Here is a 56,704-nt window from a genome sequence, read left to right as displayed (position 1 = left end):
ATTTTTTCGTAGTCTGGTTAGCGATAGGAAACCAGACCGCGAAAAAATTAGGTTAGCAATATCTAACCTTCTGCTATAATATACCATGCCAAATCAATTGTCAAGCGGGAACCTATGTTCAGCAAAGAAAATCTCTGTTTCCGATAAACAGGCTGGTTCATTTTTCCGGACTGTGCTATAATAATCAAAATGCTTTATCCAATGGAGGTCTTGTATGGCAATCCATGAATCTGGTCAGATGTATTTGGAGACCATTTATATTTTAAGGCAAACAAAATCCTTTGTGCGGGCCATTGACGTGGGAGAACAGATGGGCTATACCAAGCCCAGCGTCAGCCGTGCTCTGTCCATTCTAAAAAAAGACGGTTATGTGGAGGTTGACGGAGAGGGAGCGATCACCCTGACGTCAAAAGGCCTCGCCATTGCTGAGACCATGTATACCCGGCACACGGTACTGACAGAAATGCTCAAGGGTCTTGGCGTGGATGAAAAAACAGCCGCAGAGGATGCCTGCAGGATCGAGCATGTGATCAGCGAAAAATCCTTCGCCGCCATGCAGGCTCACCTGAATCAGACAAAAATATCTGATGTAGAGTCTTCGGGAGCACAGGACTGATCTTCAGAAAGCTACACCGCTGACAGGAAATCCGAACGCTCAGGGTACAGACCGCTACCTGCCGAGAGGACAAGGGGTTGCGGACGGGATACACACATTGACAACAGTATCGGTGTATGTTAGAATCCAAGTGGTTAGCAAAAACTAACCACTTGGATTCTTTTGCTTTATTGAATTCAGACAATAGCCTTCCCATGAAAAGAAGGTCTGGACTTGGCTCAAAACCATAGTGGTTGCCGGATGGACAAGGAGTGATGGGATTGGAAGTGCGTGCGTCAGCGGAAGATTATCTGGAAGCGATCCTACTCCTTCAGAGGAGAATGGGGGTGGTACGGTCTGTGGATGTAGCACAGCATCTGGAGGTATCGAAGCCAAGTGTATGCCACGCGGTTGCCTCTCTGCGTGCGAAAGGATTTCTGCGAATGGACCAGCGTCGTTTCCTGATCTTGACCGAAGCGGGCCGTTCTGTCGCCGAAATCACACTGGAAAAGCACCAATTCTTCTCTGCGATGCTGAAGGAGGCCGGTGTTGACCCGAAAACCGCAGAAAAGGAAGCCTGTCGCATTGAACACGCAATCAGCACGGAATCCTTTGAGAGATTAAAGCGGCTCAAAAAAGAATATGCCAACCATTCGGCTGGAGGAACCTGTGCCGATTAAACTGTGGAAAGAGCTGCTTGCCCACCTGCGTTGAAATGACATTCGGTATCATAATGTTTTTATAGGAGGAGGCTATTATGAACAGATTGATCAAAGGCGGCTTTTTAACTTTGAGTGGTGTCGTTGGAGTTACTGGAGTGATAATGGCGGCAATGCAACATCCGGCAAGTGCGTGGGTAACACCACCGGGAAGGATGATAATAAGCATAGTGGAAAACGGGATATTAGTTCCTGCAATTCTGTTTCTTATCCTTTTAGTTTGCGGACTGTATCTTCTTCTAACTTCTAAATAGTAAAGCAGAATCATAAAATTCAATTCAACGGCATCAACGGCAAAGCTGGTGGAAACGATCCCGCCGGTTCTCCTCAAAGAAACTATGCCCCCTCGTATTGCCTTACGCTCTTTGCGATGATGTATGTGGCAGTAGAAGAATTGCTACCGGAGACGTCAGTAAGAAAAGCACTCCAATTTAGGAACCTTCCTTCTTCCGGGAATAATCGTTTGCTATTTTAAGCAGCACACAAAGCGGTGGATGCAACAACGCATCCACCGCCTATTTTGATAGGGATAAGTTCACAACTAAGCAATCCTGTACCATAAATCAAAACTTTTGCGATAGATCGCCCTTATGTGGCTGCTGGCTTTTCAAAGCTTTTCGGGCAGCTTTTTTGATTTTATGGCACACGCCAAGAATGGCGATGCAAAATAGCAAAGCTGTTAATCCATATCCAAACGACTGCATTGCCGTGTTCATGTTCATGCCTCTTTTCTGACCGCTGCCGCCAAGGAACTCAACCAAACAATCCTCTTTTTTTGTACGGCTCCTTCTGGATCGTGCCGACCTCATACCCCGTGCTGCGAATGGCGTTCATAACAGCCTCCGTGTCCAGCTCTGTTTCAGAGAGGATCACGGTCTGGTTTTTGCTCCGGGAAGAACTCACCTTTTTGACCGGGCAGGCTTTGCGCACGGCGTCATTGACATGAGCCTCGCACATCCCGCACATCATTCCGTTGACTTCCACTGTGTACTTCCACATGTTCTATCACTCCTTCTTGACTTTTGGATCATCGTGCTGTGCGGACCGGACGGTAGCCTGCCGTGCCGCAGTCCGTTCATCCGGGATCTTCCTGGCTATCAGACAGCACAGCGGCGCCAACGAACTCCCGAGAAGCTGATGGCGAACGATGGAATAGCCGTACTCGGACAGGTATGCCATCAGCTCCCCGGCAGTCCAGACATGATACACCCGAAAGCCTGACAGCCCCATGAACCAGAGCCGGAGTCTGGCGCTTCGGCTTTTGCCCCAGACAAAGGTGGGGGCGAACAGCCATCCCCCCGGCTTCAGAACCCGCCAGGCTTCCGCCAGAGCCTTTTCCGGGTGAGGCATGACATGGAGGGCGTTGGAGATCACCACCGCATCGAAGCTCTCCGGCCCGTAGGGCAGCTTGGTGGCGTCCTGGACGGAGAAATGGAGCCGGGACGAATAAACCTGCTTTTTGGCTTGACGGATCATTTCAGCTGAAAAGTCGGTTGCCTCCCAGCTCCGGACACATGGAGACAGCGGCACGGACAGCTGGCCTGTTCCGCAGGCCAACTCCAGTACGTCCATGTCCCGTTTCAGAAAAGGACGCATTGCTTTGCATATCTGCTGATAGGTTGTCTGAGAGCGGCGTATGAAGCCGGCGTAATGCCGTGAAAACCGCTCCCAAAACTGCTTGTTGTCATCCATACAATATGGTCACCTCAATGATGGTTAGTGCCAGCTAACCACATCATACTCTTTGTCGCATGAAATTGCAAGATGCCGCCATATTGGTTTTGCGTGTTCTCTGGGATCAATCAAGGGAAGAAGCTGGAACGAAGAATGACCGGGACACGCATCCCGGTCATTCTTTTCTTTTGCGCCTCTGCCTTTACCGGCACCAACCGGTGGGATTGGAGCGGGCGGTGATGAAGCGGCGGTAAATGCCCTCCTCCGCCATAAGTTTGTCGTGGGCGCCGGCCTGGACGATGCGCCCCTGGTCGATAACCAGGATCTCATCGGCGTGACGAATGGTATTGAGCCGGTGGGCAATGACCAGCAGAGTCTTACCCCGGCACAGCTGGGTGATGGCCTCCTGGATGTAGCTCTCGTTGTCGGCGTCCACGCTGGCAGTGGCCTCATCCAGAATGACGATGGGAGCATCCTTCAGAATGCAGCGGGCAATGGAGATCCGCTGCCGCTCTCCGCCGGACAGGCTGGCTCCACCTTCGCCGATGACAGTGTCAAAGCCGTCGGGCAGCTCCATGATGAAGTCATAGCATCGGGCTTTCCTGGCCGCCTCATAGACCTCCTCCCGTGTGGCGTCTGTCCGTCCCATGGCGATGTTGTTGTAGACGGTATCCTGGAAGAGATAGACCCGCTGGAACACCATGGAGATCTGATCCATCAGATCAGAGAGAGGAATATCGCGGATATCCCTGCCCCGCACTAAGATTTGGCCCTGTTTGACATCCCAGAACCGGGAGAGCAGGTTGGCTACCGTACTCTTGCCGCCGCCGGAGGGACCCACCAGGGCCAGCATCCGGTTTTTCTCCAGTGTGAAAGAGACATCATGCAGTACCTCTTTCTCCCCGTAGGCGAAGGTGACATTTCGGAACTCCACCTCCGGGGCACCGCCGGCTTTGGGTAAGGTCTCCCGGCCCCGGTCGGGCAGCTCCGGCTGGGCCAGTACCGCCTCGATCCGGTCCATGCAGGCGTTCATCACCGTCAGGCGGGTGGCTTGGCTGTAGAGCGCCTTCATGGGGCCAAAGAGGTCAAAGACGAAGAGCAAGACACCCAGCAGGAAGGTGATGGAGAGCTGCCCACGGCCATAGAGCCAGAGTGACAGGGGGATCATCAGCACCGAGCCCAGACCGCACACCAGATAGAGGGCCCGCATCCAGGGAGCATTGCTCTCCTCAAACGCAATGCTGACCTTGCGGCTCCGGGCGAAATTTTCGGTGAGTTGCTCGGAACGCTCTCCCAGCAGGTTGAAGGTCTTGGCAATACCAACGCCCTCCACATAATCCAGTACCGCCCGCGTGAGCGCCTCGCTCTGCTCCTGTCGGATGTCGGAGTGAGCCAGGGTGCTTCCCAGAGATGCGCGGCCCAGCTGCCAGATGATCCCTACCACCACCAAGGCGGCCAGTCCCAGCCAGGGATTCAGGAAGGCCAGCCACAGCACCAGAATGGCCTGGGCAAAGGTATAGCTCATCATGTTGGCAATGTCGTGCATACAGTTCTCCTCAATAAACACCATGTCGGTGGACAGAACGGAGCTGATTTTGCCGATGTTGCCCTCTGTGAAATAGCCCATGGGCAGGCGGCGCAGATGCCGTCCCAGCTCCATGCGCAGATCTGCGAATACCATATAGCCCGCCGCGGCCTGGAGCCGGTCGGCGATGTTCTGGCACAGGCACTCCAGCAGCACGCAGCCCACCGTGCCCACCGCCAGCCACAGGCACAGCCGTGCCGTCATGGTTCCCTGGAGAAAAGCGCTCAGGGCCAGGAAGGACAGACCGATGGGGGCCTTGGACAGCATGGCCTTCAGGAACGCAAAGACAAAGGCCAGCTTGATCCGCCCCTGATAGGGGCCGGATACGGACAGGATTCGTTTCATCAGCGCGATCATGCCTCGTCGCCTCCTTTCTCCGCAGAGACACGCCAGACAGCGGCTCCCTCGGCAGCCCGCCACAGTTTTTCATAGGCGGGGCAAGTCTTTCGCAATGTATCGTGGCGGCCAATCCCTGCCACATTGCCCTGATCCAGCACCACAATCTGATCGGCGCCTGCAATGGACTGAAGCCGGTGGGCGATGACGATGACCGTCTTGCCCCGGATCACCTCGGCAATGGCGGCGTTCATTTTCTCCTCATTCTCCGGGTCCAAAAAAGCGGTGGCCTCATCCAGCACCACGATGGGAGCGTCCTTCAAGATCGCCCGGGCCAGGGCGATCCGCTGCCGCTCCCCGCCGGAAAGCCCTTTGCCGCCATCGCCGGCCATGGTATAGATTCCTTTTTCCAGCCGTTTCAGAAACTCTCCGCATTGAGCCCGTTCCGCCGCCGCCAGCACCTCCTCGTCGGTGGCGCCGGGTCTTCCCAGCCGGATGTTCTCCAACAGGCTGGTGTTGAACAAGAACTGCTCCTGCGCGACGAAGGAGATCTGCTCATTCAGAGAGGCGAGGGACATCTCTCGCAGGTCTTGCCCCCCCAGCGTGATGCGTCCGTCCGTCACATCGTAAAAGTGGACCAGCAGTTTGGCAAGGGTCGATTTCCCGCTGCCGGATTCTCCCACCAAAGCAGTGAGGCTCCCCTGTGGGACAGAGAAGGAGATGCCGTGGAGGACTTCGTCCTTTTCATAAGAAAACCGCACATTCTCAAAGCGGATCTGCAAATCGTTTCCGTTGAAATCCGTTTTTCCTTCTTTCAGGGGCGGAATATTGAACAGAGATTCCATTTGATCGATCTTGTAGCTCAGCTGGGGCAGCACCGACATAAAATTCATGGCTCGAACCAGAGGCGGTCCCACAGAAAAGGACATGCACAATACCAGCGCGTAATCCGGCAGGGTAGAGGCGCCGGTGAGCACCAGATATCCGCCCACCGGCAGCAGCACCAGCGCCACGCAGGGCAAAATGCTGGTGTAGAGGGCCATCCACAGCCAGCAGGCCCGGAACCAATCCAGCGTAAAATCCCGGTAGTTTTTTACATCGGTCTCAAAGCGGTGATAGGACTCTCCGTCCCGGTTAAAGACCTTCACGACTTCCATGCCGTTGATGTACTCCACGATGGTGTTGTTCATTTTCTGCCCGGCGGCGTAGTAGTCCCCCATCTTGCTCATGCCGGAGCGGTACATCATGCCCATAGCCAGCACGCCCAGCGGGAGTGAGCAGAGGGAAAGCAGACCCAGCTTCCAGTCCGTGAGGAACATGGCCGCAAATACCACCACCGGCACCGCCAGATTGGACAGCCCTTCCGGCAGGGCGTGGGCCAGCAGCAGCTCCATGCTCTCAATGTCGTCAATGAACATCTTCTTCCAGACTCCAACGCCCTTCTCCTGGATCGCGCCCAGGGGCTGCTTTTCCAGCTTGCTCTGGAGATGGAGCCGGAGGTTTTCCAAAGTATGATAGGCGGAACGGTGGGACAGTGCCAGCCCCTCCACATAGAGAAGGCCGTAGAGGACCATGCACAGAGCCATGGCCCCGGCGCTCGTCAGGGTTTCCTCCAATGTGAGACTGCCCCCAGTCAGCAGGGGCCGCAGCAGGCGGTAGAGGAAGAAATAGGGCAGCACGCTCATGGCCACGCCGGCCACCAGCACCAGAATGGAGGCGTAGGTGGTCTTCCGGTGGCGTCCAGTGTAGCGCAGGACTTTTTGAAACACAGTATCACTCCTTTTTTAGTTAGTTATTGCTAACTTGTTAGCGAGAAAAAAGCCTCCTTAAGAGGCGTTTTTCACCCCTTGGGGAATCCCAGGGCAGCGTACCAGTCAAAGAGACGGCAGACCAAAGTGCAGTGGCTCTGGATCTCCGGCCAGGTGAAGTCGTGGATAAAGGGCTCGTAAATGGTGGTCCAGAAGGCGGACAGGACCACATGGAGCTCCTCTTGCGTCATATCCACAGTACACAAGCCCCGGCGTCTGGCCTCAGCATAGTAGGTCCAGGTGCCTTCCGTCATTTTCTCCACCCAGTCGTGCTGAAAGTTGGCGTAGGCAGTACCCTCCGCTCCGGTAAGCAGCAGCACAAAGCCATCCCGCCGCTCATTGAGAAAGCGGAACCACCACAGCATGTATTCCTCATCCATATACCACGCCCGGATCAGGTCTTCATCGGAGAGAGCAGATGCCGGTACCGCTGTCCGCTCCTCATAAACAGCATCCAAATCCGCCACCGTATCCGCCACCACAGCGCGAAACAGTTCCTCTTTTCCGGCGTAACGCTTATAAAGAGCCCCGGTTGTCACCCCAGCCCGCTGGCAGATGGATTTCAGGGAAGCCTTCTCAAAGCCCAGCGTCCGGAACTCCTCTCTGGCACTGTCCATGATCCGAGGGTCAATGGAAGTATCCGGTTTTGCCATAACATCCCTCCCAATGATTGATAATTTGATTACCGATAATCTGATTATCAATATAGCATCCCTTTCTTTCCCTGTCAAGGAGAAATCCTCTCTTGACAAACTCGCTTTTTGGTTGTATATTCAAAACATCGTTATGAAACACTGTTTTGAATTGCGAGGTGATACCATGGCAAAGCAGATCGAAGGGGTCTATGAAAATGTGCTTCGCTGCGCCCGTCAGGAATTTTTGGAAAAAGGTTTTGCTCTGGCATCCCTGCGGGATATCGCCAAGGCGGCGGGAACCAGCACCGGCTCCATCTATACCCGTTTTACCGACAAGGCGGGATTGTTCCGGGCCCTGGTGGAGCCTGCCGCCGGAGAGCTGAAGCGCCGTTTTTTGGAGATTCAGGAGTCTTTTCACCAGTTTGACGGCCCAACCCAGCAGGAGGAGATGGGGCGTTACACCGCCCATGCCCAGGAGGGACTGTTTGACTACATCTATGAGCACCTGCCGGAGTTTGAACTGCTGCTCCGCCGGGGCGCTGGGACGGAATATGCCCACTATATTGACGAGTTGGTGGAGATCGAAGTCAGTTACACCTACAAATACATGGAGGTCATCGGCTGTGAGAGCGTCCGCTCCGGTCAGGTCACCGAGGACTTGATCCATATCGTTACCACCGCCTACTTCAACGGAATGTTTGAGCCGGTGCGGCACCGCATGGATAAGGCCCGGGCGCTCCACTATATCCGCCAGCTCAACCGCTATCATATGGCAGGATTTGAGACGATCTTTCATCCTGAAAACTTCCGGTAGTGCAAAAGGCCGCTTTCCCGGCGGCCTTTTCATAGAACCAAAGGTTAGCAATAACTAACTAAAGGAGGCTTATTTATGCAGAAAACGCAAAGCCCACTGCTGCGGCTGTGGCAGCTGGGCAGGGATCATCACGGTGGCCTGATTGCCGCCATCTTCTGCGCGGTGGCAGGTGTCCTGCTGGGGCTGCTGCCGTATCTCTCAGCGGGGCACATCCTGGTGGCGCTTCTCACCGGGCAGCGGGACTGGAACTTCTATCTTCTGTGGTGCATGGTGGCCCTTGGTGGCTATCTGGCCAAAACTCTGCTTTACAATCTGGCGCTCTCCCTCTCCCACAAGGCCACCTTCCAGATCCTGCGGGACATCCGGAAGATGGTTCTGTCCAAAATGCCCCGCTTACCCTTGGGTGACATTCTGGATACCTCCAGCGGACGGCTCAAACAAATCGTGGTAGATCAGGTGGAGAGTATGGAGACGACGCTGGCCCACCTGCTGCCCGAAATGACCTCCAATCTGCTGGCGCCGGTATGCGTTCTCGTGTATCTGTTTACGCTGGACTGGCGCATGGCATTGCTGAGTCTGGTGTCCATTCCTGTGGGCATGGCTTTTATGATGGCCATTATGGGCAGCTACGGCAAGGACTATCAGGGTGCGGTGGAGACGACCCAGGCTATGAACGAGACCATTGTGGAGTACATCGGCGGCATTGAGGTCATCAAGGCCTTCAATCAGGGAAAGAACTCCTATGAGAAGTTCTCCTCTCGGGTGCGGGCCAATGCTGCCTACTACTACAACTGGATGAAAAAATGCCAGTTCGGAATGGCGCTGGCCTATGCCATCGCGCCCACCACCCTTATCACGGTGCTGCCTGTGGGCTGGATCTTCTACACGGACGGCAGTTTGTCCGCAGAGGTATTTCTCACCACCATCATCCTGTCCATGAGTATTGTGGGACCTCTCATTGCCGCCATGGGCTTTGTGGATCATCTTGCCAAGGTAGGTACCATCGTAGGTTCGGTGGATGAGATCCTCCTGAAACCGGAGCAGGATCACGGAACACAGCCGGCACAGCTGGGAAAACCGGATATCGCCTTGGATCATGTCTCCTTTGGATATGCTCAGGACAAGGAGATCCTCCACAACATCTCCCTCACCATTCCGGCCGGCAGCCTCACCGCTTTGGTTGGCCCCTCCGGTTCGGGCAAGTCCACCATTGCCAAGCTCATCGCCGGTTTCTGGGATGTGACCGAGGGCCGCATTACCCTGGGCGGCGTGGAGGAAAGCCGTATCCCGCTGGAACAACTCTACGACCAGGTGGCCTTTGTCTCTCAGGACAATTACCTCTTTGACGATACCATCCGGGAAAATATCCGCATGGGCCGGGTAAATGCCACGGATCAAGAAGTGGAACAAGTCGCCAAAGCCGCCGGATGCGACGGCTTCATCCGCCAGTTGGAGCATGGCTATGACACCCGGGTGGGCGGCGGAGGCGCCCATCTCTCCGGAGGAGAGCGGCAGCGTATCGCCATCGCCCGGGCCATGCTGAAAAACGCCCCTGTGGTGATTCTGGACGAGGCCACCGCCTACATTGATCCGGAGAATGAAGCGGTGGTCCAGCGGGCAGTGGCAAAACTGGTGGAGGGTAAGACGGTCATCGTCATTGCCCACCGCCTGTCCACCATCACCGGCGCGGATCAGATCGTGGTGGTGAAGGATGGAAGCCTCGAGGCACAGGGCAGGCATGAAGACCTGCTGCGCCATTGCCCGTTGTACGCCGATCTGTGGCAGGCTCACATGGGTGTAAAGGAGGGAGAAACGGTATGATCGAGACATTCAGAGGTATCTGGCGGTTTGCCGGTGAGGAACAGCGCAACATCCGGCGCTCGGTGATCGCCTGCTTTTTGGGTGCGGTGTTCCATATGTTTGAGATCGCCGCCATCTACTACACCATCCTGGCTCTGCTGGATGGAAAAACCGGCCCTGCCACGGCGTGGCAGGCGCTGGGTCTGTTGGCAGTCAGTATTCTGGGCAGCGCCGTGACCAAGTATTTCTCCCAACTCCAGCAGACCCACGCCGGGTACTTCATGGCGGCCAATAAGCGCGTGGCCATCGGGCAGCGGATGAAATCCGTCCCCATGGGCTACTTCAACGACAACAGCCTGGGAGAGCTCACCGGGGTCTGCACCACTGTACTGGACAATGTGGAGACTGTGGCCCCCATGGTGTTGGTGACCATGCTGGGCGGGATGCTCAACGCACTGGTCTTTACGGTGATGATCCTGATTTTTGACTGGCGGATCGGTCTCATTGTGGTGGCGGCCACAGCAGTTTATTTGTTCATCACCTCGGCCATGGAGCAAAAATCCGCCGCCCTCGCCCCGCACCGTCAGAGGTCCGAGGCCAAGCTGGTGGAGGCGGTGCTGGAGTATGTGCAGGGCATGAGCGTGGTGAAGTCCTTCAACCTCACCGGGCGGGGCGACCGCACCTTGCAGGAAGCCCTGGAATACAACTGCCGCAGTAACCTGAATATCGAAAAGATGTTTACCCCCTATATCATGGCGCAGGGGATCGCGCTCCAGCTGGGAAGCGTGGCCATGATGCTTGCGGCGGTATGGTTCTATCTCTCCGGAACGATGATTCTGGCCAACGCTCTGATGGTGGTCATCATGTCCTTCCTGGTCTTTGCTCAGATCTCCTCGGCGGGCAGCGGCATGTCCCTGCTGCGTATCGTCAGCAGCTGCATGGCCCATGCCGATGAGACGGACGCCATGCCCCAGCTGGCAGAGACCGGTCGGGCCGGCACGCCCAGGGATCACGGCATTACCTTCGACCATGTTTCGTTCTCTTATGACCAGCGGCCCATCCTGCGGGATGTATCCTTCGCCATCCCTGACAGAACCACCACCGCCATCGTGGGCCCCAGCGGCTCCGGGAAAACCACGCTGTGCAATCTCATCGCCCGGTTCTGGGATGTGGAGAGCGGCGCCGTCCTGGTGGGCGGTCAGAATGTGAAGGACTATACTCTGGAGGACCTGATGGATCAGATCTCCATGGTATTTCAGAAGGTCTATCTCTTTGCCGACACGGTGGAAAACAACATCAAGTTTGGATGCCCCAATGCCACCCACGAGGAGGTGGTGGCCGCGGCGAAGAAGGCCTGTTGCCACGACTTCATTCTCACCCTGCCCCAAGGCTATGACACCGTCATCGGCGAGGGCGGTTCCAGTCTTTCCGGCGGCGAGAAGCAGCGCATCTCCATTGCCCGGGCTATCCTGAAGGATGCTCCCATCGTGATTCTGGATGAAGCTACCGCCAATGTGGACCCGGAGAATGAGGACCGGCTGCAAAAGGCCATCGAAGCCCTGACTCGGAACAAGACCATTCTGATGATCGCGCACCGGCTGAAGACGGTCCGCAACGCCGACCAGATCCTGGTGCTGGACGGCGGACAGATCGTTCAGCGGGGCACCCACAGCCAGCTCATGGCCCAGGAGGGCCTGTATCAAGCGTTCGTATCCGGCCGTAAAGAGTCCGGCCAGTGGAAGCTCTGAGAGAAGGAACGCCTAAACCATCATGAAAAGAGGAGTGCCGTCACCGGGTACATTCCGGCGGCGGCACTCCTGTTGTGTCCGGGAGATTGCGCTTGAGAGGGTAATTGATACTTCAAAGCGAAAATGACTTGACCGGTTAGCGATTACTAACTATAATCAAACATAGAGTACTGTTCCTTTTGAGGAGGGCCTATGGAGAAGTACAAAATCGAGAAGGACTCCGTGCAGGAGACGCTCATCATCCCGCTGTATGGCCGGCGGCTCTGCTCGCGGCGGTTTCCCGGACTGTATCAGGATACGACGGCGGCCATGCTGATGGAGAAGGTGGACTACGACTTCTCCCCTTTGGAGCGGCAGGCAAACGGCCTGATGCAGACCTTCGGTGCGCTGGAGGTAGCCATGCGCCAGAATGACCTTGCCTGGGAGGTGCGGGACTATCTGAATGCCCATCCCAGAGCCGCTGTCATCAATCTGGGCTGCGGTCTGGACAACACCGGGCGGGCCTGCGACAACGGCCGGTGCAGCATCTGGAACATCGATCTGCCGGATGTGATCGAGCTGCGGGATCGCCTGCTTCCCGCCGGGGAGCGGGAGAAAAACCTGGCCTTTGATCTGAAAGACCCGCGCTGGATGGATGCCGTCCGCACTGATCCTGAGGATGGAGCGGTGCTGTTTGCCGCCGGGGTCTTCTACTACTTCACGACGGAAGATGTCAAAGCTCTGGCCACAGGCATCGCAAAACGCTTCCCAAGAGGGCGGCTTGTCTTTGACGCGGCCGGGAAAACGGCTGTCCGGCTGATGCTGAAAACCTGGGTGAAGCAGGCGGGCATCCGGGATGTGGGCGCCTATTTTTCCGTCAAGGACGCCAAGGGGGAGCTGGAGCCATGGTCGCCGCTGTTTTCTGTTTCCAGCCGGGGCTATATGCTGGGCTATCAATCGCTTCATGATCCGGCGGTCCGGCCCGTCCACCGGCTGCTGGCGAAGCTGGCCGACGGACCGATGCACCTGCAGATCGTCCGGATCGACTTTGCAGAATGATGATACCTAACCGACTTTTTCCACCCGGAATACGAGCAAATGATCGTGATAGGAGATATGTATGAACTGGACGCGCACCGTTTTGGACGGGTTTGCTATGGCGGCCTACTTTAACCTGTTTGCCGGGTTTGTGGCGCTGTATAAACCCCGGTTGATGTTCCCCTGTTATCCGCCCGCCATCATCAAGGCGGCGAAAGATCCGCCCACCGGGGTGGAAAACCGTTTTTACTGGCTTTGGATCTGTTTTGGGGAGCTGCTGCCCCTTCTGCTTTATGGCGCGGTCAGTACCATGGAGGGCGGGACAACAGGGTTCTGGCCTCTGGCCCTGACCGGGTATATCCAGTGGATGATGGTCAATTTCTGCGACCTGTTCTTTCTGGATTTCTGGCTGATCCAGGGAAAAGCGAAAGCCAGGTTTGTCATCCCCGGTACGGAGGGGCATCCCGGCTATGGGTTCAAGGCATGGATGAAGAGCTACGCTCTGCCGGAGCACCTGCTCCAGTGGCCGCTCATCCTTTGCCCAATCCTGGCGGCGGCTCAGGCGGGGCTGGGCCTGCTGTTGCAAAAAATAGGATGAACAGGAGATGTTCCCAATGAAAGAAAAGCAAAAGCAGCAAAACATGATCCACCTTGGCACCCATGGTGAAGATTACGGGAACTGGATGTCAAACCCGGTCTTATATACAATCGGAGGGCTTCTCGTGGTGACGGGAGCGGTGGCTTCCCTGGCATCCACAGTGTTTCATGTCACGGTGCTGAGCGGATTGGCGTTAATCGCCGCGATTTCACTGCTGTTGTTGCTCTGCTGGTGCGGCTGGATCCGGCGGCAGTATGCGTTCGGCGGTGGAGGAATGATGGAGCGCGTCCACCACACCGTCCTTTCCTATCTGGATTTTGACGGACAGGGACAGCTTCTGGACGTGGGCTGCGGCTCCGGCGCACTGTCCATCCGGGCGGCGCTCATCTGGCCGGATGCCCAAGTCACAGGCATCGACTATTGGGGTGCAGCCTATGGCTACGGACAGATCATGTGCGAGAGAAACGCCGCCAGCGAGGGCGTGGCCTCCCGGTGTGTGTTCCGGCATGGCGACGCCAATCATCTGGATTTCCCCGATGAGAGTTTTGATGCGGTTATCAGCAACTATGTCTACCACAATGTCATGGGAGCCGATATGCACAAGCTGCTGCTGGAAAGCCTGCGGGTTCTGAAAAAAGGCGGCGTCTTCGCTCTGAACGATGATATGAAGCCTAACATGTACGGTGATATGGACGCCTTTGCTCAAAAACTGCGGGAGATGGGCTATCAGGATGTCCGGCTCATTGATACCGCAGAAGAAGCCTTCGGCTCCCACCGCCGGGCTGCCATGATGATGCTGGGCTCTTCCCGGCTGCTTGTGGGCAGAAAGTAATTCGTCCAAATAGGAGGGTTGACCATGTCCAAGTTGGGTGTTGTAGAGGACACGCTGTTTGTCCCCATGCTGGGCAGGATCTATGCCAGCGAGCGCTGCCCGCAGGTTTTGTATGATAAAAAGGCGCTGGAGTTGAAGGAGAAGCTGCCGGCTGGTCTGCTGAAGCCGGGTGACCAGAACCAGTACACCTTGCTGGCCTCCGCTGTTCGGTCAGCCAATATGGACCGGTTTATCCGGGCGTTTCTGGAGCGCAGGCCGGACGGTGTGATCGTCCAGCTGGGCTGTGGCCTGGAGACGGCCTATTCCCGCTGCGACAACGGGCACACCCGCTGGTATGCGGTGGATCTGCCCCATGTGGTGGAGTACCGGCGGGAGTTGCTGCCGGAGCCGGAGCGGGAGACCTATCTGGCCGGAGACGCCTTTGCCGGGGACTGGATCAAGCAGATCCGCGCCGATGTGCCGGATGCTCCTATTCTGGTCACCGCCGGCGGCCTGTTCCACTATTTTGAGGAAAATAAGGTTGTGGAACTTTTGCGGATGCTCACGGGGGTTGGAGAGATCGAAATCGTCTTTGACACCGTGAGCAAAAGCGGCATGGCCATGATGCGGAAAAAGTACATGAAGCAGGTGGGCCACGGGGATGCGCAGATGTTTTTCTATGTGGATTCGGCGTCGGAGTTGGCCGGAAAAATCGGCAGCGGGGTCAGGGTGCTGGCTGAGGAGCCTTATTACCGCCATATCCCCCGAACCGGATTGAAGCTGTCCACCAAGGTCAGCATGGCAGTTTCGGACCGGTTTTGGATGGTCAAGATGGTCCATCTGGAAGCCGAATGATGCCTTCGCCAAAAGTTGGCCGGAGTTTTCCAGTCGGCTTTTGCACGGAGGCGGCCGTTTCCCCTTGACAAATCATCCCACGGGCTCTATTATAACGCGGATGTTGGAGGGGGCAGACCAGCGCAACGCCGACATCCTCTCAGAGATTTTCTTGAAGAAGGCTTGAATTTTCAGAGCGAGTTGAATTAAAGTTGAATTTTCAATCAGGTGCAATTTTCAAATATGACGAAAAAATGCGTTATTTCCTCCAGAAAAGAGAAAATAACGCATTTTCGATGTGTCATCGAAACAGTATAGATGCAAAGGTTTCTGACTCGGAACTGGGTTTCTAAATATCGTCATGGAGCAAAAAGAATACTTTCGCATTTTTCTGTTTTTGAAGTAAGGCCTCCACGCCAGGGAAGGGGGGTGTGGCTCAAGACTTAAAAAATAAAAGGTCCGTATCACAGAAAATGGATCAAAAAAGAGCCTTGTTCACCATTCAGAAATCCTCATTTTCAAATCGGGTATATCCTCGCCTGTCCCGTCCACGGCAGTTGTAGCCATCTCGACCATAACCCTCACGGTCATAGCCATAAACATTGTAGCCGTCTCGATCATAACCCTCACGATTGTAGCCGTAAATGTTATACCCATGTTGATCATAAGTGTTTTGCTTTGCTTCCGCTATGATTCTTTCCTGCTTTTGTTGCCTGCTTTCTCCATAACGGTCGAACCCTTTTCTATCATAGCCTGCCAAATCATATCCGGTGATATCATAACCGAAACGATCGAAGCCAGAACGATCGAAACCGTTGCGGTTGTATCCGTCTCGATCCCACCCCTCCCGGTCAAAGCCGTCCCGACTGTAACCATCAGCACAAAATCCGGCTCTGTCAAAGCCATCTTGATCATAACCTTGTAAATTATAACCTTCACGGTCATAACCTTTCTGGTTATAGCCCTCCTTATTATAGCCTTGCCGGTCATACCCAAAGCAATCATAACCTTCTTGATCGTAGCCGTCTTTGGTATAGCCTTGTCGGTTATATCCACAGGCATTATACCCAAAGCGATTGAAGCCTTCCCGATCGTAGCCCTCTCGATTATAGCCTTGGCGGTCAAATCCGTCTTTGTCGTATTTGAACTTATTTTCCCACAGCCAGATTACGGGGAGACCAACAATGCAGCCGAGAGCAAAGGCAATCAGTAGGTATATGAGGATGCCAAACAATACATATAGCCATACAGGTTGCACTACTGCTATGAGAACAAACAACATGACAGCCAGCACTACGCAAAAAAGTATAGTGTCAAAATCAAATTTGCCTTTCGGCTTATGCTGATAAGAAGACGGGGAATGTGACGGTTTTTTTCGGTAACTTCTTCGCCGGTAATGACCGGATACATGACGATATTTTCCTGTTTTTCTTGTGTAGGGTGCAACATAAATATCATCATCATACAGTTTACGTTTGCTCATTTTTCCGCCCCTTACAAGTTAGTATTTTCCCTTGCACTCTCTGTGACACTATGGCCATCGAAGTAACTATTTCTGTGTTTAAAGTTAAACAGAAATAACCGTGAACAGCAGATGCCGTCCGGCATTAACAGGAGCGCTTACCACGTCATATCTGGCAGGTACTACATATCAGTTTATCACGTATCAGATAAATACTCAACGACTACCTTAAACCTGACTAAAGAGAAGAAGTTAGGGGAAAGGTGGTAGGTAAACATCTCGAATGCTGTCGCATTCTGGATGTTTGAATTATGGAATGGGAATAGATGTCAGCATCTTTATTCGAAAATGTGTGTCTAAATTTCGTCAGAGCGCAAAAAGAATACTTTTGTATTTGTCGATTTTTGAGGTAAGGCATCCATGCCAGGGAATGAGGAAAGCGTTGTGGCCCAAGGCTCTGAGGAAATGAGAAGCCCGCTTTTCGAAAAAAAGTGTTCGAAAAGCGGGCTTCATTCATATGGTGACCCAGCGGGGACTCGAACCCCGGACCTTCGCCTTAAAAGGGCGTTGCTCTACCAACTGAGCTACTAGGTCATATGAAATTTTCCAGGTGTCCCCCCGGGCGAGCCAGGGGGGACGTTGGTCTGGCTGGGATGGTTGGACTCGAACCAACGAATGCGGGAGTCAAAGTCCCGTGCCTTACCACTTGGCTACACCCCAATAAAATAGGATGGAAGCAAGGGCCGGAGCGGACGCTCCGGCCCTTAGCCACAGTATGGGGTGGGTAATGGGGCTCGAACCCACGACACCCGGAACCACAATCCGGTGCTCTGCCAACTGAGCTATACCCACCATATTCACTTACATCCAGCTGACTTGCAGGGCAATCAGGGGAAAAACTGGCACGCCTGAAGTTTGGCCGATCAGCGGACTTGCCGGTGGCAAGTTCGCCGGCCAAAGTCCCTTCCGCAGAAAGGGAGCCGAAGGCGAGCCTTGATGCGCAACAGGAGTGCCTTCTGCCAGCAATGCAGGAATCTCATTCAGAGGCAAAACTCTAAATGATTGGCACGCCTGAAGGGACTCGAACCCCTGACCCACTGCTTAGAAGGCAGTTGCTCTATCCACCTGAGCTACAGGCGCGTATGGAGCGGGTGATGGGAATCGAACCCACGCGACCAGCTTGGAAGGCTGGGATTCTACCATTGAACTACACCCGCAGGTTAAGGGTGACGCCCCAAACATCAGCCTATGTATCATAGCACATGACATCTGGGGTGTCAAGCCCTTTTTCAAAAATTACTCACAGGGGTGCGTCGCAGAAGGCGCAGCAGTCCACGCCGCCGTTTTTCTTCACCAGAGGAGGCAGGTAGTGCTCGGTCTGGGTGATGCACCGGGGGTTGTGGCACACAGGTTTGGTGCCGATCTCCACGGCGTCGGGGGTCATGCGGGGCTGGTTGGCCAGATCGGACAGCAGAGCCATACGGGCAAACATGCCAAACCGAGCCTGCTGGAAGTATACCGCCCGGGGATCGTCGTCCACATCTACGGTGATCTCGTCCACTCGGGGCAGGGGGTGCATGATGAGCAGGTTTTCCCGGGCTCGCTCCAGCTTGGACCGGGTGAGCACATAAATGCCCTTGTTGCGCTCATACTCCAGGGGATCCACAAACCGCTCTTTTTGGATGCGGGTCATATACAGCACGTCCAACTGGGGAATGACCGTCTCCAGACCGGTGACCTCCACAAAGGGCATGTTGTGCTCCTGCATGAACTGGCGCAGATACTGCGGGATGGCCAGATCCCGGGGAGCGATGAGGTAGAAGCGGATGTCATTGAATTTAGCCAGGGCCTTGATGAGAGAGTGAACCGTGCGCCCATTCTTCAAATCGCCGCACAGGCCGATGGACAACCCGTCCACGCTGCCCCGCAGTCGGGTGATGGTGGTCAAGTCAGCGGTGGTCTGGGTGGGGTGCATATGCCCGCCGTCTCCGGCGTTGATGACCGGCACGTAAGCGTAGAGAGAGGCGGCCTTGGCAGCGCCCTCCCAGGGGGTGCGCATGACGATGACGTCGGCGTAGTTGGAAACGATCTTAATGGTGTCCTTCAAGGTTTCGCCCTTGGACACCGAGGAGGAGTTGGGGTCGGCGAAGCCGAATACCGATCCGCCCAGGCGCATCATAGCGGTCTGAAAGGAGAAGTTGGTGCGGGTGGAGGGCTCATAGAACAGGTTTGCGGACACCTTGCCATGGCACACATCCAAAAATTGCTCTGGGTTGTCAATAATTTTGGCAGCCCGCTGATAAATCTCGTCCCATTCTTGTCTGGACAAATCCCCGAAGTCAATCAAATGACGCATATCGGTCCCTCCTTGCAAAGTTCGATACATTGTATCACAATCCTATCGGCCAAACAACAGGTAACTGGTGGTAAAAATCCGTCCTGAAAGAAAAAATTTATACACTTCATGAGAATCCTCCCTTTGGGACACACTAGTCAGACGGGAGGATGAGCCATGAATAACTTGATTTGGTATCTATTGGTATACGGCTTTTTGGGGTACTTGCTGGAGGTGGCCTACGCCAAGGCTGTCCACGGGCATGGAAGTGGACGCAAGTGCCTGCTGCTGCTGCCCATGTGCCCGGTGTACGGGGTGGGCGGGGTGGCCATTGCCGCCCTGTGCGGCCCCGGTTCCCATCCTCTGTGGGTGATGGGGGTGGGGTTTACAGTGTCCACGGCTGTGGAGCTGCTCTTCGGACTCTATTATAAATATGGGTTGGGGGTGTGCTTTTGGGATTACTCCCAGGTTCGGTGGAATTTGGGGGGCTTGGTGTGTTTGCCCTTCTCAGTGGCCTGGTCAGGGCTGGCGCTGGGGCTGGTTTACACAGTACACCCTTTTGTAAAGATTTGTGTTTCCGCCATTCCAACCATATTTACAGTGCCTGCCTGGATCGTGTTGGCGGCTGACTGCCTGATTAGTAGTATTGCACTAAAACGGGAGAAAAACACCGTAGTATTAAGATGGTATCGCTAGGAATGCAAAGAAACAGGGGACTTTACACAGACTTTACAAAGTCATGAGCGCACACTTTACAATTCTTTTGTAAACTCGGTATTGTTCCCAAACGAGGAAAATCATCAAACATAAATGAAATGGAGAGACGAAAAAAATGAAGAAGTTTATCGCTGTGCTGATGGCCGGCGCCATGGCCTTTAGCCTGGCCGCTTGCGGCAACAAGAGTGCTGAGCAGTCCGACGCTGGCACCGACAAGACCGAGGCTCCCCAGACCGAAAGCATTTCTGGTACTGTCAACACCGACGGCTCCACCTCCATGGCCGACGTGATGGCCGCCTTCCAGGAGTCTTTTGAAGGCGTGCAGCCTGGCGTCACCGTGAACTACTCTGGCACTGGCTCCGGCTCCGGCATCAAGAATGTTCTGGCCGGCACTGTGGACATCGGCCTGGCTTCCCGTGCTCTGACCGATGAGGAGAAGGCTGATGGCGCTGTGGAGAATATCGTGGCTCTGGACGGCGTGGCCATCGTCATCAACCCTGAGAACAAGGTGGCCAGCCTGACTGTGGAGCAGATTGCCCAGATTTACAACGGCACCATCACCAACTGGTCCGAGCTGGGCGGCGCTGACGCTGAGATCGCTGTCATCGGCCGTGACGCCGCTTCCGGCACCCGTGGCGCCTTCGAGGAGATCGTGGGTGTGGAGGATCAGTGCAAGTACACCAACGAGTACGAGTCCACCGGTGAGGTCATCGGCTCTGTGGCCGGCAACCCCAACGCCATCGGCTACGCCTCCCTGTCCGCTGTGGACAAGACGGTCACTGCTGTGGCTGTGGACGACGTGACTCCCTCCGAGGCCACCGTGGCTGACGGCACCTACAAGATCCAGCGCCCCTTCGTCATGGTTACCAAGGAAGGCGTGGAGCTGTCTGATGCCGCTCAGGCTTTCCTGGAGTGGGCCATGAGCGCTGATGCCGCCGACGAGGTGGAGGCCGCTGGCTGCGTGTCCCCCAACGCTTAAATTCAAATTCACCCATGGTCATAACCGGAACAAGCTCCCACACGATTGGGGGCTTGTTCTGGTGCATGGCCCCTCTGTTGGGAAAAGAGGCGGAAAGGCTCCGTATTTTTTCCCAGCAGAGGAGATCAAAAGGAGAAGGTTGTATCTATGAAAGAAAAAGCCCTAAGCAAGCCTCTGGCACAGCCTGAACGAGAGCGCTCCAAGTCCGGAGCCAAGTCCGGGAACCTCCATGTGCTGGAATCGGTGATGAAGCTCATTTTCTTCATCTGTGGCTTTATTGCCATTGCATTCGTGCTGGTGATTACCATCTATCTCATTCTCTCCGGCCTGCCCGCCATCCAAGAGATCGGCTTGGCGGAATTCCTCTTTGGTACCGAGTGGGCCTCCACAGCAGAGGAGCCTAAATTTGGCATCCTGCCCTTGATCCTCACCTCGGTCTATGGTACTGCCGGGGCCATCGTCATTGGTGTGCCCATTGGCTTTCTTATGGCCATGTTCCTGTCCAAGGTGGCGCCCCGCCGGGTGGCCAGTGTGATTCGTCCTGTGGTGGACCTGCTGGCAGGCATTCCCTCCATCGTCTACGGTCTGGTGGGTCTGATGGTGCTGGTGCCCTTTGTGCGCACCACCTTCAAAACCGCCGCTGGTGAGAGCCTGCTGGCCTCCATCGTGGTGCTGGCGGTTATGATCCTGCCCTCCATCATCTCCGTGTCGGAGACCGCCTTGAATGCGGTGCCCCGGGAGTATGAGGAGGCCTCCCTGGCTCTGGGCGCCACCGAGATCGAGACCTATTTCCGTGTCTCCGCCCCCGCCGCCAAAAGCGGTATTGCTGCGGCAGTGGTGCTGGGCGTGGGCCGTGCCATCGGTGAGGCCATGGCCATCATGATGGTGGCGGGCAACGTGGCTAACATGCCCGACCTGCTCTCCAGCGTTCGTTTTCTCACCACTGGTATTGCCGTGGAGCTGGCCTACTCCAGCGGTCTGCAGCGCCAGGCCCTGTTCTCCATCGGGCTTGTGCTGTTCCTGTTCATCATGTTCATCAACGTGATCCTCAACGTAGTTCTCAAGCGAAAGAAGGAGGGGTGAGCGAAATGGAACCTATGAATCAACAACTGGTCATGGATCAGGGGCTGTCTGCCAGCCGAAAAGTGTACAACGGGGTCATGCGCACCCTGATCTATGTGGCCGCCGCCATTGTGGTGGGACTGCTGGTTTTCCTGTTGGTGTACATCTTCTACCGTGGTCTGCCCAACCTCTCCTGGCAGTTCCTCACCACTGAGGAAAGCGTGGTCAAGGACATTCAGGGCATTGGCCCCGCTATTCTCAACACGCTGTACGTCATTCTGGCCACTCTGGTGGTGGTGCTGCCTCTGGGTGTGGGAGCCGCCATCTACCTCACAGAGTATGCCACCAACCGCAAACTGGTTGCCACCATTGAGTTTGCCACTGAGACTCTGGCTGGTATCCCTTCCATCATCTACGCCCTGGTGGGTGTGCTGGTCTTTGCAGAATCTCTGGCTCTGGGCAAAACCCTGATTGCCGGCGCCTTCACCCTGGTGATCATGACCCTGCCCACCGTCATCCGCACCACCCAGGAGTCACTGAAAACCGTGCCCCAGTCTTACCGGGAGGGCTCTCTGGGTCTGGGCTCAGGCAAGTGGCACATGATCCGCACCGTGGTGCTTCCCTCCTCCATCGACGGCATTGTCACCGGCTGTATTTTGTCCATTGGCCGCATCGTGGGTGAGTCTGCCGTGCTGCTGTACACCGTGGGTATGAGCATGCGGATGCAGGACTTTTTCCAGAATGGACTGGAGAGTTTTCTCTCCAGCTCCGGCTCTACCCTCAGCGTGGCCTTGTACGTCTATGCCAAGGTGCGTGCCGACTTCGATCTGGCTTTCTCGGTGGCTGTGGTGCTCATCGTCATCACCCTGGTCATCAACCTGGCTGCCAAGTTCATGGGTAAAAAATTAAAGAAAAACTAAGGAGACGCCATTATGGACCATAATATTATCCTTACGGCCAAGGGCCTGAACCTGTGGTACAGCGAAAACCACGCCCTCAAAGATATCAATCTGGACATTCCCCAGAACCAGGTCACTGCTCTCATCGGCCCCTCCGGCTGCGGCAAATCCACCTTCCTCAAGACCCTGGATCGGATGAACGACCTGGTGCCGGGGGTGAAGATTGAGGGCAGCGTACAGTACCGGGGCCTGGAGATTTACGACCCCAAAGTGAATGTGACTTGGCTGCGCAAGCAGATCGGCATGGTGTTCCAAAAGCCCAATCCCTTCCCCATGTCCATTTACGACAACATCGCCTACGGTCCCCGCACCCACGGCATCCGCAACAAAAAGCAGCTGGACGAGATCGTGGAGAAGGCCCTGCAAGGCGCTGCCATCTGGGACGAGGTGAAGGACCGTCTGAAGAAGTCCGCTCTGGGTCTGTCCGGTGGCCAGCAGCAGCGAATCTGCATCGCCCGTGCCCTGGCAGTGGAGCCTGACGTGCTGCTCATGGACGAGGCTACCTCTGCTCTGGACCCCATCTCCACATCGAAAATCGAAGATTTGATTGCAGATTTGAAAAAATCGTATACAATAGTGATTGTGACCCATAACATGCAGCAGGCCACCCGTATCTCCGACCGCTGCGCCTTCTTCCTCCACGGCGAGCTGGTGGAGGTAGACGACACCGAGAAGCTGTTCTCTGTCCCCAAGGATAAGCGCACCGAGGACTACATCACCGGACGATTCGGTTAAGGAGGAAATGCTGTATGAGAAAAACATTTGACGCTGAGCTGGTGGAGCTCAGTCACCAGCTCACTGCCATGGGCACAGTCACCCAGGATGCCATCGACCTGGTCACCGCCTCCCTCACCCAGGGTAAGGCGGAGGGTGCGAAGGCCACCATTGAGATGCGCAACACCATGGACCAGATGGAGCGGGACATTGAGAACCGCTGCATGTCCCTGCTGATGCGCCAGCAGCCTGTGGCCCGGGACCTGCGCACCATTTCCGCTGCCATGAAGATGGTCACCGATTTGCAGCGCATTGGAGATCAGGCCGCCAACATTGCCGAGATCTCTCTGCTCATTGCCGAGAGCGGCGAAAAGCCCGAGGTGCCCCAGGAGATCGTGGCCATGAGCCGCCAGGCGGGGCTTATGGTGCGCCAGGCCATTGCTGCCTATGTGGATCGGGATGAGAACACCGCCCGGGCTGTCATCAACCTGGACGATGTGGTGGACGACCTGTTTGTCCAGCTCAAAAAGATCCTGGTGGAGCGCATTGCCAGCCGGGCTGACCACTCCGACCGTTCGGTGGATCTCATCATCATCGGTAAGTACCTGGAGCGGGTGGCTGACCACGCCGTGAACATTGCCAACTGGGCAATCTTCTGTGTCACCGGAGAAATTCAGTAAGAAAAAGGAGAGAGCTGCCATGGCCCTACGCATTGCGGTGGTGGAGGATGACGAGTCCATCCGCACCATGTTAGAGTATTATTTCAAATCCATGGGTCATGAAGTACTGGCCTTTGAGAGCGGAGAGGATTTCTTTGCCGCCGCTCCCATGGCAGACCTGGCACTGCTGGACGGGATGCTCCCCGGCATGGACGGGCTGGAGATTGTCCGCCGCCTGCGCGCAGAGGAGGCCACGGCCAAGCTGCCCATCATCATGCTCACTGCCCGCCAGACCGAGATGGACAAGGTCACTGCCCTGGATCTGGGGGCGGACGATTACATCGCCAAGCCCTTCGGGGTCATGGAGCTGCAAGCCCGGGTCAATGCCGTGATGCGCCGGGTGGGGGATCGGGACCCCATGCTGCGCTATCGGGATTTGGTCATTGATCCTGCTGGACGCACCGTCACCCGGGGTGGGGAGGATGTGGCTCTGACCTACAAGGAGTTTGAGCTGCTGTGTCTGCTGGTGCGCCGCCGGGGTACGGTGCTCACCCGGGACGAGATCCTCGCCGCCGTGTGGGACTACGACTTCACCGGGGAGACCCGCACCGTGGATATGCACATCAAGGCCCTGCGCCAGAAGCTGGGAGAGGGCTACATCACCACGGTGCGTTCTGTGGGCTATAAAATGGGGTGAAAGACGTTGAAAAAGAAGCTGACCATATCCATTTTTCTCATTGCGGCCCTGTCTGTGGTGCTCTCCGCTGTGGTGGGCATCTGGATCTTCCGCCAGCGGGAAATGTCCACCGCCCGGTCCAATCTCACCGAGCTGCTGGCTCTCATGGATGCCCAGAACTATGAGACTTGGACGGAGGAGCTGCTGGAGCAGTTCACCAAGGCGGCTCCGGAGAAGCGTCTGACCATCATTGCCCCGGATGGGACGGTGATGGGAGATACCGATGCCGAGCCCCAGGAGAACCATACCGCTCGTCCGGAAGTGGTGCTGGCCAAGAAAGATGGAGTGGGGGAGGATGTGCGCCGCTCCGCAACCACGGGAATCAACACTCTCTATGTGGCCCGGGTGTTCACCGATGGATACATAGGTCGGGCGGCCATGTCCCTGTCTTCTGTGAACGCCTTGGTGGCCCAGACCGCTGTTGGTCTGATTGTAGCTGCCGTGCTGTCTCTGGTGCTGGCCTTTGTGCTGGCTCGGCGGCTGGCCACCTCCACTGCAAAGCCGGTGGAAGAGGCGGAGGTGGCAGTGCGCCAGGTGGATGAGACCCTGCAATCGGCACGCAGTGAGTTTACCGCCAATGTCACCCACGAGCTGAAGACCCCCCTGACCTCCATCAAGGGCTTTACCGATATGCTCTCGTCGGGCATGGTGTCCAAGCCGGAGGATCAGAAGCGATTTCTGACCATGATCTCGGTGGAGGTGGATCGCCTGTCCACCCTGGTGGATGACATCCTCACCGTCTCTGAGCTGGAGACCGTGGCGGGTGCCACCGGCATGGAGCGGGCGCCTCTGATGAGCATCACCCGGGAGGTGGAGACCATTCTCCAGCCCCAGGCGGAGAAGGCTGGGGTCAAGCTGAACGTCACCGGTGGTGAGGTGGAGGCCTGCATCGCCCCTGACCGCTTCAAGGAAGTGGCCATCAACCTGATGGAAAACGCCATCAAGTACAACCGCAAGGGGGGACGGGTCACCGTCACCGTGGAGCCTGTGGGCAACCAGGCGTACTTTGTGGTGGCAGATACCGGCATCGGCATCCCCGAGGAGAGCCAGAGCCGTGTCTTTGAGCGGTTCTACCGGGTGGATAAGGGGCGAAGCCGTGTCGCTGGCGGTACCGGCTTAGGGCTGGCCATCGTCAAGCACATTGTGGCCCTGTACGAGGGCAACATCAAGCTGGCCAGTGTGGTGGGCTCCGGTACCACCGTGTCGGTGACCCTGCCTTTGGCCAAGAAGTAAATACAAGAAAGAACAAGTGCTATCCAGAGCGGATAGCACTTGGAGCGTGTCGAAAAAGTTCGACACGCTTCTCAAAAATGCAAGCATTTTTTCGAGGGGATGCAGCCCGCTGCGCGCAGAATCGGGTCAAAGGACGACCCGATTCCACACTGGCGGGCTGAGATGTGTTTTTTTCGATGCTCATGTCCCCGAAAAAAACAGATTTTGATTTATTTTTCCATCCTCGGATGGAAAAACTCTGCCGAGGGCTTTTTGACGATGCAAGATCATCTGCCCTTCTTGCATTGACGTGAGCTTTTTCGACAGTCTGCAAGTGCTATCCAGAGCGGATAGCACTTGCTTTTTATAGGTTTTCGTTTTTCAGCGCCTCCACCAGCTGCTTTTTTCCCGCCTTCCGGGCGGCGTAGGCCATGGTGGCAAACACCACCACAAATACGCTCAGGCAGGCGATGCCCAGGGGAATCCAGGGCACCTGGAAGGGGAGGGGGTAGCCATAGGAAATGGCATCGTAGATGAGGTAGCTGATGAAGATGGACACGGGAATGCCCAACAGGAGGGCCCGGGTGCCGTAGAGGATGCACTCAAAGCCCAGCATCCGCCGCATCTCCCGCCGGGTCATGCCCACCGACTGGAGCATGGCGAAGTCCCGGGTGCGGAGCATCACGTTGGTGGAAATGGTGTTGAACACGTTGGTCATAGCCACCAGGGAGATGAGGGCGATGAAGCCGTAGGAGAACACGTTGATGATGGTGATCATGTTCCGGTCAGCTTCCTGGGAGCCAGCGTAGTTGCGCAGACCACGGGCACTCATTTTATGGGCGGACAGCCAAGTCTGGATGTCCTCTTCTGCCTGTTGGTGGTCCGAGGCCAACATATAGATATAGGAGTAGTAGATTTCCTCCGAGGCTTCCAGGGGGAAGTCCTCCAGTTGGGACAGGGGGTAGAGCACCTTGACGGCTCCCTCGTTGGCCAAGAAATAGGGCCAATCTGCTTGTACTGAGGACACGTTCAGGGAGATGGTGTGAGACACCTGTTCCAGGGGGTAGAAGGTGGATTCTCCGGTATCTGCGTCAATGGCCTGCATCTGAGTGGTTTCATCCTCTCCTTCCAAAGGTCCGTTCCAATAGTGGTTGGGGATGGAATCAAAGGTCAAGGCAGTCAGAGAAGTGGGATTGCTCAACTGGTCCAGATGGACAAACTTCTCCTGCTGTTCGTCAAAGGCTGTGGTGCCGTCGAAGGCGATGCCAGAGGTGGAGGCGGGGTCCAGCTTCCGCTCCTCACATAGGGCCTGATAGGTTTCGTCGTCCACAAAACTTACCGTCAGGGATTGGTACACCGTTCCTTGGATGGGAGTGGACAGGTTCCACATTTGCTGGGTTACATCTTCCGGACGGTAGGCACCTGCCAAGGAAAACTCCACCACTAGCGCTGCGTCATCCACACTGCTCAGATTCTTAAGTTGCTGTTGGAGTTGTTGGGGGGTGACATCCAGCTTGGACGGGGAGAAGGACAGGCGCAGGTCATAGGTATCTCCACCGAAGGCACCCGACACCGATTGGGCCAGGGAGGAGGAGAAGGAGGAGGCGGAGACAAAGAGCACCACGCTGAGGAAGAGACTAAAGACGGTGGTGCGGTATTTCTTGGCGCTGCGCTTGTAGTACTTGACGCCTAAGACCCCGGGCAGGCCGAACAGCTTCCGGGTCAGCAGGGAGGGGCGCACCAGCTTTCGGGTACCGTGGATGTCCTGAGACTGGCGGATGGCCTCCATGGCGGAGACTTTCGTGGCCCGACGGGAGGGGATCCAGGCGGACAGCAGCACCGTCACCACGCCCAGCACCACCGCAATGAGCACCCCCAGCCAGGACACATGAAGCTCCATGGAGACAGCGGAAGTGCTGCGCAGAGAGGCGAAGAGATCACCCAAAAAGTGCAGGGTGATTCCAATGCCCAGAATACCGGACAGGACGCCCAGGGGTACGCCAATGGCACTGAGCACCAGGGCCTCAAAGCGCACCATTTTTCGCATCTGTTTTTTGGTGGCCCCCAGAGAGGAGAGCAGCCCAAACTGCCGGGTGCGTTCGGACACCGAGATGGCAAAGGCATTGTAGATGAGGATCACCGAGGCGGCCACAATCATGACAAGGACGATGGTGGCCAGGCGATAGATGACTGCGTAGAAGTTGCCGTATCGGGATATTCCGGAGTACATCAACACATTGGAGTTGGTTTCCTCTAGATTGTGGTCCTGTTGAAAAGTATAGACTTGGTGTGCATCTTCCAGGGATAGATACACGTTGCATAGGGTATCGTCGGATAGGTTGGGATCTGCGGCGGTAAAGACCGTGTATGCAGGGTTTGAGTAGGTGTCTAGGCCCCAGAATTCACAGATGCCCACCACGGTATAGGTGCGGGTCTCCCGAACCTCCAAAGTCTCCCCCTCCTCAAAGTTATAGGGGTTTTGTTCCCCCAGGGCAAGACCGTCCGACATCCGCTGGCCCAAGCCCAGGGTCAGGGTGTCGCCCACCTGATAGATGTGGGAACTGTTGTCCAAAAAGGACTGGGTGAGGACAATCTCGTCGGGCGAGGTGGGCAGACGGCCCTGGGAGAGGTGAAGGGGAAGTAAGTCGGTGTCTTGAGGAGACAAGCCCAGTACATAGAGATAGGGGGTGGATTCGCTGAGGCTGGTATTTGTTTCGGCGTAGCCCAGCTGCTGCAAATACACGGTTTTGGCTACGCCTTCGGTTTGGGACAACTGCTGACATTGGTTGTAAGGGAGGCTTTTCTGGCCTACGTACCAGCTGCCAAAGGAGTAGATATACCCGTCCAGCAGATACTGCTGAAAGCTGGAGGTGAAAGTGGTCACGGCACACAGCATGGCGGTGGACAGGATGATGCCGATGATGGTGACAATGGTGCGGGTGCGGTTTTGCCGCAGGGATTGCAGGGTGACTTTGCGCAGCACGTTCATGGACGAATCACCTCATCCCGCACGATTTTGCCGTCCTCAATGGCAATCACCCGGTCGGCCTGGAGGGCCAGCTGTTCATCGTGGGTGATGACAATGAGGGTCTGGTTGTAGGTGCGGTTGGACAGCCGAAGAAGTTCTACGATTTCCTGGCTGTTCTTGGAGTCCAGATTTCCCGTGGGCTCATCGGCCAGCACCACCGCCGGGGCATTCATCAGCGCCCGGCCAATGGACACCCGCTGCTGCTGACCGCCGGAGAGCTGGTTGGGCAGGTGCCGCTCCCGGCCCCGCAGTCCCAGGGTGTCCAGCAGCTCATTCAGCCGCTTGGGGTTGACCTTCTGCCCGTCCAGCAGCACGGGCAGAGTCATATTCTCCACCACGTCCAGCACGGGAATGAGGTTGTAAAACTGGTAGATGAGCCCCACCTGACGGCGGCGGAAGATGGCCAGCTTCTCCTCGTTTTGGGCGTACACGTCACAGCCGTCCACATATACCTTGCCGCTGGTGGGTTTGTCTACGCCCCCCAGCAAGTGCAGCAGGGTGGACTTACCCGAGCCGGAGGGGCCGATGATGGCCACAAATTCCCCTCGATTGACGGAAAAAGACACGTCATCCAGGGCTTTGACCTGATTTTCCCCGGTGCCGTAGGTTTTGCACAAGTGCTCCACACGAAGCAGTTCCATGTTCATTCCTCCTTTGGGATTGTGGCTATATCATAACAGAACCAGGTGACAGGGCCGTGACTTTTAAGTGACACATCCGTCACAAAGGGGACCGCTTTCTCAGACGGTCCCCTTGTAAAATCGCAGAATAAATTGTGCCCCTTGAGGGCTTCGATTGCGGGCCTGGATGGTACCCCCCTGGCCGGTGACGATGCGCTGGGACAGGGACAGGCCGATGCCAAAGCCGTGGGAGGTACGGGAGGAGCCTCGATAGAACCGCTCAAACAGGTGGGGCAAGTCCTGGGGGTCGATGCCTGGCCCGGTGTCCTCTACCACCAGCTCGCTAAACAGGGCATTTTCCCGCCCTCGTATGGTAATCTCTCCCCCCGCAGGGGTGTGCTCCATGGCGTTTTTGATGAGGTTGCCCACCGCCTCCGCCGTCCAGTGTACGTCCCCGGTGAAGGTGCCAGAGCATTCCACCCGAAAGGCCTGTTCCCGCAGCTCCATGGGGATGAGAAAGGGGGCGGCGGCCTGTTCCACCAGTTGCTCCAGAGGGATGGTCTCGGAGCGAAAGGGAATGGTGCCTGCCTCCAGCTTGGACAGCTTCAAAAGGGTGGTCACCAGCCAGTCCATTTGACCCAGCAGCTGGGACAGTTCCCGGCACAGCTTGGCCTTTCGCTGGGGGGTGAGGTCTTCCCGAGTGAGCAGTTCAGCCACCAGATTCATGGAGGTCAGCGGGGTGCGCAGCTGGTGGGACAGATCAGCCAGGGAGTTGGCCAGATACACCTTGTCCTCTTGCAGGGTCTGCTGCTGCTCCCGCAGGCGCACCGTCATCTTGTGGATCTCACTGCGTAAAATGCCCAGCTCGCCCTCGGTATACGCCTCCACCTCCAGGTGTTCTTCCCCATGGAGGATGCGGTTGAGGGTCTGGGAGAGCTGAGCCAGTTCCCGGTCGGTGCGGGCAGTGTTCCACGCTGCAATTCCCCAAAAGCCCAGGCACAGAGGGAGAAGCAGCAGCCCTCGTACCCCGGCAAAATGCACCCCCAGCCCGGTGACAGCCAGGGTGAGGGCCAGATACATCAGATGGGTGCGTGTTTTGTGTTCCAAAGCCCTCACCCCATCTCCGCTTTATACCCCATGCCCCGCACAGTCTTGATGAGGGCGGGGGCTTGGGGGTCGTCTTCGATTTTCTCCCGCAGCCGCTTGATGTACACCGTCAGGGTATTGTCATTGACAAAGTCCCCGGCGATGTCCCAGATGCCCTCCAGCAGTTGGCTGCGGGTGAGGACTGCCCCGGGGTGGTTGAGAAACATCAGCAGCAGCCGGTACTCCAGGGCGGACAGATTCAAGTCCTGCCCGTCCTTGGTGGCCCGGCCCCGTACCGTGTCCACCTCCACTGGGCCCAGGCGCACCAGACCGCCGCCGGAACTCGTGCGCCGCAGTACATTTTTGATGCGCATGAGCAGCTCCCGGGGCCGGAAGGGCTTGGGAATGTAGTCGTCCGCCCCCACCTCGAACCCGGTGACGGTGCTGTATTCGTCCCCGGATGCGGTGAGGAAGATCACCGGCAGGCGGTACAGGGCTTTCACCGCCGAGCACACCGCAAAGCCGTTGCCGTCAGAAAGAGAGATATCCAGCAGCACCAGGTCGAACCGCTCCTGCTCCAGGCACTCCAGCGCTTTGGCCTGGCCCTCGGCACTGCGTACCCGGAAGCCCTCCCCCTCCAGGTATTCCGTGAGGTTTTCCACAATGCGCTGGTCGTCCTCTACCAATAAAATCGTCTGCATGGTTTCACCCGCCTTTTTGGTCATGATACCATACATGAGTGTCTTTTTCCAGGGAGAAACACGCCAAGGGTGAAGAGAGGGCCTTCTCTTCTCCGATTTCTCAGGAAAATGTCCCCCTCTTGGCGGGAACGCTCCGCTGGGGTCCATTTTGAGTGGCCAAAATGGACGAAAAGCCACTTAGGGCGTTCCCCCCTAAGGACCTCCCTTTGGGTACGAGACTGGGCCTGCGTCAAGTCTAAATTCGGCCCGTCACCCTTGCTGTGGCGCCTAGTCGTGCCACCACACCAGGCTATTCTGGGCAACTGGCCCTACAGCCAGGTGGTTTCCACAGCCGGGCCTACCCTGGAGAAGCGGCGTTCCCGCCGCCGATAGCTGGGAACAGCGGCCCACCAGAGTAAGGCCCTGGAGGTAGAAGCACTGTCTGTCAGAGAAGTAGGTACTTTCTATAGAAGTTTCACACCATCTATGTGACCCCACCAGTCTAAGGGCCGCAAAGAGGAGGACGCAGGGACACCCCGTACCGCGGGGTGGATTCCACAAGGCGGGGGAAGGCCCCGCCTTTGGCGATTCTTTCCCCCATTTCTCATCGGGGAGAAATGGGGCCCAGCGGAGCGTCCCCGGCTGGGACGCAGGTTTGCGCCGGAGAAATCGGAGGAGTAGAGACTTCTAAAGCAGAGGAGGAGACAATGGGATGTATGCCCTATTGACACAGTAGGAAAATTGTCATAGAATCAAACCACTGTCTGAAAACAAAGGGAGAAGATCCTATGATTGAGTTAAAACATATCACCAAGCGCTTCCCCACCCCGGAGGGGGAGCTCACCGCCTTGCACGATGTGTCCCTGACCATTGGAGATGGGGACATCTTCGGCATTGTGGGCATGAGCGGAGCGGGCAAGTCCACCCTGGTGCGCTGCCTGAACCTGCTGGAGCGTCCCAGTGAGGGACAGGTGGTCATCGATGGGGAGGACCTGTGCGCCATGTCCCAAAAGGAGCTGACCCTGCGCCGCCGCTCCATCAGCATGATCTTCCAGCACTTCAACCTGCTCATGCAGCGCACCTGCCTGGATAATATCTGTTTCCCCATGGAGATTGCGGGAAAGAAGGGGGCTGAGGTGAAGAAAAAGGCCAAAGAGCTGCTGGATATTGTGGGCCTGCCCGACAAGGCGGACGCCTACCCCGCCCAGCTCTCCGGCGGCCAGAAGCAGCGCATTGCCATCGCCCGGGCCCTGGCCTCCGACCCTAAGATTTTGCTGTGCGACGAGGCCACCTCCGCCCTGGACCCTAAGACCACCCGGGACATTCTGCGCCTGATTCAGGACATCAACCGCCGATTGGGCATTACCGTGGTCATCATCACCCACGAGATGGGAGTGGTGGAGGAGATCTGCTCCCATGTGGCCATTCTGGACCACGGCGTGCTCCAGGAGACGGGGACGGTGGAAGAGGTGTTCTCCAACCCCAAGACCGAGGCGGGCCGCCGTCTGGTCTATCCCGACGGGGTGGTGCTGGATCAGCTGCCTGCCGCCAACGTTATCCGCATTGCCTTCAACGGCAGCTCCTCCTATGAGCCCCTCATCGCCTCCCTGGCCATTGACTGTGGGGTGAAGGTGAACATCCTGGGGGCAGACACCCGCAACGTGGACGGCAAGGCCTTCGGAACCATGCTGCTGGGCCTGCCTGAGAATGCTGAGGAGCGTTCCCGTGCCGTCCAGTACATCAAAAACCAACCCAATGTGACCATGGAGGAGGTGCACGACTATCATGGATAAGTTTATGGCTGATTTGATGGAAGTGTTCTCCAACGAGAAATACCTCCAGGAGTTTCTCACCGGCACTTGGGAGACCCTGTACTCCACCATTCTGGCCACCCTGGTGGCCTATGCGCTGGGCCTGATTCTGGGTGTGCTGCTGGTGGTGGGCGAGGAAAACGGGGTGCTGCCCCTGCCTCGTCCGGTGATGAAGGCGCTCAACGTGGTCATCAATATCCTCCGCTCGGTGCCTTTCCTCATTTTGATGATTATTGTGCTGCCCCTGAGCAAGGTGCTGGTGGGTACCCAGATCGGCACCATTGCCTCCATCCCGCCCCTGGTCATTGCCGCCGCCCCCTTTGTGGCCCGGCTGGTGGAGGCCTCCCTGCGGGAGATGGACAAGGGTGTGCTGGAGGCCGCCCAGGCCATGGGCTGCACCCCCTTCCAGATCATCCGCAAGGTGCTGCTCCCCGAGTGCCTGCCCTCCCTCATCTCCGGGTTCACCACCTCCTTCATCACCATCTTGAGCTACGGAGCCATGTCCGGCGCCATTGGCGGCGGCGGTCTGGGCAAGATCGCCATCAATTACGGCTACTACCGATATCAGCCTGCGGTGATGCTGGTGGCCGTGGTGCTCATTGTGATTTTGGTGCAGATTTTCCAGTCCCTGGGCACCTATTTTGCGGTGTCCCTGGATCGACGCATCACCAACAAGCGATCCAAGGCAGCTGGGAAAAAACACCGGGCAGAGAAGGCCGGGCTCCAATAATGTGTACAAAACCGAGAGAGCGAAACGCTCTCTCGGTTTATGTTTTGTGCAATGCGCTGGTTGACAACTGGGGTGGAGGAGGTTATACTTTTGCCCAGTAAAACAAAATACGGTCTCACAAAGGCAATGAAGAGAAGAGTAGGCGTGAAGATACGGCACAGAGAGCCCGGGTAGCTGGAAACGGGTACGGAAGGTCACGGTGAACATGGTCTCGGAGCTGCGCACCGACTGCAAGGGCCCTTGCATAGGCTGCGACGGGAGTGCCCGTCATCGCACAGGAGTATCGGATGGTAGTAGCTCACCCTCCCGCACTCTGTAAGGCTTTCATCGTGAGGTGAAAGTGAACCAAGGTGGTACCACGAAGCGAAAGCTCTCGTCCTTGACAGATGTTGATCTGTTGAGGGCGTTTTGTTTTATGCAGATAAATGATGAAGGAGAAATTACCATGAAAAAGAAGATTCTTGCTCTGACCCTGGCCGCTGCGGCCTCCCTGTCCCTGCTGGTGGGCTGTGGTTCCAAGACCGACGATGCCAAAGTGATTACCGTGGGCGCTTCCCCCGCCCCCCATGCCGAGATTCTGGAAGTGGCCAAGGATGTGCTGGCCGAGCAGGGCTACACCCTGAAGATCGTGGAGTACAACGATTACATCGTGCCCAACGAGGCAGTGGAGTCCGGCGAGAACGATGCCAACTACTTCCAGCACATCACCTACATGAACAATTTTAACGCTGAGAATGGCACCCATCTGGTGAGTGTGGCTGCCATCCACTATGAGCCCTTCGGCATCTATGCCGGCCGGGTGTCCGCTCTGGCCGATCTGCCTGACGGCGCTCAGATCGGCATTCCCAACGACCCCACCAACGGTGGTCGTGCTCTGCTGCTGCTCCAGGAGCAGGGGCTCATCAAGCTGGCAGACAACGTGGGTCTGGAGCCCACCAAGCTGGACATCGTAGACAATCCCCACAACTACAAGATCGAGGAGATCGAGGCCGCTCAGCTGCCCCGCTCTCTGGACAGCCTGGATATTGCCGTCATCAACGGCAACTACGCCATTGATGCGGGCCTGAAGGTGTCCGAGGCTCTGGCTGTGGAGTCTTCCCAGGGCGCCGCTGCCGAAGCCTATGCCAACATTGTGGCAGTCAAAGAGGGCAACGAGGACAACGAGGCCATCCAGGCTCTGGTGGCTGCCCTCCAGTCCGACGAGGTGAAGACCTACATCCAGGAGACCTACGACGGCGCTGTGGTGCCTCTGTTCTAAGCAGCATCAACCCTGAACGTACTGCACCAAGCTGTCCCACCACTCCAGCACCTTGAAGCGCAGCACATACTCTCCGTCCTGGCCGGAGATGAGGGAGATCTGGTCCTCGGATAAAACTCCGGAAGCGGAGGTGGCGACGCTCTCCTCACTCACCGAGCTGACACACAGGGGCGGGAACACCACACACCACCAGTTGTGGCCCTGCCCCTGGCCCAAAACCACCTGGAGGGAGCGATAGGTGCCGGCGGGCAGGGCGAAGTCGGTGTATTCCTTGGTGGGAAACCACTGGTCGGTGATGGTCACGGTGATGGGATAGTCCATGCCCGCCTCACCCAGCACCGCCGCCCCCGCCTGGGCCAGCTCTGAAAGGTGTGGCTCCAGGGCCTGCTCTGCCTGCTCTTGGCCGTTGACCCCATCCAGATAGGGGGTGGCGGCGGTGAGAATGGCGTCCCGTACCTGGAGCTTCACCGCCTGGTCGGCGTCGCTGTCTGAGTTGGCCACCACGTGCAGGCGCAGCACCTCATCGGCCAGGGCACGCTGGGTCACGCTGGCCCACATCCCAATGGTGAGCACCACGGCAAAGGCCATGAGCAGGGCCGCTTCCCAGCGGTATAAATGATGAGAATACATAAAAACACCGTCCTAAGTAAGAGATTGAAGTCTCTTACAGTATGGACGGTGTTTTTTGAGTTTAGTCCAAAAAATGCAAGCATTTTTTAAGTTGATCCGTAGGGGAGGGGCTTGCCCCTCCCGAATATCACAGGGCAATGTCCGGCTGCTTGCGGGCCGGACAAGCCCGGCCCCTACGGTGTTCTCAGCAGGGTCGGCAGACAAACACGTCTTTGTACTGCTCTTTCAAGGCATCGGCGGCCTGCTGGGCCTTGCCCTGGTCCTCATAGAGACCGAACACGGTGGGGCCGCTGCCCGACATGACAGCACCCAAGGCCCCGTGCTCAATGAGGGTGGCCTTGATCTCGTCCACCGTCTGGCGGTGGCGAGGCTCCAGCACGTCCTCAAAGACGTTGTACATCCGCCGGGCCACTCCGGTCAAATCGCCCCGGTGCAGCGCCTCCACCATGCCCTGATTGTCTGGCCGACGGGTGATTTTCTTCACATTCACCCGGCCAAACAGCTGGGGGGTGGAGATGGGGAAGGGAGGCTTGCACACCACAATGTGGCAGGAGGGCAGGGAGGGCAGAGGGGTGACATACTCCCCACGCCCCTCCACCAGGGCGGTGCCACCCACCACGCAGTAGGGCACGTCGGAGCCCACCTGCTCACCGATTTTGGCCAGCTCCAGGGGGGACAATTCAGTGCGATACATCTCGTTCATGGCCCGCAGTACGGCGGCGGCATCGGAACTACCCCCTGCCATGCCAGCACACACGGGGATGCGCTTGTCGATATGGATGTCCAGAACCTCTCCCTTCCCGGTGGCGCAGCGGAATGCCTGGGCCGCCTTTTGGGCCAGGTTGCTGCCGTCGGCGGGGAGAAAGGATAGGTTGGTGGACATGGCGCCCTCCCCCGGGGTGAGGGTGAGGGTGTCGGTGAGGTCAATGGACACCATGACCATCTGCAAGTCGTGATAGCCGTCGTCCCGGCGGCCCAGAATGTCCAGAGACAGGTTTAACTTGGCGTAGGCTTTTGTCTCCATGTGCGTCCTCCAAAGGGTTAGTCCATGGCAGCCACAATGGCGTTGAGCAGCTGGTCATACTCCTCCAGGGCAGGCACTTCCGGGTGCTCGGCCTGGATGGCGGGGGTGCTCTTGAAGAGGAACCCGGCCTTGCTGGCCCCGATCATGCCCAGGTCGTTGTAGCTGTCTCCGGCGGCAATGGTGGTAAAGCCTGCCGATTGCAGCGCCTTGACGGTGGTGAGCTTGGACTGGGGGCAGCGCATTTTGTGTCCGGTGATGGTGCCGTCGGGAGCCACCTCCAGGGTGTTGCAGAAGATGGTGGGCCAGCCCAGCTTGCGCATCAGGGGCTGGGCGAACTGTTCAAAGGTATCGCTGAGGATGATGACCTGGGTCTTCTCCCGCAGGGCGTCCAGGAACTCTTTGGCGCCCGGCATCGGGTCCAGGGTGGCAATGGTCTCCTGAATGTCGGACAGCTTCAGCCCGTGCTGAGCCAGAATATCCAGGCGGTAGCGCATCAGCTTGTCGTAGTCCGGCTCGTCCCGGGTGGTGCGCTCCAGCTCAGGAATGCCCCGGGCACGGGCAAAGGCGATCCAGATCTCGGGGACCAAAACCCCCTCCAAATCCAGACAGGTGATGTACATGACCCATTCCTCCTTTATATACTGTTACAGGGTGGACAAAAATCGCTCCAGGCGGCTGAGAGCCTCGGTGAGGTTTTTCATGGAGGCGGCGTAGCAGGCCCGCACAAAGCCCTCGCCGCCGGGTCCGAAGGCGGAGCCGGGGATCACTGCCACGTGCTCCTGGGCCAGGAACTTGTCGCAGAACTCCTCGCTGGTCAGCCCAGTGGAGCGGATGCAGGGGAAGACGTAGAAGGCGCCCCGGGGCTCAAAGCAGTCCAGCCCCAGCTTGCGGAACCCGTCCACCAGGAACCGACGGCGGCCGTCGTACTCTTGCTTCATGGTCTCAATGTCCCGGTCTCCGTGCTCCATGGCCTCGATGGCGGCATACTGGCTGGTGGTGGGGGCGGACATGATGCCGTACTGGTGCAGCTTGGTCATGGCCCCGATGATCTCCTTGGGGCCGCACACATAGCCCATGCGCCAGCCGGTCATAGAATATGCCTTGGAAAAGCCGTTGATGACAATGGTGCGGTCATACATATCGGGAATGTTGGCCATGGACACATGGTGCTGGCCGTAGGTGAGCTCTGCGTAGATCTCGTCGGAGACCACCATGATGTTGGTACCCCGCAGCACCTCTGCCAGGGCCTCCAGATCCTCCCGGTGCATGATGCCGCCGGTGGGGTTGTTGGGGAAGGGGAGTACCAGCACCTTGGTGCGGGGGGTGATGGCGGCCTTCAACTCCTCAGGGGTGAGGCGGAACTCGTTTTCCACCTTGGTTTCCACATACACAGGCACCCCGTGGATCATGGACACCAGAGGGCCATAACATACAAAGGACGGGGTGGGGATGATGACCTCGTCCCCCGGCTCCAGCAGACAGCGGAAGGCCAGATCCAGCCCTTCACTGCCGCCCACGGTGACCAGAGTCTGGCCGATGGGCTGATAGTCCAGGTCAAACCGGCGCTTTAAGTAGCGGCAGATGGCCCGGCGCAGGTCGCTGAGACCGGCGTTGGGGGTGTACTTGGTAAAGCCCTTTTCCAGGGAGTAGATGCCCGCATCCCGGATGTGCCAGGGGGTCTGGAAATCCGGCTCACCCACGCCCAGGGAGATGGCATCGTCCATCTCCGCCATAATGTCAAAATATTTACGGATGCCGGAGGGGGGGATCTCCCGGATCCGGCGGCTTAAAATCTGTTGATAGTCCATCAGTCTAACACGAACCTTTCTTCCTGTTCCTCCTGCACCGGGAAAATCAGGTGCTTTTCTTTGTATTTCTTCAAAATAAAGTGGGTGGCGGTGCCGGTGACCCCCTCCATGGGAGCCAGCTTTTCGCCCACAAACCGAGCCACCTCCTGCAAGGTGCGCCCCGAGATGATCACGGTGAAATCGAAGGAGCCACTCATGAGGAACAGGGATTCCACTTCATCATATTGATAGATACGCTGGGCAATGCGGTCGAAGCCGTCCCCACGCTGGGGGGTGACCTTCACCTCAATGAGAGCGGTGACCGACTCCCGGTGGGTGCGGTCCCAGTCCACAATGGCCTTGTAGCCTAAAATCACGTGATTTTTTTCGTAGTCGGCAATGGCTGCTGCCACCTCCGCTTCGGTGGAACCGGTCATGGATGCCAACTGGGACGGGGTGAGGGTACAATCATTCTCCAAAAGCTGCAGCAGCTGTTTCATGGGAAATCCTCCTTGATATAACATTTGCCAATTTGGCCCAATTCCAAGAGAGAAGTTGGGGGAAAGTGGTTAAACTGCATTATACAATTTAACGTAATAAAATGCAATCCCCCACAGGGGCAATCTCACCTGGCGGGTGCGGGATGTTTCGTCGAAAAGCGAAAAGAAATCCTAGCTTGCTTCTTGCAAGATTTGTATGAAATGTTCTTCCCATGTTGGGACGGGAGTGATATAATGAGGCGTCATGAAAATGTACACAATCACAGGAAGAAGGAGGCAGTGTGGATGGACTATACCATGCTAATTGACCGAATTCTGGAAGCAGAACAGTCTGCCCGGGATGTTGCGGAAGAGGCAAAGAACCAAAAAGCCAATTTCGAAGCAGAACTGGAGCAGGAAAAAGCTGCGATTCGCCAGAAGTATCTGGATCGAGCTGACACCTGGCTGGAGGAGTTAAAGAGCCAGGAGGCTGAGAAAAAGGATCAGCTGATTGCAGCGCAGAAGGTGCGCTTGGCAGACGCTGAGGCCAAGATGGAGCGAGCATACACTCGGTATGGGGACAACTGGGTGGACACTTTGTTCCATCAGACGGTTGACATTCGGTGAGCGCAGGATACGAAGCTCTGGCCACCAAGGCCAAGGCAATTTACGGAAAGCGTATTGGCAGACAGGAACTGGAGCGACTGGCCGCCATGCGCTCTGTGGATGAGGTACTGGCTGAGCTGCGCCAGCTGCCTGGCTGGAGCCATGCAGCGGAGCATCTGCCCCAAGATGCCCTACTCACCCGTGCCACCTTGGAGGCTGCACTGCGGGAACAGATCAGACAGGAATATCTGAGCCTGTTGGCGTTTGTTCCCCAGAAAGATCGTCAGATCATGGAGTTCCCCATTCTGCGGGCGGCGATGGATGAGATCCTGGCCGCTCTGCGCCACCTCCACGCAAGTATATATAAGGAGGTGGAGCCGCTGCCCCCGGCCTTTTTGAGCCACTCAAAGGTAAACCTGGAGGCTCTGCGCCGCTGCACCACCTATGATGGACTGGTGGAGGCCACCCGGGGAAGCATTTACCACGACGCATTGGAGCGTCTGCGCTCGGCTGACGGCAGTCTGCCTGACTACGGCGTCACCGAGGCACTGTTGGGTGGTGTGTATTACCGCCACCTTCAGACCATCATTCGCCGCAAGTACGACGGAGATGTGCGCCGGATTCTGGAGCGTTCTGTGGGGTCCCAAGTGGATATGCTCAACCTCATGCACATTTTGCGCATGAAGCGGTATTTTCCCCAGGAGGACAACTATCTGCCGGTGCTGCTGCCTTACCACTACAAGCTCAGGCCCCAGATGATTCATGCCATGTGTGCCGCCCCCAGTGCTGAGGCGGTGCTGGAGCTGGCAGAGCAGACCCCTTATGGGCGTGTCTTTGACCGGAACTGCGATGAGGATCTCAATCACCTCTACATTGATACCCTCTACCGTGCCAGCCGCCGCCAGCTGATGATGGGAAAGCCCTCCATTTACAGCGCTGTGGCGCTGATGAATCTGCGGGAATTTGAGCTGAAATCGGTGGTGTCTGCGGTAGAGGCGGCAAAATACCAGACGGCCCTAAAATCGTCCTTGCTGGACATGATGGACCGCTGAGGAGGGAGTACATGTCTGTTCAAGCAATGAAGTTTGTCACGGTCACCGGGCCACGGAAGGAATTTGACCAAGTGGTGCGCCGGTGTATCGTGGACCAACCCTTTCACCCGGAGAGCGTCTTACAGGTGATGCACCGCAACACCAGGCTGCGGGCGCTGAACCTGAGCAATCCCATCATGCCCCTGCTGCGGCAGGCGGAGGAAGTGCTCACCCGGCTGGAGCTCCAGCCGGAGTATCGCCCCTTCTCTGAGGGGGCGGAGTTGGAGGAAGGCCAGAAATATCTGGACGACCTCACCGAAAAGCTGGACCAAATGGACCAGTGGGAGGAGGCCTTGAAACAGGAGGCCGCCGACGACCGCTCCTCGGTCAGTCAGCTGGAGAAGCTGTCCAGCCTGTCCGTGCAGCTGGACACCCTGCGCAACATGGACCACCTGGTTTTCCGGTTTGGCCATTTGCCCGAGGACAGCTACCGCACCTTCTCTGAGGTGCTGGACAAACGGGAGGACTGCTTCTTCTTCCCCACCCACACGGAGAACAGCCAGGTCTACGGCTGCTATTTCGCCCTGAAGTCCCGGGAGGAGAAGGTGGATGCCCTCTTTGCCTCCATGCACTTTGTTCCCGTGCCCCTCAACGACCGTCTGGGCGGCACCGCCCAGGAGGCCATTGCCGCTTTGCGTCACGAGATGGAGGACGACGAGCAGGCTCTGGAGCAGCTCAAGACCCAGCGGGCTGAGCTGGCCGGGCAGCAGCAGGAGCACCTGCTGAGCCTGCGCTCCTGGCTGTGCCGGGAAAACCAGGTCATGGAGATGCGCCGGTTTGGTGCCCGCTCCAAGGAGACCTTCTACCTCATGGGCTGGGTGCCTGAAGAGGATTTGCAGGACTTCCTGGCCCGGCTGGACAGCTATGGAAAGCTGGACTACGTGGTGGACAAGGCGGAGGAGACCGAACTGACGCCCCCCACCAAGCTGAAAAACTCTCTGCTGGGCCGGATCTTCGAGCCCTTCCTGCGGATGTACGGCCTGCCCAATTACCACGAGTACGACCCGTCTTTGTTTATGGCCATCACCTACTGCATCTTCTTTGGCATCATGTTCGGTGATGTGGGTCAGGGCCTGGGCCTCGCCCTCATCGGTCTGTTCCTGGCCACCAAGAAAAAGATGTGGCTGGGCAAGATCATCGTCTGCTGCGGCCTTTCCTCCACGGTGTTCGGCTTTGTCTACGGCTCGGTGTTTGGATTTGAGGAAATTCTCCCCGGCTTTAAGATTCTGGAGGGGAGCAACGTGGTGTACCTGCTGGTGGCCTCTCTGGCCATGGGCGTGGTGATGCTGGCCTTTGTCATGGTGCTCAATGTGCTCAACGGCATCCGTCAGCACGACTTCGACAAGATCTTCTTCGGCCCCAACGGCCTGGCTGGCATGGTGTTCTATTTAGGCCTCATCATCGGGGCTGTGGTGACTCTGCTCACCGGCTACAACATGTTCCGGCTGTGGTATGTGCTCATCGTGCTGGTGCTTCCCCTCATCCTCATCCTGTTCCGGGAGCCTCTGTCCGCTCTGGCAGAGGGCAAGGAGGACTGGAAGCCCGAGTCTCTGGGCGGGCTGCTGGTGTCCGGCTTCTTCGAGCTGTTTGAGACCCTGCTGTCCTTCCTCACCAACACCCTGTCCTTCCTGCGTGTGGGCGCCTACGCCATCACCCACGTGTGCCTGATGCTGGTCATCCACACCATGGCGGGTGCCAACCTCAACCCCATCGTCCTCATCCTGGGCAACCTGTTTGTCATGGGCTTTGAGGGTCTGCTGGTGGGCATCCAGGTGCTGCGTCTGGAGTTTTACGAGCTGTTCGGCCGGTTCTATCAGGACAGTGGCCGGGAGTACTGTCCCCGTTTGGTTGATTACACGACTAAAAATTCTTAAATTATACATTGGAGGTCATTACTATGAAAATCGTCCTGTTTATTCTGGGTTCCCTGCTGCTGTTCCTGCCCCTGGTGACCATCGCTGTGCGTAAGCTCACCGGTGCTTCCGCCCGTCACGCTCTGCTGGGCAACATCGCCATGTTCTGCGGCCTGTTCGTCATCACCTCTGTGCTGGGCCTCACCGGCGCTTCCGCTGCTTCTGCTGAGACCGCCGCTGTGGCCGCTGACGGCCTGTCTGTGGGTCTGAAGTACATCGGCGCCGGCCTGGCTGTGGGCCTGTCCGGCATCGGCGGCGGCATCGCCGTGTCCTCCTCCGCTTCCGCCGCTCTGGGTGCCATTTCCGAGAACGACTCCATGTTCGGTAAGTCCCTGATCTTCGTGGGTCTGGCCGAAGGCGTGGCTCTGTACGGCCTGATCATCGCTCTGGTGCTGCTGTTCGTGTCCTAATGGAGAAGCGTGAAGGTAGACGCATCGGGGGGCTAAGCCTGGAGCGGATGGGCAAAGCCCAGGGGCGGCGGAGTGTGCCGCACCGGGTTTGCCCGGAGTCGTAGGGGTTAGAACCCCCGGCAATGCGTCCAACCTGAACGTGACAATGGAGAAGCGTGAAGGTAGACGCATCGGGGGGCTAAGCCTGGAGCGGATGGGCAAAGCCCAGGGACGGCGGTGTGTGCCGCACCGGGTTTGCCCGGAGTCGTAGGGGTTAGAACCCCCGGCAATGTGTCCAACCTGAACGTGACAACATCGACGAAGGAGGAAAACCATGCGTTACTTTGTCATCTCCGATAATACGGACACCCAAGTGGGGCTGCGCCTGGCTGGAGTGGAAGGCGTGGTGGCCCGCAGCAAGGAGGAGGCGGAGAAAGCCATCGAGAAGGTCCTTGCCGACGACACGGTGGGCATTTTGCTGGTCACCGAGAGCCTGGCCGAGCAGTGTGCCGACCAGCTGGCGGACTTCAAGATGAGCGGACGCACCCCTCTGGTGGTGGAGATTCCAGACCGACATGGAACTCGCAACCACGATGCCATTGGCCGGTACATTCGGGAGGCCATCGGCGTAAAACTCTGAGATTCCATGGGTCAACCCCATGCTGATCGTACCAGAGTCCCATATGACAAGGAGGGATCTCAAGATGCCAGAACAAACGGAAAAGCTGCTCCACTTCACTGAGGAGGTGCTGCGCAACGCCACCCAGCAGAGTGAGCAGATGAAGCAAGAGTTGGACGAGGCCAGAGCCGCTGCCCTGGCTGAGGCCAAAATTGAGGCCAAGGATGCCGCCCGGGTCTACTATGACCGGGAGGCGGCCCGCATTCGGGCCGAGTCCGGCCGGGAGGTGTCCCGGCACCTGATGGACAGCAAGCGGAAGATCTATCTGCGCCGCAAGGAGATCACCCAAGAGGTGTTCCAGAAGGTGAGTGAGCGCATTGCTGCCTTCACAGCTACCCCGGACTATTATGAGCACATGGAGCAGATGCTGCGCACTGCCATGAAGCAGCTGCCCGGCGCCAAGTCTGTGGTGGTGCAGCTGCGGGCTGAGGATATGCCCTTTGCCACCAAGCTGGCCGCTGCCCTGGCTCCTGTACAGGTGGAGTGCCAGGAGGGCGCCTTCTCCCTGGGCGGATTTATCGTCCACAGCAGCCAGCTGGGTCTGCGGGTGGACTGTTCCTTTGACAATCGGCTGGAGGAGCTGGCCGGCCACTTTGCCGAATCCTTCGGGTTGTCCCTGTCCGATGACCTGAACGAGATGTAAGGAGGCGCCAAGCGGAATATGAGTGAATATCAAATTTATAGCGTCAACGGCCCCGTGGTCAAGGTGACCGGCGGCAAGGGCCTTGCCATGATGGACATGGTGTATGCCGGCAACGAGCAGCTCATCGGCGAAGTGGTGGGCGTGGAAGGGGACATGACCACGGTGCAGGTGTACGAGGACACCGCTGGTCTGGCCCCCGGTCAGCCTGTGGTCTCCACCGGTGCCCCCATGGCCCTGATGCTGGGCCCCGGCCTGCTGGGCAACATCTTTGACGGCATTGCCCGGCCCCTGAAGAATTTGGAGGAGATTTCCGGCCCCTTCCTGGGCCGTGGCGTCAACATCCCCGCCCTGGATCTGACCCGTAAGTGGGACGTGGAGATGGAGGTGAAGGAGGGTGACGTGGTCAAGCCCGGCACCCCCTACGCCCACTGCCAGGAGACCGCCGCCATCGTCCACCGCTGCCTGGTGCCCGCCGGTCTCACCGGCACCGTCACCCGGGCAGTTCCCAGCGGTGCCTACACCGTGGAGGATGTGCTGGTGGAGGTCACCGACAGCCGTGGCAAGGTGACCCAGCTGAAGCTGGCCTCCCGCTGCCCCATCCGGGGCGCTCGTCCCATGGCGAGACGTATGCCCATCACCCGGCCCCTCATCACCGGCCAGCGCATCATCGACACCCTGTTCCCCATCGGAAAGGGCGGCGCTGCCGCCATCCCCGGCCCCTTCGGTGCCGGTAAGACCATGACCCAGCACCAGCTGGCCAAGTGGTCGGACGCTGACATCATCGTCTACCTGGGCTGCGGCGAGCGTGGCAACGAGATGACCCAGGCTCTGGAGGAGTTCTCCGAGCTGAAAGACCCCCGCAACGGGCTGCCCCTGATGAACCGTACCATCCTGATCGCCAACACCTCCAACATGCCCGTGGCCGCCCGTGAGGCCTCGGTGTACACCGGTATGACCATTGCCGAGTACTACCGGGACATGGGCTACCATGTGGCCCTGATGGCCGACTCCACCTCCCGTTGGGCTGAGGCTCTCCGTGAGATCTCCGGCCGTCTGGAGGAGATGCCTGCCGAGGAAGGCTTCCCCGCCTACCTGGCCTCTCGTCTGGCTGAGTTCTACGAGCGTGCCGGCTATGTGGAGACTCTGGAGGGCAAAGAGGGCTCCGTCACCGTCATCGGCGCCGTGTCTCCCCAGGGCGGTGACTTCTCCGAGCCGGTGACCCAGAACACCAAGCGTTTCATCCGCTGCTTCTGGGCCTTGGATCGTGGTCTGGCCTACGCCCGTCACTTCCCCGCCATCCACTGGATGAACTCCTACTCCGAGTACACCGGGGATCTGAAGAAGTGGTACAGCGACAATGTGTCCCCGGAGTTTGATTCCTGCCGCCAGCGCATTGCAAACCTGCTGCGGGAGGAGAGCCAGCTCATGGAGATCGTCAAGCTCATCGGCTCCGACATTCTCCCCGAGGATCAAAAGCTGGTCATTGAGACCGCCCGTCTCATCCGGGTGGGCTTCCTCCAGCAGAACTCTTACCACCCCATGGACACCTATGTGCCCCTGAACAAGCAGCTTTTGATGATGCAGATGATCCTGCGTCTGTACGACGGGGCCAAGGAGGGCATTGAGCGCTCCATCCCCCTGTCCCAGTACATTGCCACCGGCGTATTTGACGCCGTGGTGAAAATGAAGTACGAGATCCCCAATGAAGACCTGTCCAAGTTTGACGACTACGCCGCCATGATCGACAACGCTCTGGAGCAGGTCAATACTGCCAATAGCTGAGGTGACTGCCATGAGATTGGAATATACCGGACTATCCGACCTGAACGGCTCCCTGGTGGCCCTGGAAGGGGTCTCCGGCGTGTCTTATGACGAGCTGGCCGAGCTGGTGATGGAGGACGGCTCCCGCCGCTATGGCCGTGTCATTCTCATTGAGGGGGACAAGGCCGTGCTCCAGGTGTTTGAGGGCACCCGGGGCATCTCTCTGGAGAACACCTCCACCCACTTCACCGGAAAGCCCATGGACATCGCTCTGTCCAAGGAGATGCTGGGCCGTGTCTTTGACGGCGCAGGCCGCCCCATTGACGGCCTGGGCGAGCTGTACCCCGACGAGCGGCGCAACATCAACGGCTCTGCCATCAATCCGGTGAGCCGTCAGTACCCCCGCAGCTGCATCTACACCGGCGTGTCCGCCATTGACGGCGCTTCCACCCTGATCCGGGGCCAGAAGCTGCCCATCTTCTCCGGCGCCGGTATGGCGCACAACGAGCTGGCCGCCCAGATGGTGCGCCAGGCCCATGTGGCCGGGGACGACGGGGAGTTCGCCATCGTCTTTGCCGCCATGGGCGTGAAAAACGACGTGGCCGAGTTCTTCCGCCGCAACTTTGAGGAGTCCGGGGCTCTGCCCCGAGTGGCCATGTTCCTCAACCTGGCCTCCGACCCCATCATCGAGCGTATTCTGACCCCCCGCTGCGCCCTGACAGCTGCCGAGTACCTGGCCTTCACCCACGGCTATCACGTGCTGGTGGTGATGACCGACATGACCTCCTACTGCGAGGCTGTGCGTGAGTTCTCCTCCTCCAAGGGCGAGATCCCCTCCCGTAAGGGCTTCCCCGCCTACCTGTACTCCGACCTGGCCTCTCTGTACGAGCGGGCGGGTATGATCGTGGGCAAGAAGGGCTCTGTGACCCAGGTGCCCATCCTCACCATGCCCAACGACGACATCACCCACCCCATCCCCGACCTGACCGGCTACATCACCGAAGGTCAGATCGTGCTGGACCGGAACATGGACCAGTCGGGCGTGTATCCCCCCATCAACATCCTCTCCTCTCTGTCCCGTCTGATGAAGGACGGCATCGGCGAGGGCTTCACCCGGGCCGACCACCCCTCTCTGTCCAACCAGCTGTTTGCCTCCTACTCCAAGGTGCAGGATGCCCGCAGCCTGGCCTCGGTCATCGGCGAGGACGAACTATCTGCCCTGGATAAACAGTATCTGCGGTTCGGCCGGGCCTTCGAGCAGTTCTTTGTCCGCCAGGGCCAGCAGGAAGACCGCACCCTGGAGCAGACTCTGGAGCTGGGCTGGGCCCTGCTCACCATCCTGCCTCGAGGCGAGCTGGATCGTATCAGCGACAAGGAGCTGGACGAGCACTACAAGGAAGGTGCGTTCGAGGCCCTGGGCGAGATCTGATCGGACATCTGACGGAAAGGGGGTGGCCCAATGGCTGCCGTACTGCCCACCAAGGGCAACCTCATGGCCGCCAAGCGCTCCCGGGCGCTGGCAAAAACCGGCTATGAGCTGATGGACCGGAAGCGCAACATTCTGGTTCGTGAAATGATGACACTGATGGAGGACGCTGGGCGCATCCAGCGGGAGATCGACCAGGTGTTTCAGTCGGCCTACATGGCACTGGCCAAGGCCAACATCGAGCTGGGCCTGTGTGACCGCATTGCAGAGGGCGTGGAGCCGGATCACAGCCTGGATATTCGCTGGCGGTCAGTGATGGGGGTGGAGTTGCCCCACATCCCGGACAATACCCCGCCTCTGAGCCCCAGCTATGGCTTTGGCTATACCTCTCCCGCCTTTGACCAGGCCTACATCCAGTTTGCCAAGGTCAAGGATCTGACACGCCGTATGGCAGAGGTGGAGACCTCCATCTACCGCTTGGCTGAGGCCATCAAAAAGTCTCAGAAGCGGGCCAACGCACTGAAAAACATTGTCATTCCCAACCTGGACGATACCATCCGCTTCATCACTGAGGCGCTGGAGGAAAAGGAACGGGAAGAGTTTGTACGCTTGAAGGTCATCAAGCGCCAGACAGGGAAATAGATACAGAATTTGAATGGATTCCCAGTAGGATACAAAGCAGGCAGAGAGCTTCTCTGCCTGCTTTTTCTCTGCCTAAAATATGGAAGGAGTATTGTGGAAGACTTGACATACCACATGGCGATATTATATCATTATAGGGCATAATACACAATTATGGTCGCACGACCCACAGGGAGAGGGCGAAATAGGAGAAACCATGGCACGCAAAAAGAATGGAGTGACCCGGCACCCACACACAGGGCGGAAAAGGATGACTTTGGGCATTGCGGCTGTATGTGCCCTTGTGGCGCTGCTGGTGGGGGTGCTGATCTTTTTTCCTGGGGGGAAGACCCTGGACGTCACCGTGGAGGGACAGCAAGTTCAGCCGGAGCTTTTTGACCAGATCATGCAGCAGCAGCTCTCTGAGGTGGTGTATGAGTGTGGCCAGATGGGGCTTCACAGCAATGACCCTGGGTTTTGGCAGACCGCACAGGACGGTACAACCCCAGGGGAGATGCTCACAGAGCGGACGTTGCAGCAGCTGCGCACCTTGACGGCCATGTATGACATGGCCCAGGAGACGGGCACCCCTCTGCACGGGGGCTTAAATGGGGTTCTTGACCGCATGGAGACAGAGAACCAGAGCCGAGAGGAGAAAAAGGAGGCCGGTCAGCCGGTGTACGGGCTGACAGAGTTTACCTTTGAGACTTTTCTGGAGTACGAGATGGACTGGATGGAAAAGCGGTACTGTGCCAACCCGGACAATCCGGGGATGGAGGTCACCGATGAGGACAGGGAAGCGTACTACCAGCAAAACCGGGAGACGGCGTTTCAGCTGCCTGACGGAATCTCCCTGAGCTATGTGTATCTGGACACCAACTTCATGGATGCCCCACAGGGGCAGGAGCTGAAGGCCCAGTTGGCAGAACTGGAGCAGGAAATGGAGGATGGGGCGCAGCTGGAACGGGCCGTGGAGGAATACCCGGACTTGGTGCCATACTTTGCGCAGTTGGACTTGGAGCCGGAGCAAGTGGGCTCCTATGCCGATTCCTTGGGGGATGTGCTGGATCTGGCCTATGAGCTGGAGCCGGGCACCCATTCCGGGGTGGTGGAGGCCAACGGCGGGGTGTACCTGGTGCAGTGTACCGCCCGGACCTATGACCACTATATGGATCTGGAGGAAGTTTCGGACAGCATAGATGAGACCCTGCGGCAGCAGCGGTATGAGCAGATGGTGAAAAGCCGGGGGGAACGGGTGGAAGTTGCCGGGAATGAGGAGGAGATCCTGGCTTATGTCATAGAACGCATGACAGGAAAGAAATAAAGGGGGAGAGAAGCGGAGGAAGAGAGGCAACCCATGGCACTCAGATGAGAACAAGAAGATTGCAGAAGGGATGATTCGTTATGAGACGCAAGATAACAGCACTCCTCATAGGCGCTGTATTATTGTGCGAAACGGTATGCACCGTAGGTTTGGGTTTTGCCCAGGGGTCTGAGACCCAGCAGGAACCTGTTGGCAAGACCTATTACGTCAGCACCCTGGACGGTAAGGACACAAATTCCGGACTGAGCGAGGGGGAGGCTCTTTATAGCCTGCAAGCCCTGAGCGAAAAGGAGCTGGGCCCTGGTGACCATGTGTATCTGGAACGTGGCTCCCAGTTCAGCAACGACTATCTGCACCTGAGTGGTGTGTCCGGCAGCCCGGAGGCCCCCATTGTCATTGATGCCTACGGGGAAGGACAGCTGCCCACCATCAACACCAATGGGGAGGGGGTATGGCGCCAGGATTATGGCAAGCCCCTGCCCAACCCCCAGCACCGCTACCAGGGGAATGTGTCCAGCTGTATTTTGCTCTATGACTGCGCCTATATCGAGGTGCGCAATATTGCCATGACCAACCGTCAGGTGGATCCCAATGCCGTGTACAACGCCAAAGACGCCATGGATCGTACCGGCGTAGCTGTGGTAGCCAGGAACAAGGGGACTCTGAATCACATTTACCTGGAAGATTTGAATATCCAGGACGTGGCCGGTAATGTGTACGATAAGCACATGAACAATGGCGGTATCTACTTCACCGCATTCCTGCCTGAGAAAGAGGAAGAAACCGGAATTCCCCGTTACAACGATGTGCTCATTGACGGCTGCTATGTCAAAAACGTCAGCCGCTGGGGGATTGCCGCGGCCTATACTGCATACTATGCCCCCTTCCAAAACACCGCTGAGATCTCCGATGAGGACATTGCCAAGTATGGACACACCAATGTGCGCATCACCAACAACTATGTGAAGGACCCCGGCGGGGATGCCATCACCACCATGTACTGTGACCGCCCCATTGTGGAGTACAACGTGGCCGACGGCGCTGGCAAGCAGATCAACGACAGCGACTACTCCGCCACCACCTTTGGCAAGGTGGCTGCCGGCGTGTGGCCCTGGAAGTGCAAGAACGCTGTGTTCCAGTACAACGAGGTGTTCAACACCTACTACTACAATGGGCAGAATGCCGACGGTCAGGCCTTTGATGCCGATTCTGCCGACGGCACCCTGTACCAGTATAATTACAGCCACGACAATGGCGGCGGCACCTTCATGGTCTGCTTGCAGCAGGCCGTGAACTCGGTGTTCCGCTACAACATCAGCCAGAATGACAGCCGGGCTGCCCTGGTGCCCGCCACCAGCCCCCTGGCCAAAATCTACAATAACACCTTCTACATGAAGGAGGGCGTGCCCTTCATTGCCACCAACAGCGGCGCATTCGGCCAGCTGGAGGTGAAAAACAACATCATCTATTACGCCGGGGAGACCGCCCGCACCGAGAACTGGCAGGCAGGGACCACCACCTACACCAACAATATCTTCTACAACTACGCCAATGTGCCCTCCAACAGTGTGGGCCATATCACCGAAGATCCCCTGCTGGTCAATCCCGGCACTGGCGGCACCGGGTCTGAAAACGGCCCTGCTCTGGATACTCTGGGTGGCTATCAGCTGGAGGATAACTCTCCTGCCATTGGCGCAGGCGTGGCCATTGCGGACAACGGCGGGCAGGACTTCTTTGGCAATCCCGTCAATGGCACCCCCACCATCGGGGCCTACCAGAAGATCAGCGGGGAGGACCTGTTGGAAAGCACCTATTTTGAGGTGGAGGGCTCCACCATGCGTTTGCCCATGCCCCTTGCTGTGGCCCAGCTGCTGGATGGCGTGAAGGCCTGGGGCGACACCACCGTGGAGCTGTACCGGGACGACCAGAAGGTGACCCAGGGCAATGTGGAGGCCGGTATGACCTTGAAGTTGACCTCGGAAGATGGAGAAACCAGCAAGACATATACTTTGGAGCAGAAAAACGCATACACTTACTTTGATGATCTGCTCAGTGGCGTTGCCGCCGGGGTGCAGGGGAACATCTGGTATGTGCAGGAGCATATGGCCGACGGCTCCTACCGCAACATGACCACCTACCACACCGACTGGAAGGGCTGGGATGGTGCAGATACCACCAACTGGCACTTTGTGGGCTGCAACAGCGGCAAGAATCCCACCGGGATCAAAATTGTGGACCGGTTGAAGGATCGCACCAATCTGGGCCATGCCATTGGGTTCCGTGCCCCGGTGGACGGCACGGTACGCCTGACCGCAGAGGGCGGTCTGAAGCTGCTGGCGGCCAACAGCAGCGGCCAGGTGTGGGTGACTGTTTTGAAGAATGATGAACCCATCATCCAGCAGACCCAGCTGGCCAACGACGCTCAGACGGGTGTGGAGTTGAACCAAACGGTTGAAGTGGCCCAAGGTGACATCATTCGTATCGAGGTGCAAAATAAGGGTGCTGGCGTGGCCCAAGGCGGCGTCCAGGCCAATATGAAGGTGGAGTACACCAATATTGATCTGCCGGTTGAGCCTACCGACCCCGTGACCACCGACCCCGTGACCACGGACCCCGTGACCACCGACCCCGTGACCACCGACCCCGTGACTACCGACCCCGTGACTACGGACCCTGTGACCACGGACCCTGTGACCACCGACCCTGTGACCACGGACCCCGTGACTACCGACCCCGTGACCACGGACCCCGTGACCACGGATCCTGTGACTACGGACCCTGTGACCACCGATCCCGTGACTACTGACCCTGTGCAGACTGGTGGAGATGTGATTGTGGACAATCAGGCTGATGTCCAGATCACCGTGGGCAATGCCGACCAGGTGTTTGAGAGCAACACGGTCATCACCGTGGAGAGCGTGTCTGAGGGTAAGACCTATGACACCGTGAAAAAGGCTCTGGAGGATGTGGTGGCTGACATGAAGCACACCGCCATCCTGGAAATCACTGCTACCCTGAACGGCAAGCCCATTCAGCCCAGCGGAAAGGTGCAGATGACCATCCAGATTCCCGAGAACCTGTCTACCGAGAACCTGAAGCTGTTCTATGTGGCAGAGAGTGGGAAGACGGAGGAAATCGCCATCACCGTGGACAAGGACGCCCGCACTGTCACCGCCAACCTGGAGCATTTCAGTACCTATGTGCTGGCCAATGTGGTTGTGGATAAGGCCGATGACGGTGTGCCTCCCACTGGCGATCCCAGCCAGATGATCTTGACTGTGGGTATGCTGTTGACCAGCGCCGCCGCTCTGGGTGGCCTGACTGTGGTGGCCCGCAAGCGCAGAGGCTAAGAACCAAACCAAAATGACAGGCCCTTTCAGACTGTCAAAAAACACAAAAGTCATGCGAGAAGTTCTGACCATCTTGCATGGGGAGAAGCCCTCGGCAGAGTTTTTCCGCCCGTAGGCGGGAAAATAAATTGAAATCAGTTTTTCCCGGGGACATGCGCATCGGGAAAAACACTTCTCAGCCCGCCAGTGTAGCCTTGGGTCGCCCTTTGACCCAAGGCTGCATGCAGCGGGCTGCATCCCCTCGAAAAAATGCTTGCATTTTTGAGAAGCGTGTCGAACTTTTTCGACACGCTCAGAAAGGGCCTGTAGCAAAATGGTAATTTTGCAACAGGCCCTTATGATATGTGAGAATATTACGGTTCCATGAGCTGCTCCACCAACCCCTGAAGAAATTCCGACACGGTGGGGCGGGGGTTACCCCGGCACATTTGAGCCACCTGAGGCCCGCACCGGGTGCAGCACAGGGAGATGGCGGTGCGCATGGCACTGTCCACCGACCCAACGTTCATGCCAAAGCACCGTGCAACCTCTGGATAGAGCCGCTTGGTGGCCATGTCCAGGTAGGTGGGATCAGTACGGATCAGATGCACACTGTATCGCAGACAATGGTAGCCCTGATAATTGCCCATCAGACCCAGGGAGCGCAGTTTGTTTTCCACATGAAAGTCTACCATTTCTCATCTCTTCTTTCTCTCTATTTCACTATTATGTTACAGGGAGAAAATGGAGATGTCAAGGGTTAGGACAGAGTCAAATCTCCTTCTTTGATCCAACCTACCCGTCTCAGTGCCACTCCAAAGGCCCAGGTGAGAACGGCGGGGAGGACGAAGCAGAGCAGAGCCATGGCCACCCAGTCCATGGCGGTGATGGCTTCTTTGACTCCCAGGGCCACGTCGTTGACCCACCCGGCGTACACCCCGATGGGGCCCACCATGCCGCAGGTGCCCATGCCGGAGGCCACGCCGCCAGCGGGGTCATTCATCTGGAAATGGAACACACAGGTGGCCAGGGGTCCGGTGATGGCGGAGGTGAGTATGGCAGGCAGCCAGATGCGGGGGTTGCGGACAATGTTGCCCATTTGCAGCATGGAGGTGCCCAGGCCCTGGCTCACCAGCCCACCCCATCGGTTTTCCCGGAAGGAGAGGAAGGCAAAGCCCACCATGTTGGCGCAGCACCCGGCCACAGCAGCGCCCCCAGCCAGCCCGGTCAAACCAATGGCGGCGCAGATGGCAGCCGAGGAGATGGGCAGGGTCAGGGCAATGCCAATGACCACAGACACCAGAATGCCCATCCAGAAGGGCTGGAGCACCGTGGCCCACTCTACAAACTCGCCCACGGCGGAGGCGGCGGTGCCAATGGCGGGAGCCCACCAGGCGGACAGCCCCACACCCACCAGAATGGTCACCAGGGGGGTGACCAGGATGTCAATTTTGGTTTCCTTACTCACCAATTTGCCCAGCTCAGCGGCAATGATGGCAATGAACAGCACGGCCAGAGGTCCACCGGCCCCGGAACCGCCGTCCAGGGTGGTGGAACCCAGGGCGTTGGCGGCGTAGCCCACGGTGACCAGGGAGAAGAGCACCAGGGGGGGCGCTTTGAGGGCGCAGCCAATGGCCACCGCCATGGCAGCCCCGCTCATGGCAGAGGCGTAGCCCCCCACCAGCACCAGAGCCTCCAGCCCCAGCTGCTTGCCCAGGGTATTTAAGATGGTACCAATGAGCAGAGAACAAAACAGACCCTGGGCCATGGCCCCCAGAGCGTCGATACCGTACCGCTTGCCCGAGATGACAACGTCCTTCCGGGCCAAAAAGTCTTTGAATTTGGACATACGAGTTTCCTCTCCTTTTCTATCCATACAGGTGTCAAGACACCAATGGGTTTATTATACGTGTATTTCCACAGATGTCAATGTGCATTTTCCACAACCCTCCTTGCAAGAGGGAGCAAAGGCGTGATATACTGATATTCCCTGCACAGGGCAGGGGAGAATCACCGAACCATAAGGAGTATTCCACTATGAATGAGAAGGAAGTCGGCGAAATTCGCCGCCGTTTTAAGGATGAACGCAACGCCATTGGCTCCATCCGGGGCTGCTATGTCAATGAACTCAAGCACATTGTCTCCCATTTCAACCAGCCTCTGTCCATGCTCAGCGAGGACGAGCGGGAGATGTTTTTGGGCGTGCTGCGCAAGACCCTTTCGGGCAAGCTGGGGAAAAATCTGCTGCCCATGGAGTTTGAGACCAACCAGGTGGCCTACGGGGAGGAGCACAAGCTGCTGATGACGGTGCGGGACTCCGCCTTGAAGGATGATACTGCCGTAGAGGAGCTGTTCCGCCGCATTGTGGAGACGGTGGAGCTGGAGGGCAGCTACTTGATCCTGCTCATTCAGGACAGCTACGACGTGCCCTACCGGGGCAAGGACGGCAGCCGCCAGGACGAAGGGGGCAGCGAGGTGTACCGCTATATTATGTGCTCCATCTGTCCGGTGAAGGAGACCAAGCCTGCCCTGAGCTACTACATGCGGGAAAATGAGTTCCACAACCGCCAGATGAATCATCTGGTGTCTCCCCCCGCCCTGGGCTTTTTGTTCCCTGCCTTTGATGAGCGCAGCACCAACCTGTATGGAGCTTTGTTCTACACCAAGGACACCAAAGCCAGTCAGGAGGCCATGTGGAGCGAGCTGTTCCGCTGCCAGCCCCCCATGCCCGCCCAGGCCCAGAAGGAGACCTTCCAGACCATTTTCAGCGAGGCCCTGGAGGGCCAGGGCAGCTATGAGGTGGTGGAAGGGGTGCACCAGCAGCTCAGAGAGATGATGGAGGTACATAAGGAGAGCCATGAGCCGGAGCCGCTGACCCTCAACCATGGGGAGATGGCGGGGGTGCTGCGCTCCTGCGGGGTGCCCGCCCACTGTGCCGAGGAGTTTGGACGCAAGTTCCAGGAGGCATTCGGGGAGGAGACATCCATCAACCCCGCCAACGTCATCCAGCCCAAGCAGGTGGAGGTGGCGGCGGCTGACGTGTCGGTGCGGCTGCCTGCTGACCAGAGCGATCTGGTATCCACCCGGGTCATCGACGGGGTGAAGTACATATTGATCCGTGCCCAGGACGGGGTGCAGGTCAATGGGGTGGACATTGCCATAGAAGAATAAGAGGAAGGAGGAAGCCGGGGGGCTTCCTCCTTTTGTTGTGCTATGAGGAAGGAAATAACCGTGCGTCGGTTCCTCGGCACAGCCTTCCGGCCCGGGTTTGCTCCGCAGGGTGACTTTCTGAGCTGGGCAGAAAGTCACCAAAGACCCACCAAAGGAGGGGCCTTCCCCCTCCTTGTGGAATCCACCCCGCTGGTGCGGGGTGAAACTGCGTCCTTCTGTTTTCGGCCCTTGGTCTGGCGGGGTCACATAGATGGCATGGTTGTTCTCTGGGCAGCACTGGCTCCTATGGAGATGCGTCCTTCTATATACCAGGGCCTTACCCTGGTCAAGCAGCTGTTCCCAGCTGCCGGGGGCCTGGCTGACGGCGGCGGGAACGCCGCTTCTCCAGGGTAGGCCCGGACGTGGGAATTGCCTGGTTGTAGGGCCAGTTGCCAGGATCACCTGGGGTGGAAGTAGTCCCATGAGTCACAGCAAGAGTGACGGGCCGAGGATCAACTTGACGCAGTTCCAGCCTGGTACCCCAGGGAGGTCCTTAGGGGGGAACGCCCTAAGCGATTCTTTCCCCGATTTCTTATCGCTAAGAAATCGGGCCCAGCGGAGCGTCCCTACCAGGCTGGCAAGCCGTTGTAGGTCATGGCAGAAGATCAAAGCTTACGCCCCTTTACCCCCAGGAGAGGAAGCAACTTCCTCTCCTGGGCTTTTTGTATATTGAAAACCCCCGGCTGTGCCGGGGAGTTCAAAAAAAGCTTTAGCGTTCCGTATGAAGAAAAAACTCCTTTTGATACAATCAAGGTGCGGTCTGCCAACTG

The 56,704-nt window shown here is 57.5% G+C and carries 52 protein-coding genes and 5 tRNA genes; 33 read left to right on the top strand and 24 right to left on the bottom strand.

Annotation, left to right across the window (positions count from 1 at the left end; all coding sequences use genetic code 11):
* Positions 1-214 precede the first annotated feature (214 nt).
* The 3 genes from H9X86_RS05510 to H9X86_RS05500 all read left to right on the top strand — a co-directional run bounded on the left by H9X86_RS05510 (position 215) and on the right by H9X86_RS05500 (position 1,568).
* On the top strand, positions 215-616 hold the full coding sequence (locus H9X86_RS05510; protein ID WP_087394233.1) for a metal-dependent transcriptional regulator: 402 nt from the start codon (positions 215-217) through the stop codon (positions 614-616).
* A 260-nt stretch (positions 617-876) separates the two neighbouring features.
* Positions 877-1,275: a metal-dependent transcriptional regulator gene (locus tag H9X86_RS05505; RefSeq protein WP_204900566.1), complete on the top strand. Its 399-nt coding sequence runs from the start codon at positions 877-879 to the stop codon at positions 1,273-1,275.
* A 77-nt stretch (positions 1,276-1,352) separates the two neighbouring features.
* On the top strand, positions 1,353-1,568 hold the full coding sequence (locus H9X86_RS05500; protein ID WP_204900565.1) for a peptidase M50: 216 nt from the start codon (positions 1,353-1,355) through the stop codon (positions 1,566-1,568).
* 309 nt (positions 1,569-1,877) lie between these two features.
* On the opposite strand, the gene H9X86_RS12485 is transcribed toward H9X86_RS05500, so the two are convergent.
* The 6 genes from H9X86_RS12485 to H9X86_RS05470 all read right to left on the bottom strand — a co-directional run bounded on the left by H9X86_RS12485 (position 1,878) and on the right by H9X86_RS05470 (position 7,370).
* Positions 1,878-2,030 carry a hypothetical protein gene (locus H9X86_RS12485; RefSeq protein WP_243416849.1) on the bottom strand — a complete coding sequence of 51 codons (153 nt, stop codon included), beginning with the start codon at positions 2,028-2,030 and terminating at the stop codon, positions 1,878-1,880.
* 37 nt (positions 2,031-2,067) lie between these two features.
* Positions 2,068-2,313 carry a heavy-metal-associated domain-containing protein gene (locus tag H9X86_RS05490; protein ID WP_118643960.1) on the bottom strand — a complete coding sequence of 82 codons (246 nt, stop codon included), beginning with the start codon at positions 2,311-2,313 and terminating at the stop codon, positions 2,068-2,070.
* 6 nt (positions 2,314-2,319) lie between these two features.
* Positions 2,320-3,006: a class I SAM-dependent methyltransferase gene (locus H9X86_RS05485; RefSeq protein ID WP_204900563.1), complete on the bottom strand. Its 687-nt coding sequence runs from the start codon at positions 3,004-3,006 to the stop codon at positions 2,320-2,322.
* 184 nt (positions 3,007-3,190) lie between these two features.
* On the bottom strand, positions 3,191-4,930 hold the full coding sequence (locus H9X86_RS05480; RefSeq protein ID WP_204900562.1) for an ABC transporter ATP-binding protein: 1,740 nt from the start codon (positions 4,928-4,930) through the stop codon (positions 3,191-3,193).
* The gene (locus H9X86_RS05475) at positions 4,927-6,678 is read right to left on the bottom strand and encodes an ATP-binding cassette domain-containing protein (protein WP_204900561.1); all 1,752 of its coding nucleotides are present in this window, start codon (positions 6,676-6,678) and stop codon (positions 4,927-4,929) included. Before H9X86_RS05475 ends, H9X86_RS05480 begins: the two co-directional genes overlap by 4 nt.
* A 71-nt stretch (positions 6,679-6,749) precedes the next feature.
* Positions 6,750-7,370 (bottom strand): TetR/AcrR family transcriptional regulator, encoded by a 621-nt coding sequence (locus H9X86_RS05470; protein ID WP_204900560.1) that lies wholly within the window; start codon positions 7,368-7,370, stop codon positions 6,750-6,752.
* Between the two features lie 166 nt (positions 7,371-7,536).
* On the opposite strand from H9X86_RS05470, the gene H9X86_RS05465 reads away from it, so the two are divergent.
* From H9X86_RS05465 to H9X86_RS05435, 7 genes are all read left to right on the top strand, one after another.
* The gene (locus H9X86_RS05465) at positions 7,537-8,166 is read left to right on the top strand and encodes a TetR/AcrR family transcriptional regulator (protein ID WP_204900559.1); all 630 of its coding nucleotides are present in this window, start codon (positions 7,537-7,539) and stop codon (positions 8,164-8,166) included.
* A 75-nt stretch (positions 8,167-8,241) separates the two neighbouring features.
* Positions 8,242-9,987: an ABC transporter ATP-binding protein gene (locus tag H9X86_RS05460; RefSeq protein ID WP_204900558.1), complete on the top strand. Its 1,746-nt coding sequence runs from the start codon at positions 8,242-8,244 to the stop codon at positions 9,985-9,987.
* On the top strand, positions 9,984-11,714 hold the full coding sequence (locus H9X86_RS05455) for an ABC transporter ATP-binding protein (protein ID WP_204900557.1): 1,731 nt from the start codon (positions 9,984-9,986) through the stop codon (positions 11,712-11,714). The genes H9X86_RS05460 and H9X86_RS05455 overlap by 4 nt, the downstream gene beginning before the upstream one ends.
* A 192-nt stretch (positions 11,715-11,906) precedes the next feature.
* Complete coding sequence (locus H9X86_RS05450; protein WP_204900556.1) at positions 11,907-12,752, top strand: class I SAM-dependent methyltransferase; 846 nt, start codon at positions 11,907-11,909, stop codon at positions 12,750-12,752.
* Between the two features lie 61 nt (positions 12,753-12,813).
* A complete protein-coding gene (locus tag H9X86_RS05445; protein WP_204900555.1) occupies positions 12,814-13,329 on the top strand; it encodes a hypothetical protein in 516 nt (171 codons plus the stop codon).
* A gap of 16 nt (positions 13,330-13,345) precedes the next feature.
* Positions 13,346-14,161: a class I SAM-dependent methyltransferase gene (locus H9X86_RS05440; RefSeq protein ID WP_204900554.1), complete on the top strand. Its 816-nt coding sequence runs from the start codon at positions 13,346-13,348 to the stop codon at positions 14,159-14,161.
* Between the two features lie 24 nt (positions 14,162-14,185).
* Complete coding sequence (locus H9X86_RS05435; protein ID WP_204900553.1) at positions 14,186-14,995, top strand: class I SAM-dependent methyltransferase; 810 nt, start codon at positions 14,186-14,188, stop codon at positions 14,993-14,995.
* 481 nt (positions 14,996-15,476) lie between these two features.
* On the opposite strand, the gene H9X86_RS05430 is transcribed toward H9X86_RS05435, so the two are convergent.
* From H9X86_RS05430 to pyrB, 7 genes are all read right to left on the bottom strand, one after another.
* A complete protein-coding gene (locus tag H9X86_RS05430) occupies positions 15,477-16,457 on the bottom strand; it encodes a LapA family protein (RefSeq protein ID WP_204900552.1) in 981 nt (326 codons plus the stop codon).
* Positions 16,458-16,954: 497 nt separating this feature from the next.
* Positions 16,955-17,030, bottom strand: a tRNA-Lys gene (locus H9X86_RS05425).
* 51 nt (positions 17,031-17,081) lie between these two features.
* A tRNA-Gln gene (locus H9X86_RS05420) sits at positions 17,082-17,156 on the bottom strand.
* A 56-nt stretch (positions 17,157-17,212) separates the two neighbouring features.
* A tRNA-His gene (locus H9X86_RS05415) sits at positions 17,213-17,288 on the bottom strand.
* 211 nt (positions 17,289-17,499) lie between these two features.
* A tRNA-Arg gene (locus tag H9X86_RS05410) sits at positions 17,500-17,576 on the bottom strand.
* 3 nt (positions 17,577-17,579) lie between these two features.
* Positions 17,580-17,653: transfer RNA gene (locus H9X86_RS05405), tRNA-Gly, on the bottom strand.
* An 83-nt stretch (positions 17,654-17,736) separates the two neighbouring features.
* Complete coding sequence (gene pyrB / locus H9X86_RS05400; RefSeq protein WP_204900551.1) at positions 17,737-18,792, bottom strand: aspartate carbamoyltransferase; 1,056 nt, start codon at positions 18,790-18,792, stop codon at positions 17,737-17,739.
* Between the two features lie 156 nt (positions 18,793-18,948).
* Between pyrB and H9X86_RS05395 the strand changes: the two genes are divergently transcribed.
* The 8 genes from H9X86_RS05395 (at position 18,949) to H9X86_RS05360 (ending at position 25,830) form a co-directional block, all read left to right on the top strand.
* On the top strand, positions 18,949-19,467 hold the full coding sequence (locus H9X86_RS05395) for a putative ABC transporter permease (protein WP_204900550.1): 519 nt from the start codon (positions 18,949-18,951) through the stop codon (positions 19,465-19,467).
* A 136-nt stretch (positions 19,468-19,603) separates the two neighbouring features.
* On the top strand, positions 19,604-20,467 hold the full coding sequence (locus tag H9X86_RS05390; RefSeq protein WP_204900549.1) for a phosphate ABC transporter substrate-binding protein: 864 nt from the start codon (positions 19,604-19,606) through the stop codon (positions 20,465-20,467).
* A gap of 246 nt (positions 20,468-20,713) precedes the next feature.
* The gene (gene pstC / locus H9X86_RS05385) at positions 20,714-21,550 is read left to right on the top strand and encodes a phosphate ABC transporter permease subunit PstC (RefSeq protein WP_243416852.1); all 837 of its coding nucleotides are present in this window, start codon (positions 20,714-20,716) and stop codon (positions 21,548-21,550) included.
* Positions 21,551-21,555: 5 nt separating this feature from the next.
* Complete coding sequence (pstA, locus tag H9X86_RS05380) at positions 21,556-22,449, top strand: phosphate ABC transporter permease PstA (protein WP_243416848.1); 894 nt, start codon at positions 21,556-21,558, stop codon at positions 22,447-22,449.
* A gap of 12 nt (positions 22,450-22,461) precedes the next feature.
* Positions 22,462-23,223, top strand: a complete 762-nt coding sequence (pstB, locus tag H9X86_RS05375) for a phosphate ABC transporter ATP-binding protein PstB (protein ID WP_204900547.1) — start codon at positions 22,462-22,464, stop codon at positions 23,221-23,223.
* 14 nt (positions 23,224-23,237) lie between these two features.
* On the top strand, positions 23,238-23,882 hold the full coding sequence (gene phoU, locus H9X86_RS05370) for a phosphate signaling complex protein PhoU (protein WP_204900546.1): 645 nt from the start codon (positions 23,238-23,240) through the stop codon (positions 23,880-23,882).
* Positions 23,883-23,901: 19 nt separating this feature from the next.
* Positions 23,902-24,558 carry a response regulator transcription factor gene (locus tag H9X86_RS05365; RefSeq protein WP_204900545.1) on the top strand — a complete coding sequence of 219 codons (657 nt, stop codon included), beginning with the start codon at positions 23,902-23,904 and terminating at the stop codon, positions 24,556-24,558.
* Between the two features lie 6 nt (positions 24,559-24,564).
* Positions 24,565-25,830, top strand: coding sequence for a sensor histidine kinase (locus H9X86_RS05360; protein WP_243416847.1), 1,266 nt, complete (start codon positions 24,565-24,567; stop codon positions 25,828-25,830).
* Positions 25,831-26,173: 343 nt separating this feature from the next.
* Here H9X86_RS05360 and H9X86_RS05355 read toward each other — a convergent pair whose 3' ends face one another.
* From H9X86_RS05355 to H9X86_RS05340, 4 genes are all read right to left on the bottom strand, one after another.
* Positions 26,174-28,798 (bottom strand): ABC transporter permease, encoded by a 2,625-nt coding sequence (locus H9X86_RS05355; RefSeq protein WP_204900544.1) that lies wholly within the window; start codon positions 28,796-28,798, stop codon positions 26,174-26,176.
* The gene (locus H9X86_RS05350) at positions 28,795-29,478 is read right to left on the bottom strand and encodes an ABC transporter ATP-binding protein (RefSeq protein ID WP_204900543.1); all 684 of its coding nucleotides are present in this window, start codon (positions 29,476-29,478) and stop codon (positions 28,795-28,797) included. The genes H9X86_RS05355 and H9X86_RS05350 overlap by 4 nt, the downstream gene beginning before the upstream one ends.
* 99 nt (positions 29,479-29,577) lie before the next feature.
* Entirely contained in the window at positions 29,578-30,564 is a 987-nt protein-coding gene (locus tag H9X86_RS05345; RefSeq protein WP_204900542.1) for a sensor histidine kinase, read from the bottom strand.
* 5 nt (positions 30,565-30,569) lie between these two features.
* Positions 30,570-31,244: a response regulator transcription factor gene (locus tag H9X86_RS05340; RefSeq protein ID WP_204900541.1), complete on the bottom strand. Its 675-nt coding sequence runs from the start codon at positions 31,242-31,244 to the stop codon at positions 30,570-30,572.
* A gap of 767 nt (positions 31,245-32,011) precedes the next feature.
* Between H9X86_RS05340 and H9X86_RS05335 the strand changes: the two genes are divergently transcribed.
* The 3 genes from H9X86_RS05335 to H9X86_RS05325 all read left to right on the top strand — a co-directional run bounded on the left by H9X86_RS05335 (position 32,012) and on the right by H9X86_RS05325 (position 35,022).
* Positions 32,012-33,016, top strand: coding sequence for a methionine ABC transporter ATP-binding protein (locus H9X86_RS05335; RefSeq protein WP_204900540.1), 1,005 nt, complete (start codon positions 32,012-32,014; stop codon positions 33,014-33,016).
* Positions 33,009-33,764 (top strand): methionine ABC transporter permease, encoded by a 756-nt coding sequence (locus tag H9X86_RS05330; RefSeq protein ID WP_204900539.1) that lies wholly within the window; start codon positions 33,009-33,011, stop codon positions 33,762-33,764. The genes H9X86_RS05335 and H9X86_RS05330 overlap by 8 nt, the downstream gene beginning before the upstream one ends.
* 445 nt (positions 33,765-34,209) lie before the next feature.
* Positions 34,210-35,022, top strand: a complete 813-nt coding sequence (locus tag H9X86_RS05325; RefSeq protein WP_204900538.1) for a MetQ/NlpA family ABC transporter substrate-binding protein — start codon at positions 34,210-34,212, stop codon at positions 35,020-35,022.
* A 6-nt stretch (positions 35,023-35,028) separates the two neighbouring features.
* Here H9X86_RS05325 and spoIIR read toward each other — a convergent pair whose 3' ends face one another.
* The 5 genes from spoIIR to H9X86_RS05300 form a co-directional block, all read right to left on the bottom strand.
* Positions 35,029-35,652 (bottom strand): stage II sporulation protein R, encoded by a 624-nt coding sequence (gene spoIIR, locus H9X86_RS05320; RefSeq protein ID WP_204900537.1) that lies wholly within the window; start codon positions 35,650-35,652, stop codon positions 35,029-35,031.
* A gap of 184 nt (positions 35,653-35,836) precedes the next feature.
* The gene (gene ispE / locus H9X86_RS05315; protein WP_204900536.1) at positions 35,837-36,676 is read right to left on the bottom strand and encodes a 4-(cytidine 5'-diphospho)-2-C-methyl-D-erythritol kinase; all 840 of its coding nucleotides are present in this window, start codon (positions 36,674-36,676) and stop codon (positions 35,837-35,839) included.
* Between the two features lie 17 nt (positions 36,677-36,693).
* On the bottom strand, positions 36,694-37,296 hold the full coding sequence (gene thrH / locus H9X86_RS05310) for a bifunctional phosphoserine phosphatase/homoserine phosphotransferase ThrH (RefSeq protein ID WP_204900535.1): 603 nt from the start codon (positions 37,294-37,296) through the stop codon (positions 36,694-36,696).
* Between the two features lie 24 nt (positions 37,297-37,320).
* Positions 37,321-38,484, bottom strand: a complete 1,164-nt coding sequence (locus tag H9X86_RS05305; RefSeq protein WP_204900534.1) for a pyridoxal phosphate-dependent aminotransferase — start codon at positions 38,482-38,484, stop codon at positions 37,321-37,323.
* Positions 38,484-38,963 carry an Lrp/AsnC family transcriptional regulator gene (locus tag H9X86_RS05300; protein WP_204900533.1) on the bottom strand — a complete coding sequence of 160 codons (480 nt, stop codon included), beginning with the start codon at positions 38,961-38,963 and terminating at the stop codon, positions 38,484-38,486. The genes H9X86_RS05305 and H9X86_RS05300 overlap by 1 nt, the downstream gene beginning before the upstream one ends.
* A 285-nt stretch (positions 38,964-39,248) precedes the next feature.
* Between H9X86_RS05300 and H9X86_RS05295 the strand changes: the two genes are divergently transcribed.
* The 11 genes from H9X86_RS05295 to H9X86_RS05245 all read left to right on the top strand — a co-directional run bounded on the left by H9X86_RS05295 (position 39,249) and on the right by H9X86_RS05245 (position 52,745).
* Positions 39,249-39,569, top strand: a complete 321-nt coding sequence (locus H9X86_RS05295; protein ID WP_204900532.1) for a hypothetical protein — start codon at positions 39,249-39,251, stop codon at positions 39,567-39,569.
* Positions 39,566-40,600 carry a V-type ATPase subunit gene (locus H9X86_RS05290; RefSeq protein ID WP_204900531.1) on the top strand — a complete coding sequence of 345 codons (1,035 nt, stop codon included), beginning with the start codon at positions 39,566-39,568 and terminating at the stop codon, positions 40,598-40,600. Before H9X86_RS05295 ends, H9X86_RS05290 begins: the two co-directional genes overlap by 4 nt.
* An 11-nt stretch (positions 40,601-40,611) precedes the next feature.
* Positions 40,612-42,513: a V-type ATP synthase subunit I gene (locus H9X86_RS05285; RefSeq protein ID WP_204900530.1), complete on the top strand. Its 1,902-nt coding sequence runs from the start codon at positions 40,612-40,614 to the stop codon at positions 42,511-42,513.
* Between the two features lie 23 nt (positions 42,514-42,536).
* Complete coding sequence (locus tag H9X86_RS05280; protein WP_204900529.1) at positions 42,537-42,962, top strand: ATP synthase subunit C; 426 nt, start codon at positions 42,537-42,539, stop codon at positions 42,960-42,962.
* A gap of 313 nt (positions 42,963-43,275) precedes the next feature.
* Positions 43,276-43,581: a V-type ATP synthase subunit F gene (locus tag H9X86_RS05275; RefSeq protein WP_204900528.1), complete on the top strand. Its 306-nt coding sequence runs from the start codon at positions 43,276-43,278 to the stop codon at positions 43,579-43,581.
* Positions 43,582-43,645: 64 nt separating this feature from the next.
* On the top strand, positions 43,646-44,263 hold the full coding sequence (locus H9X86_RS05270; RefSeq protein ID WP_204900527.1) for a V-type ATP synthase subunit E: 618 nt from the start codon (positions 43,646-43,648) through the stop codon (positions 44,261-44,263).
* An 18-nt stretch (positions 44,264-44,281) separates the two neighbouring features.
* Positions 44,282-46,045, top strand: coding sequence for a V-type ATP synthase subunit A (locus tag H9X86_RS05265; protein WP_204900526.1), 1,764 nt, complete (start codon positions 44,282-44,284; stop codon positions 46,043-46,045).
* A 10-nt stretch (positions 46,046-46,055) separates the two neighbouring features.
* Positions 46,056-47,453 carry a V-type ATP synthase subunit B gene (locus H9X86_RS05260; RefSeq protein WP_204900525.1) on the top strand — a complete coding sequence of 466 codons (1,398 nt, stop codon included), beginning with the start codon at positions 46,056-46,058 and terminating at the stop codon, positions 47,451-47,453.
* A 30-nt stretch (positions 47,454-47,483) separates the two neighbouring features.
* Positions 47,484-48,092 carry a V-type ATP synthase subunit D gene (locus H9X86_RS05255; protein WP_204900524.1) on the top strand — a complete coding sequence of 203 codons (609 nt, stop codon included), beginning with the start codon at positions 47,484-47,486 and terminating at the stop codon, positions 48,090-48,092.
* A gap of 250 nt (positions 48,093-48,342) precedes the next feature.
* Positions 48,343-49,395, top strand: coding sequence for a peptidylprolyl isomerase (locus H9X86_RS05250; RefSeq protein ID WP_204900523.1), 1,053 nt, complete (start codon positions 48,343-48,345; stop codon positions 49,393-49,395).
* A gap of 80 nt (positions 49,396-49,475) precedes the next feature.
* On the top strand, positions 49,476-52,745 hold the full coding sequence (locus H9X86_RS05245) for a hypothetical protein (protein WP_204900522.1): 3,270 nt from the start codon (positions 49,476-49,478) through the stop codon (positions 52,743-52,745).
* 353 nt (positions 52,746-53,098) lie between these two features.
* On the opposite strand, the gene H9X86_RS05240 is transcribed toward H9X86_RS05245, so the two are convergent.
* Positions 53,099-53,419: a sporulation initiation factor Spo0A C-terminal domain-containing protein gene (locus tag H9X86_RS05240; protein WP_204900521.1), complete on the bottom strand. Its 321-nt coding sequence runs from the start codon at positions 53,417-53,419 to the stop codon at positions 53,099-53,101.
* A 65-nt stretch (positions 53,420-53,484) separates the two neighbouring features.
* Positions 53,485-54,573 (bottom strand): PTS sugar transporter subunit IIC, encoded by a 1,089-nt coding sequence (locus H9X86_RS05235; protein ID WP_204900520.1) that lies wholly within the window; start codon positions 54,571-54,573, stop codon positions 53,485-53,487.
* 188 nt (positions 54,574-54,761) lie between these two features.
* Between H9X86_RS05235 and H9X86_RS05230 the strand changes: the two genes are divergently transcribed.
* Positions 54,762-55,895, top strand: a complete 1,134-nt coding sequence (locus H9X86_RS05230; protein ID WP_204900519.1) for a DUF4317 domain-containing protein — start codon at positions 54,762-54,764, stop codon at positions 55,893-55,895.
* Positions 55,896-56,704: the final 809 nt, after the last annotated feature.

This window comes from Pseudoflavonifractor capillosus, assembly GCF_016902575.1.
In the GTDB taxonomy this organism is placed as follows: domain Bacteria; phylum Bacillota; class Clostridia; order Oscillospirales; family Oscillospiraceae; genus Enterenecus; species Enterenecus capillosus_A.
Note: the sequence above shows the minus strand (reverse complement) of the source record. Positions and strands in the feature narration are given on the sequence as shown.

Coding starts and splice junctions, on each gene's coding strand:
- H9X86_RS05510 (WP_087394233.1), top strand. CDS start 215: ATGGCAATCCATGAATCTGGTCAGATGTATTTGGAGACCATTTATATT.
- H9X86_RS05500 (WP_204900565.1), top strand. CDS start 1,353: ATGAACAGATTGATCAAAGGCGGCTTTTTAACTTTGAGTGGTGTCGTT.
- H9X86_RS12485 (WP_243416849.1), bottom strand. CDS start 2,030: ATGAACACGGCAATGCAGTCGTTTGGATATGGATTAACAGCTTTGCTA.
- H9X86_RS05490 (WP_118643960.1), bottom strand. CDS start 2,313: ATGTGGAAGTACACAGTGGAAGTCAACGGAATGATGTGCGGGATGTGC.
- H9X86_RS05485 (WP_204900563.1), bottom strand. CDS start 3,006: ATGGATGACAACAAGCAGTTTTGGGAGCGGTTTTCACGGCATTACGCC.
- H9X86_RS05480 (WP_204900562.1), bottom strand. CDS start 4,930: ATGATCGCGCTGATGAAACGAATCCTGTCCGTATCCGGCCCCTATCAG.
- H9X86_RS05470 (WP_204900560.1), bottom strand. CDS start 7,370: ATGGCAAAACCGGATACTTCCATTGACCCTCGGATCATGGACAGTGCC.
- H9X86_RS05465 (WP_204900559.1), top strand. CDS start 7,537: ATGGCAAAGCAGATCGAAGGGGTCTATGAAAATGTGCTTCGCTGCGCC.
- H9X86_RS05460 (WP_204900558.1), top strand. CDS start 8,242: ATGCAGAAAACGCAAAGCCCACTGCTGCGGCTGTGGCAGCTGGGCAGG.
- H9X86_RS05455 (WP_204900557.1), top strand. CDS start 9,984: ATGATCGAGACATTCAGAGGTATCTGGCGGTTTGCCGGTGAGGAACAG.
- H9X86_RS05450 (WP_204900556.1), top strand. CDS start 11,907: ATGGAGAAGTACAAAATCGAGAAGGACTCCGTGCAGGAGACGCTCATC.
- H9X86_RS05445 (WP_204900555.1), top strand. CDS start 12,814: ATGAACTGGACGCGCACCGTTTTGGACGGGTTTGCTATGGCGGCCTAC.
- H9X86_RS05440 (WP_204900554.1), top strand. CDS start 13,346: ATGAAAGAAAAGCAAAAGCAGCAAAACATGATCCACCTTGGCACCCAT.
- H9X86_RS05435 (WP_204900553.1), top strand. CDS start 14,186: ATGTCCAAGTTGGGTGTTGTAGAGGACACGCTGTTTGTCCCCATGCTG.
- H9X86_RS05430 (WP_204900552.1), bottom strand. CDS start 16,457: ATGAGCAAACGTAAACTGTATGATGATGATATTTATGTTGCACCCTAC.
- pyrB (WP_204900551.1), bottom strand. CDS start 18,792: ATGCGTCATTTGATTGACTTCGGGGATTTGTCCAGACAAGAATGGGAC.
- H9X86_RS05395 (WP_204900550.1), top strand. CDS start 18,949: ATGAATAACTTGATTTGGTATCTATTGGTATACGGCTTTTTGGGGTAC.
- H9X86_RS05390 (WP_204900549.1), top strand. CDS start 19,604: ATGAAGAAGTTTATCGCTGTGCTGATGGCCGGCGCCATGGCCTTTAGC.
- pstC (WP_243416852.1), top strand. CDS start 20,714: ATGAAGCTCATTTTCTTCATCTGTGGCTTTATTGCCATTGCATTCGTG.
- pstA (WP_243416848.1), top strand. CDS start 21,556: ATGGAACCTATGAATCAACAACTGGTCATGGATCAGGGGCTGTCTGCC.
- pstB (WP_204900547.1), top strand. CDS start 22,462: ATGGACCATAATATTATCCTTACGGCCAAGGGCCTGAACCTGTGGTAC.
- phoU (WP_204900546.1), top strand. CDS start 23,238: ATGAGAAAAACATTTGACGCTGAGCTGGTGGAGCTCAGTCACCAGCTC.
- H9X86_RS05365 (WP_204900545.1), top strand. CDS start 23,902: ATGGCCCTACGCATTGCGGTGGTGGAGGATGACGAGTCCATCCGCACC.
- H9X86_RS05355 (WP_204900544.1), bottom strand. CDS start 28,798: ATGAACGTGCTGCGCAAAGTCACCCTGCAATCCCTGCGGCAAAACCGC.
- H9X86_RS05350 (WP_204900543.1), bottom strand. CDS start 29,478: ATGGAACTGCTTCGTGTGGAGCACTTGTGCAAAACCTACGGCACCGGG.
- H9X86_RS05340 (WP_204900541.1), bottom strand. CDS start 31,244: ATGCAGACGATTTTATTGGTAGAGGACGACCAGCGCATTGTGGAAAAC.
- H9X86_RS05335 (WP_204900540.1), top strand. CDS start 32,012: ATGATTGAGTTAAAACATATCACCAAGCGCTTCCCCACCCCGGAGGGG.
- H9X86_RS05330 (WP_204900539.1), top strand. CDS start 33,009: ATGGATAAGTTTATGGCTGATTTGATGGAAGTGTTCTCCAACGAGAAA.
- H9X86_RS05325 (WP_204900538.1), top strand. CDS start 34,210: ATGAAAAAGAAGATTCTTGCTCTGACCCTGGCCGCTGCGGCCTCCCTG.
- spoIIR (WP_204900537.1), bottom strand. CDS start 35,652: ATGTATTCTCATCATTTATACCGCTGGGAAGCGGCCCTGCTCATGGCC.
- ispE (WP_204900536.1), bottom strand. CDS start 36,676: ATGGAGACAAAAGCCTACGCCAAGTTAAACCTGTCTCTGGACATTCTG.
- thrH (WP_204900535.1), bottom strand. CDS start 37,296: ATGTACATCACCTGTCTGGATTTGGAGGGGGTTTTGGTCCCCGAGATC.
- H9X86_RS05305 (WP_204900534.1), bottom strand. CDS start 38,484: ATGGACTATCAACAGATTTTAAGCCGCCGGATCCGGGAGATCCCCCCC.
- H9X86_RS05300 (WP_204900533.1), bottom strand. CDS start 38,963: ATGAAACAGCTGCTGCAGCTTTTGGAGAATGATTGTACCCTCACCCCG.
- H9X86_RS05295 (WP_204900532.1), top strand. CDS start 39,249: ATGGACTATACCATGCTAATTGACCGAATTCTGGAAGCAGAACAGTCT.
- H9X86_RS05285 (WP_204900530.1), top strand. CDS start 40,612: ATGTCTGTTCAAGCAATGAAGTTTGTCACGGTCACCGGGCCACGGAAG.
- H9X86_RS05280 (WP_204900529.1), top strand. CDS start 42,537: ATGAAAATCGTCCTGTTTATTCTGGGTTCCCTGCTGCTGTTCCTGCCC.
- H9X86_RS05275 (WP_204900528.1), top strand. CDS start 43,276: ATGCGTTACTTTGTCATCTCCGATAATACGGACACCCAAGTGGGGCTG.
- H9X86_RS05270 (WP_204900527.1), top strand. CDS start 43,646: ATGCCAGAACAAACGGAAAAGCTGCTCCACTTCACTGAGGAGGTGCTG.
- H9X86_RS05265 (WP_204900526.1), top strand. CDS start 44,282: ATGAGTGAATATCAAATTTATAGCGTCAACGGCCCCGTGGTCAAGGTG.
- H9X86_RS05260 (WP_204900525.1), top strand. CDS start 46,056: ATGAGATTGGAATATACCGGACTATCCGACCTGAACGGCTCCCTGGTG.
- H9X86_RS05255 (WP_204900524.1), top strand. CDS start 47,484: ATGGCTGCCGTACTGCCCACCAAGGGCAACCTCATGGCCGCCAAGCGC.
- H9X86_RS05250 (WP_204900523.1), top strand. CDS start 48,343: ATGACTTTGGGCATTGCGGCTGTATGTGCCCTTGTGGCGCTGCTGGTG.
- H9X86_RS05245 (WP_204900522.1), top strand. CDS start 49,476: ATGAGACGCAAGATAACAGCACTCCTCATAGGCGCTGTATTATTGTGC.
- H9X86_RS05240 (WP_204900521.1), bottom strand. CDS start 53,419: ATGGTAGACTTTCATGTGGAAAACAAACTGCGCTCCCTGGGTCTGATG.
- H9X86_RS05235 (WP_204900520.1), bottom strand. CDS start 54,573: ATGTCCAAATTCAAAGACTTTTTGGCCCGGAAGGACGTTGTCATCTCG.
- H9X86_RS05230 (WP_204900519.1), top strand. CDS start 54,762: ATGAATGAGAAGGAAGTCGGCGAAATTCGCCGCCGTTTTAAGGATGAA.